The sequence below is a fragment of the Cupriavidus necator A5-1 genome (assembly GCF_000744095.1).
GTDB lineage: Bacteria > Pseudomonadota > Gammaproteobacteria > Burkholderiales > Burkholderiaceae > Cupriavidus > Cupriavidus necator_A.
On sequence record NZ_JQLI01000001.1, the window covers coordinates 2,463,932 to 2,519,298 of the forward strand.

The following is a 55,367-nucleotide window of genomic DNA, read 5'->3' on the forward strand; positions in this document are numbered from 1 at the left end:
GCGTGCCCGCGCCTTTCTCCGCCACCACGGCGGGATATTTGCTGTCGAGCACTACGTTGTACTCCGGCAGCGTGGTGTGCTGACGGTAGTACTTCATGCCGTCACCGCCGGTTTCCTCGGTGGTCTCAATCATCAGCCGGATGGTGCGCTCCAGTGGCACGCCGCTTTCCTTGACCGTCTTCATCGCGTACAGCACCGCGGCGATCGAGCCCTTGTCGTCGATGGTGCCACGCCCGTACAGCGTGTCGCCAATGCGCGTGAGCCGGAACGGATCGAGTCTGGTGCCGTCGTCGAGCACCCATTCCTCGGCGATGGCCGGCACTACGTCGGCGTGCGTGAGGATGCCGAAGGTGTCCTTGCCGCCGCCGGGCAGCGTCACTTCAAACACGCGGTTGTCCACGTTGCGATAGGCCAGCCCGAAATCGCGCGCCATCGCCTCGACCAGCTTGCCGAATTCGATGATGGCGGGGTGCTCGTGCTGCGCGATCTTCTCATCGCGCACCGTGCGCAACGCCACCATCCTGCCGATGCTGTCGATCACCGCAGCCTCGTTGTGCACGCGGTTGTAGACCCCCAGCAGGCGCCCGATATTGACCAGGTTGTCGCCCGACAACGGGCCCTTGGCCTGCCATGCGGCCACCGCCGGCGTCACCGCCGGCTCCGCCTTGGCTGCGGCCGCCATGAAGGCCGGCAGGTCGGCCGCCGCGGTGACTTTGGTGCTGGCAACGAGCGCCTCGAGTGCCGCTTTCTTCAGCGTTTGCGCCTGCGCCGGATGGGCCAGCAGCAGCGACAACGCAAGCATGGGTGCCCACCGATACAGGGTTGGCAGGCGGCAAGGTCGGGTCATTGCGGGAAAACGAGTATGAGGGGATGCCGCATGATAGGGCACTCGCCAAGGTTTACAGAAAAAATATGCTCTTGCGTCCGCGCAGAGGAGCACCCTCTCGGCGCAATAGGCACTTCCTATCCTGCGTCGATAGCGTTAGGCAATCATCGTGGTTGAAACGATGAATTGTACAAATCACATCCCGATCGACAGAATGAGGCCTTCGCTGCAACCCTGCAGCCGAAACCAACCCACTGATCCAGACCAAGGAGTGATCTGATGCTGCAATCCCGTGAAGGCCAACGCGTTCCCAACGTCACTTTCCGCGTCCGTGAAGACAACGAGTGGAAGACCATCACCACCGGCGAGCTGTTCGGCGGCAAGACCGTGGTCGTGTTCTCGCTGCCGGGCGCCTTCACGCCGACGTGTTCGTCCACGCACTTGCCGCGCTACAACGAACTGGCACCGGTGTTCGCGAAGAACGGCGTCGACGACATCCTGTGCGTGTCGGTCAACGACACCTTCGTGATGAACGAGTGGGCCAAGGACCAGGAATCCGAGAACATCACCATGATCCCCGACGGCAACGGTGAATTCACCGAAGGCATGGGCATGCTGGTGGACAAGGCCGACCTGGGCTTCGGCAAGCGCAGCTGGCGCTATTCCATGCTGGTCAAGGACGGCGTGGTGCAGAAGATGTTCATCGAGCCGGAAGAGCCGGGCGACCCGTTCAAGGTGTCCGACGCCGACACCATGCTGGCCCATATCGCCCCGGATGCGCGCAAGCCTGACCAGGTGGTGGTGTTCTCCAAGGTCGGCTGCTCGTTCTGCGCCAAGGCCAAGCAACTGCTGGACGACAACGGCTACGACTATATCGACGTGCCGTTGGACAACAAGGTGCGCGGCAAGGTGCTGGGCGCCGTGTCGGGCGAGATGACGGCACCGCAGGTGTTCATCAACGGCAAGCTGGTCGGCGGCGCCGAAGCGCTGCAGCAGTACCTGGCCAGGTAAGCCACCCGATCCCCATCGATTTCCGCTCCCGCGGACCGGCAGTCGCCGGACCCGATGGCGCCGCCTTGCCCACTGGCAGCGGCGGCGCCATCCAGCCCGCTGATTGACACCAGCTGTCACCATAAAAACAGAGGAACCGTACGCCATGACTACCATCCAGACCGACGTCGCCGTGATCGGCGCAGGCACCGCCGGCCTTGCCGCCTACCGCGCCGCGATTGCCGCCGGCAAGCGCGCCGTGATCATCGAAGGCGGCCCGTACGGCACCACCTGCGCGCGCGTGGGCTGCATGCCTTCCAAGCTGCTGATCGCCGCCGCCGAGGCAGCGCACGAACTGCGCCACACCGCGCCGTTCGGCGTGCACGTCGACGGCCAGATCCGCATCGACGGCCGCGAGGTGATGGCCCGCGTGCGCAGCGAACGCGACCGCTTCGTCGGCTTCGTGGTGCGCGGCGTGGAAAACATCCCGGAAGCGGACCGCATCCGCGGCTACGCCCGCTTTATCGACAACACCACGCTGGAAGTGGACGGCCAGACCACCGTGCGCGCCAGCCGCGTGGTCATCGCCACCGGTTCCACGCCGACGCTGCCGGCGCCGTTCAAGGCGTTCGGCGACCGCCTGATCGTCAATGACGACGTGTTTGCGTGGGAAGACCTGCCCGCCAGCGTGGTGGTGTTCGGCCCGGGCGTGATCGGGCTGGAACTGGGCCAGGCGCTGTCGCGCCTCGGCGTGCGGGTGCGCGTGTTCGGCGTCAGCGGCTCGCTCGGGCCGCTGACCGATCCGGTGATCCGTGCCTATGCGGCCAGTACCTTCAATGACGAGTTCTACCTCGACCCCAATGCCAGGGTGACCGAAATGGAGCGCGATGGCGATCAGGTGGTGGTGACCTATCTCGACCGCGAAGGCCGCAGCGTGACCGAGCGCTTCGACTACGCGCTGGCCGCCACCGGACGCGAGCCCAATGTGCGCGGCCTGGGCCTGGAGAATACCGGCCTGGCGCTGGACGAGCGTGGCGTGCCCCTGTTCGATGCGCAGACGCTCCAGTGCGGCAATGCGCCGGTATTCATTGCCGGCGATGCCAACAACATCCTGCCGCTGCTGCACGAGGCCGCGGACGAAGGCAAGGCTGCCGGCGAGAACGCCGCCAGCTATCCGCAGGTGAAGCCGCTGGCGCGCCGCGCGCCCATCGGCGTGGTGTTTTCGGACCCGCAGATTGCCATGGTCGGCCAGCGCTTTGCAGACCTGGTCGACGGCAGCTTCGTCACCGGCGAGGTCAGCTTCGAAGACCAGGGCCGCAGCCGTGTGATGCTGAAGAACCGCGGCCTGATGCACGTCTACGGCGACAAGGCCACCGGCCGCTTCCTGGGCGCCGAATGGACCGGTCCGCGTGCCGAGAACATCGCCCACTTGCTGGCGTGGTCGTACCAGCAGGGCCTGACCATCGGGCAGATGCTGGCGATGCCGTTCTACCACCCGGTGGTGGAAGAGGGCCTGCGCACTGCGCTGCGCGATGCGGCGGCAAAGCTGGCGCCGTGAGCGGCAGCCTTGCGGTAGCTAGATAGGTCTGTCTTCTATAGCGTTACGCCATAGGAGCCGGGCGGCGCAGCGCGTTACCCGGCTATCTCGTCGTCTTCGTATTTCCCTCGGCGCACTGGCTTTGTCTGCTTTTTGACACATTCAGGCTACAATCGGAATGTAATTACGAATGGTTCGCATTCGTAATAATAGATTTCCACTTGCCACGCCTCACCTAACAGGTCAGGGCGGGCAACATTCCGGTCCTTGATTCATGCCTGTTCAACCCGCCAAACGGGAACAGCGGCGCTTTGCCTGTTCCCAGCCTGTCTTTCCATTCCTGAGCCCGTTCATCAGCCCCCGCGGCCTGTCGTTAACCACGCTGGCGCTGAGCCTGCAGGCGGGCGGCGTGCTGGCACAGTCGACGCAGCCAGCCCAGCCGCCGCAGGCTGTGCCTGCCACCGCAGCCGCGGCCGAACTCCCCGCCGTCACCGTCCGCGCCACGAACGACGACGAAACCGCCACCGGCCAGGTACATGGTTTCGTCGCAAAACGCAGCGCCACCGCGACCAAGACCGATACGCCGGTGATGGAAACCCCGCAATCGATCACGGTGATCACACGCGACCGGATGGAAGCGCAGGGCGCGCAGAGCGTGCAGCAGGCTATCGGCTACAGCGCCGGCGTCTATGCCGGGCCGTTCGGCAACGACAACCGCGGTGACTGGGGCAAGTTCCGCGGCACCGATTTCACGCAGTATCGGGATGGCCTGCTGAACCAAGTCGGCTTCTACAACAACGTGCGTGCCGACGTGTATGCGCTGGAGCGCATCGACGTGCTGCGCGGGCCGTCGTCGATGTTGTTCGGGCAGGGCGCGGTCGGCGGCATCCTGAACCTGGTCAGCAAGCGCCCGCAGCCGGAAGCGGCGCGCGAGATCGGCGTGCAGTTCGGCAACTACAACCGCAAGCAGGTACAGGCCGACCTGACAGGCCCGCTCGATGCGGACGGCAAATGGCTGTACCGGCTGGTGGCGCTGGCGCGCGACAGCGATACGCAGGTTGATTTCGTCAAGGACAACCGCTACCTGATCGCACCTTCGCTGACCTGGCGCCCGAGCGATGCCACTTCGCTGACGCTGCTGGCCAATTTCCAGCGCGACGAAAGCGGGACCTCGGTGGGCTTTTTCCCGTGGCGGGGCACGCTGTATGCCAACCCGGCCGGGCAGCTTCCGGACCACCTGTTTATCAGCGAACCCGGCTTCGACCGCTTCACCGCCGAGCAGGCATCGGTGGGCTATGAGTTCCAGCACAGGTTCAACGAAGCCGTGACGGTGCGGCAGAACCTGCGCTATTCGCACAGCACGGTCGACTACCGCAGCATCTACTCCGCGGGCTTCACCGGCGCCACGCACGGCTGGGTCCCCGGCAGCGATACGCTGATGCGCCGCACGGTCTACCTGAACCAGCCCACGCTCAATTCATTCGCGGTCGATACGCAGGCGCAGAGCAACTTCCGCACCGGCCCGATCGGCCATACCCTGCTGACCGGCGTCGACTACCAGCATGCCGAGATCACCGGCCGCTCCGGCGTGGGCGGCACGGCCGCGCCGCTGAACGTGTTCAACCCAGTCTACGGCAACTTCACGCCGCCCGGCACGCGCGACCTGAATCCGAGTACGCAGGCGCAGACCGGCCTCTATGTGCAGGACCAACTGTCGTGGAACAAATGGCTGCTGATGCTGGGCCTGCGCTATGACTGGTCGCGCGCGGCGCAGGACAACACGCCCTCGGCCACCCGCGACGACAATGAGCTGACCAAGCGTGCGGGGCTGATGTACCGCTCGGACATCGGCCTGAATCCATACATCAGCTATACCGAATCGTTCCAGGGCCTGGCGGGCGTCAACCAGTCGAACCAGGCCTTCAAGCCGCTTCGCGGCTCGCAGTGGGAGGCGGGCATCAAGTACCAGCCGCCGGGCAAGAACGCCACGCTGACGATTGCAGCGTTCGACATGTGCGAGAAGAACCGCAAGGTCAGCGGCGTGGTCAACGGCAGGCCGGATTTCGTGCAGGTGGGCGAAGCGCGCACGCGCGGGATCGAAGTGGAGGCACTGGCTTCACTGTCCAACCGCCTGGACCTGATCGCGACCTATACCTACCTGGATGCGCGCGTGATCGAAGGCACCGGCGCCGAGGTCGGCAAGCGCCTGGCCAGCACGCCGTCGAACATGGCGTCGCTGTGGGCCAACTACCGCTTCAGGCTGTTCGAGATGCCGGGCTTCATGGCTGGCGGCGGCGTGCGCTATGTGGGGCCGAGCTACGACGGCAACGACCAGAACCGCGTCGGCGGCACCACGCTGTTCGACGCCATGCTGGCCTACGACCACGGCCCGGTGCGGGTGGCGCTGAACGTCACCAACCTGTTCGACAAGAAGTATCTGACCACCTGCCTGGCGCGCGGCGACTGCTATTTCGGCGCGCGCCGCACGGTGGTGGGCAGCGTGACATACCGCTTCTGAAGCGCCTAGGCTGCCATCGCGGTGTCGATGGCGCGCTGCAGCCGCTCCATGCCGAAGGTCACGTCCTGGACTACGCCGTTGACGAAGAACGACGGCGTGCCGCGCACCTGGCAGCGAGTGCCGCCCTGCAGGTCGGCGCGGACGCGGGGCAGGTGGCTGTGCTCGGCCATGTCGCGATCATAGCGGTCGAGGTCCAGCCCCGCCATGCCGGCATACTGGCGCAGCGCGTCGGGCTTCAGGCCCTGCGGGTGCTCGTAGAGCATGCGGTACATCTGCCAGAACCGGTCCTGCGCCGCCGCGGCCTCCGCGCATTCGGCGGCGGCTTCGGCGGACGGGTGCCACTTGCTCATCGGGTAGTGCCGGTAGACAAAGCGCACCTGCGGGCCGTAGTGCTCCAGCAGGATCTTCATCGCGCCATAGGCGATGCGGCAGTAGGAGCACTCGAAGTCGCCGTATTCGACGACGGTGACCTTGGCGGTGTCGGGGCCGATGACATGGTCGGCTGGGGTGACGGCGACTTCCGGCATTTGCGTTCTCCGGTACGTGCGCGGCAAGGCATGCGCAAGATCTCTGGTGCGGGAGTTTCAGTTTAGTCGCCGCCGGCGGCAAGCGCGGGGTGTCGCAAAGTCCTTTGGTTACGGCACGATCGACAGGAACAGGTAGGCCGCCAGGATCACCAGGTGCACCACGCCCTGCAGGATGGTGGTACGCCCCATACCCAGCGTCAGGGACGACACCACCAGCGTCAGCACCAGCAGCACCATGTCCTTGGCGCCCAGCCCCAGCTCCAGCGGCTGGCCGATCCAGATGAATACCGCGGCCACGGTCGGGATGGTCAGCCCGATGCTGGCCAGCGCCGAGCCCAGCGCCAGGTTCAGGCTGGTCTGGATGCGGTCCGCGCGCGCCGCGCGCAGCGCGGCCAGCCCCTCGGGCAACAGCACCATGGCGGCAATCACGATCCCCACCACCGCGGCCGGCGCGCCAGCCTTCCGCACCGCGGCCTCGACCGAGGGCGACAGCAGCTTGGCCAGCGCCACCACCAGCACCAGGCAGACGATCAGCAGCGCGCCGCTGGCCAGCGCGATGCGCGCGGGCGGCGGCGGGGCGTGGGCGCTCTCGTCCGAGCTGCCTTCGGCCAGGAAGTAGTCGCGGTGGCGGATGGTCTGCACGAACACGAACGAGCCGTACAGCACCAGCGACATCACGCCCGCGAAGGCCAGCTGCGCCGGCGTCAGCACCGGGCCCGGCGACGAGCTGGTGTAGTTGGGCAGCACCATGGTCAGCACCAGCAGCGCGGCCAGCACCGCCATCGCGGCATTGGCGCCAGGCGCCTGGAAGGCCTGCTCGCGGTGGTGCAGGCCGCCGACGAACAGACACAGCCCGACGATGCCATTGCAGATCAGCATGACCGCGGCAAACACGGTGTCGCGCGCCAGGCCGGCTTTTTCCGGGCCGGACGACAGCATTACCGAGACGATCAGTGCCACTTCGATCACGGTCACGGCGATCGCCAGCACCAGCGTGCCGAAGGGCTCGCCCACCTTGTGCGCCACCACTTCGGCGTGGTGCACGGCAGAGAAGACGGCGCCGGCAAGTGCCGCCGCCATCAGCGCGATCAGCCAGCCCTGGTCGGGCAGCAGCCAGGCCAGGCCAAGCGTGGCCACGGCGGCCAGCGGCGCCCAGAGGGTCCAAGCCGGCAGCTTGTTGGAAGTCAGTGCCATCCCTGTTTTGTCCTTTCTTGTCGTTGTACCGTGCCGGGCGGCACGGGCGTGCCTGACGGCACGCATGATAGCTGAGAGGTGTGCCGCGAAAGCCACGTGGGTGGGTGCGGCAACAGTGGTATGGCAGGCGGGAAGCCGATCGGTTCCCTTCAATTGCCGAAATTTGCGGGCAATTGCATGCGGTTTGCTGCGGGATGCGGGTCGTCGGCGCGAAAGCCGCACTTCAGTGGGTAGACGGTTTGTCTTCTTCAGCCGGCGCGGGCGCGGGCGGCCGCTCGCGCAAGGCGGGATGGTTGCGCAGGATCCACCGCGCGGCAAACAGCAATGCGATCAGGCACCCGAAAAAATACGCGCACAAGGCGACGACGTTTTGCATGGTTTTGATTGACCCGGTGTGTCGGCTCTTGTGGCCGGTGTGGGCCGAGTATGCGCAGCATTCGCAACGTCCGACACCCTCATGAGGTGGGGCAGGCGCCGCTGGCGCCGGGTCACACGAAGGCAAGGGAAGGCAACTCAGGCTGCGTCGGGAATCGGCGCGCCCTGCGCCTTGGGCGCCGGCTCGGCGTGCATGGCGTCTGCCGGCAGGAGGTTCAGGAAGGTCCGCGCCACCTCCGGGTCGCGGCAGGCCAGCCAGTCGTCCCACTGCGCGCGCGGCACAATGACCACCGAGCGCTTCTCGTCGCCCGGCTTGTGGAAGCGCTGCATCACCGGGTGCCGGTCGGAGTTGATGGTCAGCATGGTGAACGACAGGGCCTGGTCCGGCCAGCCGCGCCACAGCCCCGCAATGCCGAAGGCCGGCTCGCCCGGCAGCGTGATGCGCCAGCGCACCGGCTTGCCGGCTGGGCCGCCGGGAACCGCGTCCTCGGGGTAGGCGAATTCGTAGAACGCGGTCGCCGGCACCAGGCACAGCTGGCCCTGGCGCCAGTAGCGGGCAAAAGCGGGGCGTTCGCCCACGGTTTCGCTGCGGGCATTGGTGGTGTCGTAGCGGCGCGCGCCGGGCGGGATGCGCTGGCGCGGCACCATGCCGAAGGTGGCCAGGTCGGCGCTGCGGGCGCCGTCGTCGGTGGCGCGCAAGATCGGCGCCAGGTAGTCAGGGTAGGTCTCGGCCTTGAACAGCCCGGGCGGCGGTTCCACGCCGAAGATATCGCGCAGGACCTGGCGCTGGACCGGGGCGTAGTTGGTGCACATGCGCTGCCTCCTTGCCGTGATGCGGCTATCGTCGGCGCGGCGCGGCATGGCGTCAAGCACACCGCGCCGGCCCGGTGCGGCAGGCGGCGCACCCCGTGCATGGCAAAAACCGTCAGCCGCGCTGGCCGATTCGGCTATTGCCCGCGCCGCGTGGCCCGCTCACACTCTTGCGGCAGCCGCTGCGTGCGGCACCGATTACAACAGGCACCATGCCGGCGCTCCAGGGTCCGGCATCCGGCCCGATCTACAGGAGACACCATGCGCGACTACGTCCAAGCCTTCGACGGATTTTCCTATGACGATGCCGTGGCCCGGCAATTGCACGGCAGCCTGGAGGCGCTCAACGCCTGCGTCGAATGCTGCGACCGTCATGCGCAGCCCGGCCGCATCGCGCTGTTCTGGGAGGGACGCGACGGCGATTCGCGCAGTTGGACCTTTGCCGAGCTGCAGGCGCTGTCGGCGCAGTTCGCCGGCTTCCTGCAGGCGCAGGGCGTGCAGCCAGGCGACCGTGTCGCGGGCCTGTTGCCGCGCAACGCGGCTCTGCTGGTGACGATCCTCGGCACATGGCGCGCCGGCGCCGTGTACCAGCCGCTGTTCACGGCCTTCGGGCCCAAGGCGATCGAGCACCGGCTCAACAGCTCGGGCGCCAAGTTGGTGGTCACCGATACCGTCAACCGTCCCAAGCTCGACGAGGTGGCGGATTGTCCCGCCATCGTCACCGTGGTCGGCGGGGAGGACAAGGAGGGCGCAGGCCCCGGCCGCGGCGACTTCAGCTTCTGGGCCGAGCTGGAACGCCAGCCGGCCTCGTTCGATCCGGTGATGCGCCGCGGCGACGATCCATTCCTGATGATGTTCACCTCGGGCACCACCGGCCCGGCCAAGCCGCTGCTGGTGCCGCTCAAGGCCATCGCCGCCTTTGCCGGCTATATGCGCGACGCGGTCGACCTGCGCCCGGAAGACGCATTCTGGAACCTGGCCGACCCGGGCTGGGCCTATGGCCTGTACTACGCCGTCACCGGCCCGCTGTCATTGGGCCATGCCACCACGTTCTACGACGGCCCGTTCACCGTGGAAAGCACCTGCCGGGTGATCCGCAAGTACGGCATCACCAACCTGGCCGGCTCGCCCACCGCGTACCGGCTGCTGATCGCCGCCGGCGCGGCCGTGTCCGGCCCGCTGCGCGGGCAGTTGCGCGCGGTCAGCAGCGCCGGTGAGCCGCTCAACCCGGAAGTGATCCGCTGGTTCGCCAGCGAACTGGACGTGACCATCCACGACCACTACGGCCAGACCGAACTCGGCATGGTGCTGTGCAACCACCACGCGCTGGCGCACCCGGTGCGCATGGGCGCGGCCGGCTTCGCCAGCCCCGGCCACCGCGTGGTGGTGCTCGACGACGAACAGCGCGAACTGCCGCCGGGCCAGCCGGGCACGCTGGCGCTGGACCTTGAGCGCTCGCCGATGTGCTGGTTCGGCGGCTACCACGGCACGCCGACCAGCGCCTTTGCCGGCCACTACTACCTGACCGGCGATTCGGCCGAACTGAACGACGACGGCAGCATCAGCTTTATCGGCCGCGCCGACGACGTCATCACCACCTCCGGCTACCGCGTGGGCCCGTTCGACGTGGAAAGCGCGCTGATCGAGCACCCCGCCGTGGTCGAGGCCGCGGTGATCGGCAAGCCCGATCCGGAGCGCACCGAGCTGATCAAGGCCTTTGTCGTGCTCGATCCGCAGCACCGCGCCGCGCCTGAACTGGCTGAGGCGCTGCGCCAGCACGTGCGCAAGCGCCTGGCAGCCCACGCCTACCCGCGCGAGATCGAGTTCGTGGCCGAACTGCCCAAGACCCCCAGCGGCAAGGTCCAGCGTTTCATCCTGCGCAACCAGGAAGTCGCCCGCGCGCGCGAAGCCGCCGCTGCCTGACGCGCGCCGGCTGGCTCCGGACCGCTTCCTATAATGAGGGAGCGATTGCCAGGGCCCCCGGTGGTGATGGAGGCCGCGGCGCCGCACCAGGCGCGCCCGCAGGCAGGGGCGCGTGTCTTCCATCTCCAGACCATTCGGGCGAGGCGATCAAAATGCAGAGTAGCGAAGCGGTGCTGACACAGGCGCGCGCAGCCTTGGCGCATGTGCCTTATCAGGGTCATATCCTCCATCCCACGATCAACCTGCGCCTGTCCGACGGCGCGCTGATCCTGGAAGGCGAGGTCGCCGATATCGTCGACAAGACCCGCGCGGCGGCGACGCTGCGGCGCGTGGACGGCGTAACCAGTGTGATCGACCACCTGCGCGTGGCCGACGGCGGCGTCCAGGCGGGCGACGGCGAACTGCGCGATGCGGTTTGCGAGCGCCTGCTCAATGCCATCGACTTCCGCAATTGCAAGATTTGCGCACGCGTCAAGGGCAAGCCCGAGTCCCTGCGCGAAGCCGTTGGCGAACGCAGCGGCTGGATCGAGGTAGAGGCGCACGACGGCGTGGTGACGCTGTGGGGGCAGGTGATCAGCCTCTCGCATATGCGCCTGGCTGGCGTGCTGGCATGGTGGTCGCGCGGCTGCCGCTGCGTGGTCAACGAACTGGTGGTGGCGCCCGCCGAAACCGACCGCGACGATGAAATCACCGAGGCACTGATGCTGGTGCTGGAGACCGATCCCTTCGTCGATGCCGCCCAGGTCAGCGTGCATACCGACAATCGCGTGGTCACGCTGGAAGGCTGCGTCAGCAACGAGAACACGCGTCGGCAGGTCGAGCGCGATGCGTGGTACGTGCACGGCGTGGAGGACGTGGTCAACCACATCTCGCTGCGAGCCTGAAAGGGAACGTCTGGAACGTTGACGGAACGCCGCCGGCGCGGTCACCCGCGGGTGCCGCGCCGTACCGCGGTGTCTTCCATGCGCCAGTAGCGCCGCCGCGCCCGCAGCGCGAAGCGGGCGCGATAGTCCGACATCGACATCCCCGTGGTGCGCTGGAACAGCCGCCGGAACGCGGCAGCGTCGCTGTAGCCGCAGGCCTCGGCGATCGCCTGCGTGCCGTGTAGCGTGACTTCCAGCAGCATGCGCGCGCGCTCCACGCGCAGCGTGTGCAGGTAATCCAGCGGCGTGATGCCCGTGACCTGGCGGAAATGCCGCAGCAGCGTGCGTTCGCTGACCGCGGCGGCCTGCGCGACCGCGGCCAGCCGGTAGGGCTCGCCGACATGGTCCTGCAGCCACTGGATCGCGCGATAGACCGGGCTGTCGGCGGTGCGGCTGAGCCAGCGCTGCGACACCAGCGCCGGCACGCTGCGCTGGCGCTCGGACTGGAACAGCATCAGCTGCGATGCCGCCTGCGCCAGGTCGGGATCGTGCAGGTGCCCCAGCACGCGCAGCATGAACTCCACCTGCAGGGCCGGCGCCACGCACGAGAACACGCGTTCGTGCACGTTCATCGCCTGCTCGCCGCCCAGGTCGCACCGCGGATATTCGCGCGTCATCCAGCTCTGGTACATCCATGGCGCGCCGATGCGCGCGCCGTCCAGCAGCCCGAGCTGCAGCGGGAACAACGCCCCTGACGAACACGCCGCGATCCAGCCGCCGGCCTGCGCGTGTCGCTCCACCAGGCGCAGCGCCGCGGCGTCGCGCCGCACGATCTCGCCGAGCTGCGGCGCGTTGCTGGCGAGCAGGGCCGGGATGACGAGCAGCGAGTGGCCGTCCGCGGCGCGTGCGCGGCGGGTCGAGGGCACCAGCCCGGGGAGGTCGGTGGCCAGCGCGCGCCCGTTGCCGCCGCACAGCTGCCAGCTCAGCGTCGGCGCGGCCTCGGGCCGCTGCAGGCTGGCCACGCCGGCTACGGTGCGCAGCACGTCCAGCGTGGTGAAGAGCGTGCCCGGCATGGCGTCGGGCAGCCATAGCAGGCGGACATGCAGGGGCGTGCTGGTGGAAGCGTTCTGTGCTCGCATGCGAGGGCGTCGGGCAGGGTGGTGGCAAGGGTGCACCGGGTTTGCGTGCGTGCGGCGTCGTGGCCGCTGGCGGGATCGGCATCCGGATTGGCGATATTGATCCTCCCCTAAGTTCCTGGCAAGGGCTAGCATCCTCCAGTCGTGCGGTGGCACAGCGCCGCGCCGCCGCACGGCCCCAACAAGATCAAATCGAGGAGATTCCATGCCGTTGTCCGTCCGCCACGTTGCCGTTGCCGCCGCCCTGATGTTTGCCGGAGCCGGCACCCTTGCCGCCGCCGCCCAGCCCGATGCCGAGTTGCTCGCCGCCGCGCGCGCCGCCCAGCCCGCGCTGGTGCAGTCGCTCAAGGAGATGGTGTCGATCGAATCCGGCAGCGCCAACGCGCAAGGCCTGGCAAAGATGGCCAGCTATACCGAGAAGCGGCTGCAGGCGCTCGGCGCCAAGGTGGAGCGCGTGCCGGTGACCAAGGGCCCGGGCACCATGGTCAAAGCGACCTTCACCGGCAACGGCAAGCGCAGCATCATGTTGATCGCCCACATGGACACCGTGTACCCGGCCAACACGCTGGCCACGCAGCCGATCCGCGAGGAGGGCAACCGGCTCTACGGGCCCGGCATCGCCGACGACAAGGGCGGCATCGCCGTCATCCTGCACTCGCTCGAGATCCTGAAGAACAAGGGCTGGCGCGACTACGCGCAGATCACGGTGCTGTTCAACCCGGACGAGGAAGTCGGCTCGGTCGGCTCCGGCGAGGCCATCGCCGCGCTGGCCGCGCAGCACGACGTGGTGCTGTCGTGCGAGCCCACCGCGGCCAAGGACGTGGTCAAGGCCGAATCGCTGCTGCTGGGCGCCTCCGGCACCGCCACCGCCACCATGCAGGTCAAGGGCCGCGCCTCGCACGCCGGCGCCGCGCCGGACCGCGGCCGCAATGCGTTGATGGAACTTGCCTACCAGCTGCAGCAGACCCGCGACACCGCCAGCCTGGTGCCGGGCTCGCAGCTGAACTGGACCCAGGCGCAGGCCGGCACGGTGCGCAACCAGATCCCGGAAGGCGCCGTGGCCTACGGCGACGTGCGCACCACCGCCAGCGGCGCGGCGGAGAAGCTCAGGGTCGCGCTGCAGGACAAGGTCAAGACCAGCCAGCTGGTGCCGGAGACGCAGACCACCGTGACGATGGAAGAAGGCCGCCCGCCGTTCGTGGCCGATGCGCGCGGCCGGGCGCTGGCCAAGCGCGCGCAGGAAATCTACGCCGAGCTGGACGGCCGCACGCTGGCGCTGGCCGAAGGCACCGGCGGCGCCACCGACGCCAGCTATGCCGCGCGCTCGGGCAAGCCCGCGGTGGTGGAGAGCTTCGGGCTGGCCGGCTTCGGCTACCACGCGCGCGACGAGTACATCGAGCTCGATTCGATCGTGCCGCGCCTGTACCTGATGACGCGCATCCTGGAAGACATCGGGCGCAACTGACGGCGGGCTGGCCGGCGTCCGATAGCGCACTCGTGGCGGGGGCACCGGCCCCCGCAAGCTCCGGACTGTCCCCCGACTGACCCCACTCCCGCTCTGGCCTGCTAAAGTGTCAACGCCGCCCGCCGTGGCGGCCATGACAAGACACAGAGGGGAGACTGCAGATGAACCGCAAAGGCCTGGTCGACGCCGCCATGGCGTTGGAAGACCTCGCAGCCGGCAACATGCCCGCTGCCGCGCAGGTGGCGGCGGGGGCCGCCGCGCTGGAAAAGATCCACGCCGATTACCCGGCCTGGCGCGATGTGGGCGATGCGCTGTTCGGCCTGAAGGCGATTGCCAGCGGCTGCGGCATGGAGTTGGATGCCAAAGGCCGCCAGCGCGCCGAGCGGCTTGCCGATATCGTGCGCAGCCTGATCGACCAGATCTGACGCCCGACTACAGCATCGACTCGATCGGCAGGATCTGCAGGAACCAGATGCCGAGCCGGCGCAACCAGCTCGTGTTGGGTTCGGTGTCGTAACGGATCACTTCGTCGCCGCGCCGTTCCAGCCAGTACAGCTTGCCGGTTTCGTCCAGCTTGACCTGGTAGGCCGCTTGCGGGATCACGCTGGCGAAGGTTGATTCGATCCTTTGCGCCAGTACGGGGCTGTCGATGACGAAGCCCAGTTCCGTATTCAGGTTGGCCGAGCGCGGATCAAAGTTGAACGAACCCACGAACACGCGGCTGGCATCGACCGCAAAGGTCTTGGCGTGCAGGCTCGAGCCCGAGCTGCCGAACGGGCCGGCGCGCTCTTCCTTCCTGCCCGGCTGCGCCGCGCGCCGCAACTCGTACAGGTCCACGCCCGCCTCGAGCAGCGCCTTGCGGCGCTTCGCATAACCGGAATGCACGGCGGCCACGTCGGTGGCCTCGAGCGCGTTGGTCAGCACGCGCACCGCCACGCCGCGCTCGGCGAGCTGCGTGAAGTACGTGGTGCCGCCGGTGGCCGGGACGAAGTAGGGCGAGACCAGGTCCAGCTCGCGCTGGGGCTCGCCCAGGATCTCGCGCAACTGGTGTGCCACCAGCGTGTCGCGCGGCGCCTCGCCCAGCGCCTTGGCGGGATCGTCGCTGACGATGCGGGTGCTGGCCCACTCGAACGTCAGCGTGCCGTCGAGCATGCGCTGCACGTCGGGCAGCTCGCGCACCGCCGTGATGTAGGCGCCTGCGGCCGGGTCTTCTTCGATGCCGCGGGCCTTGCCTTGCAGTTCGGCCAGCCGCTCGACACTGACCGGCAGCACCAGCCGGTCCACGGGGTAGGCCGAGCCGCTGGACCAGTAGCGGTCGAAATCGCGCGCCACCTCGGCGGCCGCCGGCCCGATGGCGATCACGTCCAGGTCGGCGAACAGCACGCCGTCGGTGGCGCCGAAGTACTCGTCGCCCACGTTGCGCCCGCCGATGATGGTGGCCACGCCATCCGCGGTGAACGACTTGTTGTGCATGCGCCGGTTCAGGCGGCGGAAGTCGGTCAGGAAGTTGAGCAGCTTGGGGTGCCGCACCACGAACGGGTTGAAGATGCGCACCTCGACTTGCGGATGCGCATCCAGCGCTGCCAGCAGCTCGTCCATGCCGGCGATGCCGTTGTCGTCCAGCAGCAGGCGCACGCGCACGCCGCGGTCGGCGGCTTCATGCAGCGCTTCGAGCAGCAGCGTGCCGGTCAGGTCGTTGCGCCAGATGTAGTACTGCACGTCGAGCGTGCGCTGCGCGGTGCGCGCCAGTTGCACGCGCGCGGCGAAGGCGGCGTAGGCGTTGTTCAGCGGATGGATGCCGGTGAGCCCGGGATGCCGCTCCAGTTCAGGCGCGATCGCCTTGCCCAGCGCCGTGGCACGGGCTTCTGCAGGGGTAATGGCGGTGGATTCGGTGCGATGGTCCAGCGGAGGCAGTGCGCAGCCACCAAGCAGCGTGGCGCAGCACAGCAGCAGCGAATTGGCGCGCAGGCGGCGATGGAGCGGGAGCGCGGCGTCTGTCGGCGATGGCATGGCTGTCGGCGGGTCTGGTTTGCCCCCCTCTCCCACATGCGGGAGAGGGGGAACACCGGCGAGTTCGCCAAACTTCGCGCCAAACTTCGCCAGCCGTTCGAAACGCGGTCAGGAAGCCGCCACCACCCCACAAGCAATGCGCCCGCCAGCATTACCCGTCGGTTGCGTCTTGTAATCGTCCGGGTCCTTGTGCACCACCACCGCGCGGCCGATCACGCTGTTGGCGCCGGTGCCCACGGTCAGGTCCGGCAGCAGCATGCTGACGCGCACGTTGCCGCTGGCGTCAGCGGTCACGTTGTTCATGTCACCGGCGTGATGGTCGGGCATGGTCATCTGGCCATGCGGCTTGCCGGTCGGGTTGAAATGCCCGCCGGCGCTCATCGCGTCAGGCGCGGAGCAGTCGCCCTTCTCATGAACGTGGAAGCCGTGGACCGTGTTGGGCGGCAGGCCCGTGATTGCCGCGCTCATCAACACGCCGCCGGGCTGCTGCTGGAAGGTCACGGTGCCGGCGGTATTGGTGCCGCTCTTGGGCTGGAGCGTCGCACTCGCCCGGGTCGGACCGGATGTCGTGGACGCGCTGGCTGCCGCCGGGGCTGCGGCAGCCGCGCCGGATGAGGCCGAGGAGCTCTTGCTGGAACCGGCGCAGCCGGCCAGTGCCACGGTCGCGGCGATGCAGGCAGCCAGGGGGGTAAGCAATTGTTTCATCGGAATCCTCTTCTGGTCGTGATTTCGGATGAAACAGTATAGGTCGGCCGGTGCCATGACGGCTTTCCGGTTTTGTCCTACCTGGCGTTACCTGTCAGCCTGGCTTACCGATTACGACCAAGGCTGCGCGCGTCAGGCCGCCACCGCGAGCCGCTGCTGTGCCGCACCAAAATGCGGATGGCGCGAGAACAGGTCCGCCGCCCAGTTGACGAACACCCGCACCTTGGCCGACAGGTGCCGGTTCTGCGGGTACATCGCCGAGATCGGCAGGTCATCGGTCTGCCAGTCGGCCAGGATCTCCACCAGCCGGCCGCTGTTCACGTAGGGCTCGGCCATCGCGCGCGAGATGCGGGCCACGCCGTGGCCTTCCAGCGTGCAGCTCACGTAGACCTCGGCATCGTTGGTAGAGATGGCCGAGGGCAGCAGCACCTCGCTGCGTTCCATGCCGCGCGCCATCGGCCAGGGCATTTCGCGGCCATTGCGGTTGGACAGATAGTTCACCGCCTTGTGCTGCGCCAGCTCGGCCAGGTCGCGCGGCGTGCCGAAGCGGTTCAGGTAGATGGGCGAGGCGTAGAAGGCCAGCTGCACGTGGCCGATGCGGCGAGCCACCATCGATTCATCCACCGGCGCGCCCACGCGCAGCACCACGTCCACGCCTTCCTGCAGCAGGTCGATGGGCTTGCCGTTGGTGGTCAGTTCCAGCTTCAGGTCCGGATAGGCCTGGAGGAAGTCTTGCAGGTTGGGCACCAGCATCATTTGCGCCAGTACCACCGTGGTGTCCACCGACAGCGTGCCGCGCGGCGAGTTGTTCTGCCGTGTCAGCGACTGCTCGGCTTCCTCGACATCGGCGAGGATGCGCACGCAGCGTTCGTAATAGGCCGCGCCGTCGTTGGTCACGCTGATGCGGCGCGTGGTCCGGTGCAGCAGCTTGACGCCCAGGTGGGTTTCCAGGTTCTGGATCAGGCGGGTCAGCGTGGCCTTGGGCAGGTCCAGCGATTCGGCGGCACGCGCAAAGCTGCCGACGTCCACGACCCGGGTGAATGCCTGCATTGATACGAGACGGTCCATGATGAGGTTCCGACGATAGATCCGAACGGCGATGCCGCCCGCGCTCGTGGCGCGCGCGGCCGTTGCTGGTTGTTGTTATGGGATTCTGCCGGCTGGCTGGCACTGGACGCGCGCGCTGGCTGGGCGCGTTGCTCCGGCATGGGTTTATCAGGGCGTCCGGTGCCGCAGGGGTAATCCCCGCCTCCGACCGGGCGCGCACAGGACACCGGACCGCCGCGCGTGCCGAGAGCCGGAGTGAATCACAATTCCCAAGACCTTGTCATGCGTGGGGATTTGGGCTGCGGCAGGCGATCGCGGCGGTCATGACAGCACTGTTGCCGATTATTCCAATCTCGGAACAGTGCATTGGCGATCTCTTGCTTTATCCCATCCTCGTCAATCACCATAATCCGTTGCATCGCAACACTCAAGCGCATCGTTTCCCCCGTGCGCCGGACGTCATGCCACAGAAGCCAGGCCACCGCCCCCATGCCGCCGCCAACACAGCCGGCCAGGCGCAGCCACGCGTGGCCGAGCATACGGTGACCAGCGACGGACGCGAGATTTCGGTGTGCGTGTGCTACCCGGCGGGCTATCCCGCGCCGGGCGCCGACGCGGCGGCCTTGCTGCCCTGGCTGGTGTACCTGCATGCCGGCGGCTTTGTCGATGGCGGCCTGGAGCGGGCGCGCAAGCTGGTGCAGGACCTGGCCGGCGCGGTGCCGGCGGTGGTGGTGACGCCGGCATACTCGCTGGCGCCGGACCATCCGTTCCCGGCGGCGCCGGAGGACGCGCACAGCACGGTGCAATGGGTGCTGCGCAACGCCCGGCGCCTGAAGGTGGACAAGACCCGCTTTGCGCTGGTGGGCGAAGAGGCGGGCGGCAACCTGGCGATCGCGCTGGCGCAGATACTGCGCGACCGCGGCACCGCGCAGCCGCGCGGGCAGTGGCTGATCCGCCCGGTAACGGACCCGTGCCTGCAGCACGCCTCCGGCGCTGGTTTCGACGGTGGGCAGGTGCCGATGGAAACGCTGCGGCGCCTGGCCTGCAACTATCGCGACTACCTGCCCACGCCGGCGGACACGGTGCATCCGTATGCCGCGCCGGCGCTGGCATCACGGCTGGCGGGGCTGCCGCCCACGCTGGTCCAGGTAGCGGAATACGACGCGCTGCGTGCCGAAGGCGAAGCCTTCGCCGAGCGCCTGGGCAAGGCCGGCGTGCCTGCCCAAGCCATGATCATGCCCGGCGCCTGCGGCGACGGCGTGGAAGAGGCCCATGACAGTTGTCAGGCATGGGTCGACGAAGGTGCGCGGTTCCTGCGGCGATGTCTGGCCGCGGCCGACGATACCTCATCCCTGACTGAACGCCGGCCTGCCTGAACGCAGCCGGCCTGGAGCCGAGCCCCCCGGCTGAGCCGCTCCAGACTACCGCCAGCCGGCTCTGCTTCGGCCAGAGCCAGGACCGCCGCAACACGGTAGCGGTCCTACGTCCGACCATCAGATTGGCCATTGTTTCGGTCCGCCCTCGCGGACCGGCAGGCGGCGTTCGGCCATTTGCTTTTCCGGTTGAAGAAAACCCGAACCAGGAGTTTGAGAAATGCAGCAGCAGAAAATACGTACCCTGATCGCCCTAGCCATCGTCGTGGTGCTGGGCGCCGGCGTGGCCGCCGCGGCCCTGCGCGGGGCGTGGCATGGCGGCGAAGCCCATGCCAACACCCCGCCGCCCGCGCCGGCCATTGAAGTGGCCGCCGCGGTCGGCCAGACCATCACCGAGTGGGACGAATTCTCCGGCCGCCTGGAGGCGGTCGAGAGAGTGGAGATACGCCCGCGCGTCGGCGGCACCATCGACGCCGTGCACTTCCGCGAAGGCGCGCTGGTAAAGAAGGGTGATCCGCTCTTCACCATCGACCCGCGTCCTTATGCCGCGGAAGTGGCTCGCGCCGAAGCCGCGCTGGCCGCCGCGCAGGTGCGCGCCGCCCACGCCCAGAGCGAACAGACGCGCGCCCAGCGGCTGCTGGATGACAACGCGATCTCGCGCCGCGAATTCGACGAGCGCATCAACGCCGCCCGCGAAACCGGCGCCAACGTCCGCGGCGCGCAGGCACAGCTGGAAACCGCGCGCCTGAACCTGGCCTACACCCGCATCACCGCGCCGGTGGCCGGACGCGTCTCGCGTGCCGAGATCACCGTCGGCAACCTGGTGGCACCGGGCGCGGCCTCGCCGGCGCTGACCACGGTGGTGTCGGTGTCGCCGGTCTACGCCAGCTTCGAGATCGACGAGCAGAGCTACCTGCGCTACACCGCGCCCGGCGCGGGCGGCGGCCAGGCCAACCTGCCGGTCTACCTGGGCCTGGCCAATGAGGACGGCCATCCGCACGAAGGCAAGATCCAGTCGGTCGACAACCGCCTCGACCCGCGCAGCGGCACCATCCGCGTACGCGCGGTGTTCGAGAACGACGACGGACGCCTGCTGCCGGGCCTGTACGCCAAGGTCAAGCTGGGCGGCGGCGCGCCGCACCCGGCGGTGCTGGTCAATGACCGCGCCATCGGCACCGACCAGGGCAAGAAGTTCGTGCTGGTGCTGGACAAGACCAACAAGCTGGTCTACCGCGAAGTCGAGCTCGGACCCAACTACGAAGGCCTGCGCGTGATCCGCAAGGGCGTGAAGGCGGGCGAGACCATCGTCGTCAACGGCCTGCAGCGCGTGCGGCCGGGCGATACGGTGCAGCCGAAGACCGTGGCGATGGCTTACCGCAGCGAACTGGAACCGCGCGGCAACACGCCGGAGCGCAAGCAGGCCGCGAGCGAGAAGGGCGAGGGTGAGGCAAAGCCGGTGAGTTAAGTCATGCGAGCCGATGGTTTGCTCCCCTCTCCCGCATGCGGGAGAGGGGCCGGGGGAGAGGGCAGGAGCTTCGGCGAAGTGCCGGTGCTTAAACCACCCCTCTCCCTAGCCCTCTCCCCTGAGGGGAGAGGGGACCGGCCTGATGAACATTTAATGCCGTCGCCCCTGGCAATCGCCTGAACTCGCAGACCGAGCGTCCGTAGTTTTTATCGTTCCCCAAGCAGCAGATGGTGCCCGCCACGGCGGGCCGCCAGGGGATCGCTTTAGCAGAGACCAACATGAATCTCTCAAAATTCTTTATCGACCGCCCCATCTTCGCGGGGGTGCTGTCGGTGCTGATCTTCCTGATTGGCGCCATATCGATGTTCAAGTTGCCGATCTCGGAGTACCCGGAAGTGGTGCCGCCTTCGGTGGTGGTGCGCGCGCAGTATCCGGGCGCCAACCCGAAGGTGATTGCCGAGACGGTGGCTTCGCCGCTGGAAGAGCAGATCAACGGCGTCGAGGACATGCTCTACATGTCGTCGCAGTCCAACAGCGACGGCCTGCTCACGCTGACCGTGACCTTCAAGCTGGGCACCGACCCGGACAAGGCCCAGCAGCTGGTGCAGAACCGCGTGTCGCAGGCCGAGCCGCGCCTGCCGGAAGACGTGCGGCGCCTGGGCATCACCACGGTCAAGAGCTCGCCGGACCTGACCATGGTGGTCCACCTGGTCTCGCCCAACGACCGCTATGACATGACGTACCTGCGCAATTACGCGGTGATCAACGTCAAGGACCGCCTCGCGCGGATCCAGGGCGTGGGCCAGGTGCAGCTGTTCGGCTCGGGTGACTACGCCATGCGCGTGTGGCTCAACCCCGAGAAGATGGCCGAGCGCCAGCTCGCCACCAGCGACGTGGTCAAGGCCATCCGCGAGCAGAACGTGCAGGTGGCGGCCGGCGTGATCGGCCAGTCGCCGTCGCTGCCGGGTGCGGACCTGCAACTGTCGGTCAATGCGCAGGGCCGCCTGAGCACGGTGGAGGAGTTCGGCGACATCGTCGTGCGCACTTCCGCCGACGGCGCCGTGACCTACCTGAAGGACATCGCCCGCATCGAGCTGGGCGCGTCCGAGTACGCGTTGCGCTCGCTGCTGGACAACAAGCCTGCCGTGGCCATCCCCATCTTCCAGGCGCCTGGCTCGAACGCCATCCAGATCTCGGATGACGTGCGCAAGACCATGGAAGAACTGAAGCAGAACTTCCCGGACGGCATCGACTACAGCATCGTCTATGACCCCACGCAGTTCGTGCGCCACTCGATCGAGGCGGTGACGCACACGCTGTTCGAGGCCATCGCGCTGGTGGTGCTGGTGGTGATCCTGTTCCTGCAGACCTGGCGCGCGTCGATCATCCCGCTGCTGGCGGTGCCGGTGTCGATCGTCGGCACCTTCGGGCTGATGCATGCGTTCGGCTTCTCGATCAATGCGCTGTCGCTGTTCGGGCTGGTGCTGGCGATCGGTATCGTGGTGGACGATGCCATCGTGGTGGTGGAGAACGTCGAGCGCAATATCGAGGAAGGGCTGACGCCGAAGGAGGCTACCTACAAGGCCATGCGCGAGGTCAGCGGCCCCATCATCGCCATCGCGCTGACGCTGATCGCCGTGTTTGTGCCGCTGGCCTTCATGACCGGCCTGACCGGCCAGTTCTACAAGCAGTTCGCGCTGACGATCTCGATCTCGACCATCATCTCCGCGTTCAACTCGCTGACGCTGTCGCCGGCGCTGTCGGCACTGCTGCTGCGCAGCCACGACGCGCCCAAGGACTGGCTGTCGCGCTGGATGGACCGTGTGTTTGGCGGCTTCTTCAAGCGCTTCAACAGCTTCTTCGGCCGCAGCGCCGAAAGCTATGGCCGTGGCGTGAAGGGGGTGATCCGTCGCAAGGGCTCGGTGTTCGGCGTCTACGCGGTGATGCTGGCGCTGACCTGGGGCGTGTTCCAGCTCGTGCCCAAGGGCTTCGTGCCGGCGCAGGACAAGCAGTACCTGGTGAGCTTTGCCAAGCTGCCTGACGGCGCCACGCTGGACCGCACCGAGGACGTGATCCGCAAGATGAGCGAGATCGCGCTCAAGCACCCGGGCGTGGAATCGGCGGTGGCCTTCCCGGGCCTGTCGATCAACGGCTTCACCAACAGCCCGAGCGCCGGCATCGTGTTCGCCACGCTCAAGCCGTTCGACGAGCGCAAGAGCGCCGAGCTGTCGGGGGCGGCCATCGCCGCGGACCTGAACAAGAAGTACGCGGCGATCCAGGACGCCTTTATCGCGGTGTTCCCGCCGCCGCCCGTGCAGGGCCTGGGCACCATCGGCGGCTTCAAGCTGATGATCGAGGACCGTGCCGCGCTGGGCTATGACGCGCTGTTCGAGGCGACCAATGCGTTTGCCAACAAGGCGCGTGCCACGCCCGAGCTGGCCGGCATTTTCAGCAACTACCAGGTCAACGTGCCGCAGCTCGACGTCAAGCTCGACCGCGTCAAGGCCAAGCAGCTGGGCGTGCCCGTGACCGATGTGTTCGACACGCTGCAGACCTATCTTGGCTCGGCCTACGTCAACGACTTCAACAAGTTCGGCCGCACCTACCAGGTCAAGGTGCAGGCAGACGCGCCGTTCCGCGCCCATGCCGAGGACATCCTGCAGCTCAAGACGCGCAACGCCGCCGGCGACATGGTGCCGCTGTCGTCGCTGGTGCAGGTAAAGCAGGGCTTCGGCCCGGACAGCGTGGTGCGCTACAACGGCTTTACCGCCGCCGACATGAACGGCGGACCCGCTCCCGGCTTCTCGTCGGGCCAGGCCCAGGCCGCAGCGGAGCGCATTGCCGCCGAGACCCTGCCCAAGGGCATCAAGTTCGAATGGACCGAGCTGACCTACCAGGACATCCTGGCCGGCAATGCGGGCGTGTGGATCTTCCCGCTGTGCGTGCTGCTGGTGTTCCTGGTGCTGGCCGCGCAGTACGAAAGCCTGACGCTGCCGCTGGCGGTGATCCTGATCGTGCCGTTGAGCCTGCTGGCGGCAATGACCGGCGTGTGGCTCACGCGTGGGGACAACAACATCTTCACGCAGATCGGTTTCATCGTGCTGGTGGGGTTGTCAGCGAAGAACGCGATCCTGATCGTGGAGTTCGCACGCGAGCTCGAGCATCACGGCCGCACCGTGGTGCAGGCCGCGATCGAAGCCAGCCGGCTGCGTTTGCGCCCGATCCTGATGACCTCGTTCGCGTTCATCATGGGCGTGGTGCCGCTGGTGGTATCGAGCGGTGCCGGCGCGGAGATGCGCCATGCGATGGGCGTGGCGGTGTTCGCGGGCATGCTCGGCGTGACGTTCTTCGGGCTGTTCCTGACGCCGGTGTTCTATGTGGCGCTGCGCCTGCTGGCCACACGTGGCCAGCGCCGCGCGGCTACGCAAGAGCAGGGCGCACGCCTGACCGCATCGGCTGAATAATGGTGATCAACATGAATGCCCCTGCATTTTCGACCGCAATTTCGACATATCAATGGCTGCCGAAACTGGCCACGCTGGCCGCGGCGCTAGTGCTGGCCGGCTGCTCGCTGGCCCCGACCTACAAGGTGCCGGAAACGGCCACCGTCCCGGCCTTCAAGGAAGCCGAGGCCGCGCAGGCCGAAGGCGCGCAATGGAAGACTGCGACGCCGGCCGAAGGCCAGCATCGCGGCGAGTGGTGGAAGATCTTTGGCGACCCCGAACTGGATCGCCTGATCGCCGCCGCCGATTCCTCCAACCAGGACCTGGCGATCGCCGCGGCTCGCCTGAAGCAGGCGCGTGCCTTCACGGGCGCCACCGAGGCGGACCTTTACCCGCAGCTGAGCGTCGGGCTGGACCCGACCCGCTCGCAGCCGTCGGCTGCGTCGCAGGGCCTGCCCGATGGCACACGGGTGTCGCCGCAGACGGTGCTCAAGGCGCGCGCCTTCGCCAGCTACGAGCTCGACCTGTTCGGCCGCGTCGCCTCCAGCGTCAATGCCGCGCGTGCCGACGGCGAGGCCGCCGAGGACCTGTACCGCTCGGTGCAACTCGCGCTGCAGGCCGACGTGGCGCAGGCATATTTCGCGCTGCGCACGCTCGACAGCGAGCGCGACTTGCTTAATGCGACCATCAAGCTGCGCGAGGATGCGTTGTCGCTGCTGAAGAAGCGCTACGACGCCGGCGAAACCACCGACCTGGACCCGGCGCGTGCCGAGGCCGAACTGGGCACCGCACGCGCGGACCTGGCCGGCATCGAGCGCCGCCGCGCCAACCAGGAGCATGCGCTGGCGGTGCTGACTGGCGTGCCGCCCGCGGCGTTCTCGCTGCCGGCGCGGCCGTTCGATGCCGCCCCCATCGCGGTCCCGGCGGGCCTGCCGTCCGAACTGCTGGAGCGCCGGCCCGACATCGCCGCGGCAGAGCGCCAGATGGCCGCGGCCAATGCCCGCATCGGCGTGGCCAAGGCAGCGTTCTTCCCACGCATCACGCTGACCGGGCTGTTCGGCTTCGAGTCGGCGGATCTGTCGAACCTGTTCAAGTGGTCGTCGCGCACGTGGATGCTGGGGCCGCTGATCGGCTCCACGATCGCACAGACCGTGTTCGATGGCGGCCGCAACCGCGCCAACCTGGCCGGCACGCGGGCCGCGCATGAGGAAAGCGTGGCGGCGTACCGGCAGACCGTGCTGGTGGCCTTCCGCGAAGTGGAAGACAGCCTGGCCGATGTGCGCTGGCTGAGCCAGCAGGCGGGCGCGCTGGACAGCGCACTGGGCGGCGCACGGCGCGCGGCGCGTATCTCGCGCAGCCGCTATGACGCCGGCGCGGTCGACTACCTGACCGTGATCGATGCCGACCGCACCGTGCTGCAATCGCAGCGCGAGGCCAACCAGGTGGCCGGTTTGCGCGCTGCCGCAACGGTCTCGCTGGTGCGCCGGCTGGGCGGCGGCTGGGGCCCGTTGCCGGAGACGGTCGCGGCCAACCAGCCGGCGAGCGCCGCCGTGGCGCCGAGCCAATAACGCGGCACGCCGGTAACCCCTGGCGGCGGCAGGGCTGGCGCGATGCATCCGAATCACTACACTGGATGCATTGCGCCATGCGCCCGCCGACATGCATCGACACAAGAAACTGCTTTGGGTACTCATTGTCGCGGTGGTCATCGTGGCGGCGCTGTTCGTGCCGCTGCCCTGGACCGACCGCACCCGCATCCATGACGAAGTGGTGATCGCCAGACCCCCGGCCGAGGTGTTTGGCTACGTCTCCACCCCGCAGAACTGGCCGAAGTGGCATCCGTCGTCGCTGGGCGTGAGCGGCGCGACCGATCATTCGCTGGCGCCGGGCGAACGCGTCACCGAGACCTTCGTGGTCGCCGGACGCAGCGGCGTGGTGGTCTGGACCGTCACCGAAAGCCAGCCGCCGCGCACCTGGTCGATCGAGGGCGAGATCGAGGGCCGCAAGGCCGGCACCGTGACCTACACGCTCACGCCCGCCATGACGCCGTCGCTGACGCCCTCGGCGGAACGCACGCGTTTCGAACGCGAATTCACCTATCGGTCGCCTACGCTGCTCTTTGCGGTGCTCAACCGCGTGCTGTTGCGCGCGCGCATCCAGGCCGAATCGACCGAGGCCGTCAACCGGCTCAAGGCCAGGCTGGAGGCCCCGTAAGCGCCATAATCCGCCGGTGCCCCGAGGCGCCACGGGGCGTCGGCTGCCCCTTGGGCGCTGCGCCTTGCACGGGGCACCGATCCGGCCTAAGTTGGAAACACTGCCCCCAAGGCGTCCGCCGAGGCCATCATGTCGCTCCTACTGCAATCCAGCGCCTTTTCCGCGGGCGGCGAGATTCCCGCGCAGCACACCTGTGAAGGCGCCGATATCTCCCCGCCGCTTGCCTGGTCCGGCCTGCCGTCCGGCACCGCCAGCCTGGCGCTGATCGTCGACGATCCCGATGCGCCCGACCCTGCAGCCCCCAAGATGACCTGGGTCCACTGGGTGCTCTACAACCTGCCGGCCCATGCGGAAGCGCTGCCGGCCGGCATCGCCAAGGCGGGCTTGCCCGCCGGCACCCGCGAAGGGCTGAACGACTGGCACCGCACCGGTTATGGTGGGCCATGTCCGCCGATCGGTCGGCACCGCTATTTCTTCAAGCTGTATGCGCTGGATGCGGAACTGCCTGATCTCGGCTCGCCCGACAAGGCCGCGCTGGAGCGCGCAATGAAGGGCCATGTACTGGCCAGCACCGAACTGGTCGGGACTTACCAGAAGTTGCAGCGCTAGCGTTGCCGGAGGTATCGCCATGTCGTCCCGAACGCTTCACCTCGATGCCAGCGGGTTGTCGTGGCAGTGGGCAGCGGCGGGGGCCCTGGCCCTGATGCTGTGCGCCAGCTCGCTGCGCGCCCAGCCACATGAATCCGGCCCGATCACCATCGGTGGTTCGGCGCAGGTGCAGGGCCCGGTGCGGGTGCATGGCACGCTGACCGTTGCAGGCCGCGTTTTTGCCAGCGGCCCGCTGACCGCGGCTTACTTCACGGGACCGGTCAGCTCACTGGCGTTGCCGTATCGCGGCGGCTACCTCAAGGTCTTCAAGGGGCCGCTGACGGTCCACGGCGACATGGTGGTCAACGGCGACCTGACCGTCGCCGGCCCACTCACTGTCGACGGCCCCATCGCCGCCAGCGGCGGCATCGACGCGGACGGGCCGATGCGCGAGCGCGACTACTGACGCTGAAGCGTGCGCGTCGCCCGCGTGGCCCATCATGCGGCCAGCGCGGCGTTCCCCTGTTGCACAATACCGGGTTTGCAATTCTTGCAAACCGGATTGGGGAACCGCATGGCAAAGCAGGGCGCACTGGGATTGAAGGGCATTGCATTGATCGAAGCCGCCAAGGGCTTGCTGGTGATCGTGGCCGGCCTGGGCCTGGCCGCACTGATACATCGCGACGCCCAGGCGCTGGCCGAGGCCATCATCCAGCGCCTGCACGTCAACCCCGCCAGCCGCTATCCCACTATCTTCCTGTCGCTGCTGGAGCATCCCGACAACGCGCGCCTGTGGGCCATCGGCAGCTCGGCGGCGGTCTATGCGCTGATGCGCTTTGCCGAAGCCTACGGGCTGTGGCGCGGGCTGGCGTGGGGCAACTGGCTGGGGGTGTGGTCGGGCGGCATCTATATCCCGCTGGAGCTGTACGAGGCCTTTGTCCATCCCAGCTGGCTGCATGGCGGGCTGGCGGTGGCCAACCTGCTAGTGGTGCTGTACCTGGCGCGCGGGCTGCTTGCGCGGCGGGTGGCAGCGGGCTAGCGCCAGGTCGATCAGCAACGGATCGTGGTCGGACGAGCGCCAGGCATCCGGCGCGTGGTAGGCCGGCACCGTGGGCGCTCCCGCCGGGGGCGCATAGGAGAAGGCCGCGGACTCGTCGGGGATGCTAACCCCCCCGCATGTAACGGAATGCTTAAGATGTGGCCTCGCGATCGTGCTAAGGTAGTAGCAACCCGCCGGCACGCCGGCATCGACCCCCAACCGTCATATCCAAGTATCCAGCCATGATCAAGGAAATCGCACAACTCACCATCAAGCCCGGCATGGACAAGCAATTCGAGCAGGGCGTGAGCCAGGCCACGCCGCTGTTCCTGCGCTCGCGCGGTTGCCACGGCGTGCAGCTGTTCCGCTCGATCGAACAGCCGGAGCAATACACGCTGGTGGTCGAGTGGGAGACGGTGGACGACCATATGGTCCACTTCCGCGAGTCGCCCGAGTTCCAGCAGTGGCGAGCCCTGGTGGGCGAAACCTTCGCCGCGCCGCCTAACGTGCACCACGTCGCCAAGGTCCAGTAAGCGCGCCATGAACACGCGGCCGGAGCGCCCCCGCCATTTTTCGATGTTGCGTGAGCTGCAGCTCGCCGATGTCTTCACGCTGGGCAACGCGGCGTGCGGCATGGGGTCGGTGTTCTTCGCCATGTTCTTTGTCGCCGACCAGCGGCTGGCGCATTTCTTCACGGCCGCGGCGCTGGCGCCGCTGGCCTTTATCTTCGACGTGCTGGACGGTCGCATTGCGCGCTGGCGCCATGCGCATTCCGCGCTGGGGCGTGAGCTGGACTCGCTCGCCGACGTGATCTCCTTCGGCGTCGGGCCCGCCACGCTGGCCTTTGCCGCCGGCATGAACGGCGGCTGGGACCTGGTCGTGCTGATCTACTTTGTCTGCTGCGGCGTAAGCCGGCTGGCGCGCTTCAATGTCACCGCCGAGTCGCTCGCGGCCGGCAGCGACAGCGGCAAGGTGGCGTACTTCGAAGGCACGCCGATCCCGACCAGCGTGCTGCTGACCGCGGTGCTGGCGTGGTGCGCGTGGGTGGGGCGCCTCGGCGGCGACCTGCCGGGTGGCGCCTGGCAGCTCGGCCCCGCGGTGCTGCATCCGCTAGGGCTGCTGTTCGCGCTGTCGGGCACGCTGATGGTCAGCAAGACTCTGCGCATCCCGAAGTTCTGAGCCAACCGCTGGCGCCCGCGCCCACCATCACGCGCGCGCGGGCTCCGTCGCGGTAGCCGCCCTGGAGCGGCTGGCCGCCAGCGCCAGCAGCGCCGCCACCATGCAGGCTGCACCCGCGGCATACAGCGCCGGCGTGTAGGTCAGCAGCAGCGTGCGGCTCATGCCGGCACCAAAGGCCGCCACGGCCGCTCCGATCTGGTGGGCCGCGAAGATCCAGCCGAACACCATCGGCGCGCGTTCGCGCCCGAAGGCCGTTGCCGCGAGCTTGACCGTGGGCGGCACGGTGGCGATCCAGTCCAGCCCGTAGAACATCGCAAACACCGACAGGCCGTACAGCGTGAAGGTCGAATGCGGCAGCCAGAACAGCGACAGGCCCCGCAGCCCGTAGTACCAGAACAGCAGCTTGCGGCTGTCGTAGCGGTCCGACAGCCAGCCCGACAGGATGGTGCCGACGAAGTCGAACGCGCCCATCATCGCCAGCGCCGAGGCGGCGGGCACCGGGCCCATGCCGAAGTCGCCGCACAGCGCGATGAAGTGGGTCTGGATCAGCCCGTTGGTGCTCAGGCCGCAGATAAAGAAGGTGCCGGCCAGGATCCAGAAAGTCTGGGTGCGGGCAGCATCGCGCAGCACCGTGAAGGGCCCACGCAGGGTAAAGGGCGTGGCGGGCGTGGCGGGCGCGGTGGTGGACGGCACTGGTGCAGCGGCCGGGACTTCGCCAAACGCAGCCAGGCCGACGTCGGCCGGCCGGTTGCGCATCAGGCCAAGCACCAGCAGCGCCAGCGCCGCGCAGGCAACCAGCACCGGGATCACGGCCACGCGCCAGCCCATATGCTCGATCAACCAGGCCGCCACCGGCAGGAAAGCCAGCTGCCCCGTGGCCGCACTGGCCGTCAGGATGCCGATCACCAGCCCGCGCCGCGCGCTGAACCAGCGGTTGGCCACCACGGCGGCCAGCACCAGCGCGGTCAGCCCGGAGCCGACGCCCAGCATCAGGCCCCAGGCGAGAAAGAGCTGCCACAGCTCGGTCGATACCGTGGCCAGCGCCATGCCGCCGGCGATCAGCGCGAGCGCGGCGCAGACCACGTTTCGTACGCCGAAGCGCTCCATCAGGATGGCCGAAAACGGTGCCATCAGCCCGAAGAGCGCAAAGCGGAAGGCCAGGATAGAAGAGATCTGGTCCGTGTTCCAGCCCATCTCCTTGGTCAGCGGTGTGAGGAAGGCACCGGGCAGGCCGAGCGCGGCCGAGGTGGTGAGCATCACCAGGAAGGTGAGGGCTGCGACCAGCCACGCGTAGTGGATGCCGCGCCGGTCGAGCCGGCTGGAGAGGGCTTGCGCGAACATGGGTGTCTCGGGATCGGTGGTTGTGGGTTGGGGCGTTAGGAAAAGACAAAACGGGGCCCTTCCGCTGCTGCTGATGGCAGCGGGTGGTTAAGTCTGCTTGGGAAAAAACGTTGCTGGGGCCTTAGGCGTCCCTAGGCGGTACTGCCCAACAGGCGTGTTCGTACCACCTCCAGCATTTCATCGGAGATGGGATCGCCATCCGTGGCGCGTGCCAGCGTGAGGCCACCGATCAGCAACGCCATGCGCACCAGCGCCTCTTCGTGGCGCACTTGCGGGTTATCCGATTCCACGGTCTTTGCCATCCCCTCCGCCATCTCCTTGAAGCCTTCCAGGTAGGCCTGGCGCACGGGCTTGTCGGCCGGTTCGCGCGCGACATCCACGGCCAACGCCGCGGCGGCGCAGCCGACGCCGGGGTGGGTTCGATGCGCGGCACTCAAATACGGCTCAATCAGGCTGGCGAGCATGGCCTTTCGGTCATCGCCGGCGCTGTCAATGCGGCGCGCCCAGCGCGTGTTCGATTCTTCGAAGGCGCGCCGGCATGCCTGAGCCGCCAGTGCGTCCTTAGACGAGAAATGGCCATAGAAGCCGCCATGCGTAAGTCCCGCGTCAGCCATCAGTTCGGCGACGCTGACGCCGTTCAGACCGCGTTCGCGGAACAGCCGCGACGATGCCTGTTCGATCGCTTCGCGGTTCTTTTCGACTTGTTCACGTGATGCGCGTGCCATGTGAGGTCCTCCTCGAATTCCTGCCTTGACGCCAGTTTAGATGATGGCCATACTTTATTCAATAGATGTCAGATATCATCTATATAAAGTGTTGTGTTCGTCATGCCGATGCCGGCAGGCGGTTTTAGGGCAGGTGGTTTTAGTTTCCATTCAGGAGTGATCAGTCATGCAGAATCTTTTTGACCTGGGCGGCCGTGTCGCTGTTATCACCGGCTCTACTCGTGGCATGGGCCTGGAAATGGCCCGCGCTCTCGGCGCGGCCGGCGCCGCCGTGGTGGTATCCGGACGCGACGGCGACGCCGCGCGAGCCGTGGCCGGCCAGCTGGAAGCGGAAGGTATCCGCGCCACCGGTATCGCCTGCGACATCGCCGACGTGGACAGCGTGCGCGCGTTCGCAGAGCAGGCGCTGGCCGCTTACGGGCGTGTCGATGCGCTGGTGCTGAATGCCGCCGCCAGCGGCACGCCCGGATCGTTGCTGAGCCAGGGGCCGGAGATGTTCGACGCCGCGATGGCGGGCAACGTGCGCGGCAACCTCGTGCTGGTGAACGCGCTGGCGCCGCAGATGGTTGCGCGCGGCGATGGTTCGATCACGTTCATGTCCAGCATTGCGGCCAGGCGCGGGTCGGCTTTCCTCGGCATGTACAGCATCACCAAGGCCGCCACCGACCAGGCCGTGCGCAGCCTGGCGCTGGAGCTGGGGCCGTCTGGCATCAACGTGAACGCGATCAACCCGGGACCGGTGCGGACCGAGTTCTCGCGCGAAGCGCTGTGGGGCGACCCTGAGCGCGAGGCGCGGCTGGCTGCCAACATTCCGATGCGCCGGATCGGCGAGGCCAAGGATGTGGCGGGGCTGGCGGTGCTGCTGTCGTCGCCTGCCGGCCGGTTTATCAACGGGCAGAGCATTGGCGTGGACGGCGGGTTGTCGGTGCAGTAACAGCGAGCCCCGGTGGACCGGGGCTGTCTGACTGGCTTATGCCGCCACTTCGCCGGCGCGCGCCGCGCGCCGGATCATCTGCGGAGGCTGCCCATAGGCGCGCAGGAACGCGCGCCGCATGCGCTCCCGGTCGCCAAAGCCGGTTTCGCGCGCGATCACATCGACCGGGTGCCGGCCCGATTCCAGCATCAGCCGCGCCGCTTCCAACCGCAGGTGCTCGACCGCCTTCGCAGGCGACTGCCCGGTCTCCGCGCGGAAAGCGCGGCTGAACTGCCGCGCGCTGAGATTGGCCGCGTCTGCCAGTTGCTCGACCGACAACTCGGTCTGCAGATGCCGCTTGGCATAGTCCAGCGCGGTCTGGATGCGGTCGGAGCGCGGCTGCATTTCCAGCAAGGCCGAGAACTGCGACTGCCCGCCGGCGCGCCGGTGATACACCACCAGCTTTCGTGCCACCTGGCGCGCGCAGTCGGGGCCGAGGTCTTTCTCGACCAGTGCCAGCGCCAGGTCGATGCACGCCGTCATCCCGGCCGACGTCCACACCGGCCCGTCGACGATAAAGATGCGGTCCTCTTCCAGCTTGACGTTCGGGTACTCCTGGCGGAGGCGCGCGGCAAAGAACCAGTGCGTAGTGGCGCGCCTGCCATCGAGCAGTCCCGCTTGCGCGAGGTTGAACGCCCCTGTGCAGGTCGAAGCCATGCGCCTGGACGTGCGCGCCGCGCGCCGCAGGAACGCAATCACGGCTTCCGGCGTTTCGATTATCTCGTTGTCGCCCACAACCAGCACCGTGTCGAACCGGCGCCGCCCGAACGGCTCGGTGGCCACGGAGAACCCCGCCGAACTCGTCACTGGCCCGCCGTGCTCGGACAACAGCACCACCTCATAGGTCTTGATGCCCGACGTGATATTGGCGAACTCGAACACGGTCGTCACCGCCAGGTTCAGCACCTGGAAGCCGGGATAAAGGACGATTCCGACGCAAAGCATGGTGTTCTCCAGTGGATGTCCTGAATGGTGGCATCTATGACATTTGAGTCAAGCCATTATCCGCCTATTCTGGCTCCAACGCAGGCGGCAAGGAAGCCGCCGCACACTGGAGAACCTTCATGCATGACACGACACACAAGGGCACGGCCCTGATCACCGGCGCTTCCTCCGGCATTGGCGCTATCTACGCCCAGCGTTTGGCGCGCCGCGGCTACGACCTGATCCTGGTCGCGCGCAACCGAGAGCGGCTCGACACGCTCGCCAATGACCTGAGCGACGCCACCGGGCGTGCCGTCGAAGTGGTCCAGGCCGATCTCGGCAAGCCGTCCGACGTGCGCCGCGTGGAAGACATCCTACGCACCGATGCGAGCATTACCATGCTGGTCAACAACGCGGGCGTGGGCGGGGCAGGGCCGTTGCTCGCCTCCGATCCGGACAAGATGGAAGCGATGATCGGTCTAAACGTCACCGCATTGACGCGCCTGACCTATGCGGTCGCGCCGAAGTTCGTCGAGCGCGGCAACGGCACCATCATCAACATCGCATCGATCGTGGCGGTGGCGCCGGAAGTGCTCAATGGCGTCTATGGCGGCACCAAGGCTTTTGTGCTGGCGTTCAGCCAGTCGCTGCACCATGAGCTGGCCGACAAGGGCGTGCGGATCCAGGCGGTTTTGCCGGGCGCGACGCGCACTGAGTTCTGGGACGTGGCAGGGCATGCGGTCGACAACCTGCCGCAGGAAATCGTGATGGACGCTGGCGACCTGGTCGATGCAGCGCTCGCCGGCCTCGACCAGGGGGAACTGGCCACGGTGCCGTCGCTGCCTGACCTGGCGGAGTGGCAGGCCTTTGAATCGGCACGTCTGGCGCTGGCGCCCAAGCTGTCGCGCAGCAAGCCGGCCGATCGCTACGGGGTGGGGGCGAAGGCGCACTGAATGTGCATACATATGAAGGCGCCTTCAGCACGCTGAAGCAATTTCCCGTATCGTCTTGGACTGTGAATCGCCACGGTCCCTGATGCCTGCTTACCGGCCGTGGCGGCAACCGGTAAAGACAGTGTCCAATACAGCGCCTCTCCAGTCCGCGCCCGCCTCCGCCGCGGACGCCGCCATGACCTCGCGCGAGCGCCGCGGCATGGCCGCCATCCTCATCGCCGTCGCTCTCGCCACCCTGGATACCGCCATCGCCAACACGGCGCTGCCATCGATCGCGGCGGACTTGCGCGCCACGCCGGCTGCGTCGGTGTGGGTGATCAATGCTTACCAGCTGGCGATGGTGGCGACGCTGCTGCCGTTTGCGGCGCTCGGCGGCATCCTCGGTCATCGGCGCATCTACCTGGGTGGCGTTGTGCTGTTTATCGTCGCCTCGGTCATTTGCGCGCTGGCGTGGTCGCTGCCGACGCTGGCTGCCGCGCGGGTGCTGCAGGGCATCGGCGCCGCTGCGATCATGAGCGTCAATACGGCGTTAATCAGTTCCATTTTTCCGATGCATCGGCTCGGGCGCGGATTGGGGCTGAATGCCCTGGTGGTAGGCGTCTCGTTCGCGGTGGGCCCGACGGTGGCGTCGGTGATCCTGTCGTTCGGCACGTGGTCGTGGCTGTTCGCCGTCAACCTGCCGATCGGCCTGCTGGCGCTGGCAATCGCGCGCGGCTCGCTACCGCAGACGCCGCGCAGCACGCATAGTTTCGATCGCGTGACGGCGGCGCTCAATGTGATTGCCTTTGCGGCGTTGATCTTTGCGCTGGGCGAGGGTGCGCAGCGAGCGCCGCTGCACGAATCGCTGGTGGCGGCGGGGATTTTCGTGGTGGCGTTTGGGCTGCTGCTGTGGCGCGAGCGTGGGCACCCGGCGCCGATGCTGCCTGTGGACCTGTTTAAGCGCCCGATGTTTGCGTTGTCCACGCTGACCGCGGTGTGCTCGTTTGCCGCGCAGGGGCTGGCGTTTGTGTCGCTGCCGTTTTATTTCCAGCATGTGCTCGGGCGTGGACAGGTTGAGACTGGATTCCTGCTGACGCCGTGGTCAGTGGTGGTTGCGCTGATCGCGCCTATTGCCGGGAGGCTGTCGGATCGCTATCCGCCGGGGTTGCTCGGGGGTGTGGGGCTGGCGGTGATGAGTGCGGGGATGGTGTCGTTGGCGATGCTGCCAGCCAATCCCAGTGCGCTGGATATCGGTATCCGCATGTGCATATGTGGTGCTGGCTTTGGTTTCTTCCAGTCGCCGAATCTCAAGGCGCTGATGTCCAGCGCGCCGCGGGAACGCAGTGGTGGGGCCAGTGGGGTGATTGCTACGGCGCGGTTGTTGGGGCAGGCGACTGGGGCGGCGTTGGTGGCGTTGTGTTTTGGGATTGGCGGGGCGCATGGGCCGGGGATGGCGCTGGCGCTGGGGGCGGGGTTTGCGGCGGTGGGGGCGGTGGCTAGCTGGTTGAGGTTGGTGATGGCGCCGGTGGCTGAGGGGAAGCGGGAGTGAGCTGGCAGGACAGCTACGTAGGGGGAAGGCGTCCCGCCTTGCTGCATCTCCGCGCTTCCGAAAACTCGGAGCTTAGGGTCGGATTGGCCGGTGTCTCATTGCCAAATGGTGGTGGGCACTTGCACTACAGGCGGATGCCCGCAGACTCTGGCGTTGCGAATAGCTCGGGTTCCTTGCCGAGCGGAAAGCCGATCACGTAGAGGACATTAACTGGCATAGGCGTGCTGTCCGGGTCGGATCCCCACTTCACCAGCACCTCGCGCTCGGCGTAGCGTAGCGAGATGCCAAGCGTCTTGAGCACGTCGATGTTGGCTTGCATCTCGTCGTACACCTCTAACTTCTGCGTTTCGGTGTAGGCATCGGCGCAATCCCTGTAGTTGCGGAAATATTCCATCAGCGCGGCGAAGCGTTCGTCCACTTCGCGGCTCATCTCGAAAGCCAGTTCCGACATGACCATTGGGCAGGTCTCCGCCAGCTTGGCCAACTGCTTACCCGTGGTCAGCGGAATCGCCGCGAAGGTGTCGTGCTCTTGGTCGAACTGTTCTTGCGCAGCCTTGAGTTCGTCTTCGGATGGAATGGCGAATGGCTTGTTGAGCGCGTCGATGTCCGCGAACTCGAACGCGCTGGCAAGGGCGCGGCGGGTGTCGAGGCAGGCGGACCAACCTTGCTCGACGCGCTGAATGGATCGCACGTTGAGCCCGGAGATTGCGGCCAACTGCTCCTGTGACCATTGCCGCGCATCGCGGAACACCGTGATGCACACAGCCAGCTCGGCGGGCGTCAGCAGGCGGGCTTGTTGCGTGTTTTCAGTAGCGTTCATTTCGTAGCTCCATCGTTATCGACCGACGTGGCCAGGTATGGCGAGCCAGAGGCAAGGCGACAGGAAGCCGACAGCCAGCCGACCAGCCCGGAAACAGTCACCGACCCGTGCTGGCCGCGCCATTGCGCATGGCATGGCCGCACTTGGTTAGTGGCCAGAGCGCTAGCGAGAACCCGACAGCTGCCAGACCTGCCACGTAGTGAGCAGGTGCCATGGTGTCGTGCTGTAGCCAGAGCGTGAGGAGAATCGGCGTGAGGCCGCCAAAGACTGCGTACGACATGTTGTAGGCAAACGAGAGGCCAGTGAAGCGCACCGGTGCGGGAAAGGCGCGCACTGCGGCAATCGGCACGGTGGCGATGGTGCCGACAAACAGGCCCAGCAGCCCGTAATGCCAGAACAACGTGGCAGGCGTGCCGGGCAGGCTGCTGTAGAAAAGGTAAGCGGCCGCGAACAGGCCGCCCCAGCCGATAAGCATGACGGCACGGGTGCCGATGCGGTCGCTCGCCCACCCGACGATCACGCAGCCGATGGTCAGCGTCAGGGTGGCGAAAGCATTGGTCTCGAGCGCGAGCGCGGCGGGAATGTGGTGCACCTTCTGGAGGTAGGCGGGCGTGTACAGCACCACCACGACGATAGTGGTAGAAAGTACCCAGGTCAGCAGGGCGACGAACAGGCTGGCCGAGCGGTGCTCGCGCAGCACGGTGCGGATCGGCAGTTCGCGCGCCAGGTGGCTGCGGCTAGCCAACTCGCGGAACACGGGGGTCTCGTGCAGAAACCGGCGCAGGTACACGGACACCAGTCCGAACACGCCGCCCAGGATGAAGGGAATGCGCCAGGCGAAATCGCTCACCTGCGCAGGCGAGTAATGGCGATTGATGGCGACGGCAACGAGCGAACCCAGCAGAATGCCGCCGGTGATGCCAGAAGTCAGCGTGCCGATGCCGAAGCCGTAATGCCGGCTCGGCACGTGTTCGCCGACAAACACCCAGGCACCGGGCATCTCGCCACCGATGGCCGCGCCCTGCAGCACGCGCATCGCCAGCAGCAGCAGCGGCGCGGCTACGCCGATGCTGGCGTAGGTGGGCAGCAGGCCGATAATCAGCGTGGGCGCGGCCATCAGCAAGATCGAGAGGGTGAACATGCGCTTGCGGCCGAGCCGGTCACCAAAGTGTGCAATCACGATGCCGCCCAGCGGGCGTGCCAGGTAACCAGCGGCGAAGATGCCGAACGTCTGCAGTTGCCGCAGCCAGTCTGGCATGTTGGCCGGGAAGAATAGCGCCCCCAGCACAGTGGCGAAGAAGACGTAGATGACGAAGTCGTAGAACTCGAGCGTGCCGCCGAGGGCGGCAAGGGCCAAGGTCTTGTAGTCGCGAGCGCCCAGCGTGCGTGCGGGAACGGGAACGACGCCGCCCGGCGCGTCTAGGTGATTCACATTCGGTCCTGGTTGTGGATTCACGTTCAGTCCTCGTCAAGTAGTGATCAAATGGACTTCGGTTAGGGCTGTTCAATCTCCGATACCGCTCAGGCTCGCCGGTGTCAGCCCAAACCGCACACAAATGGCTGTCTGGAAGGGCAATCCCAACTCCGGACAAGATTGCGGTCTTGGCCGAATGGCTTCAGTGGGGCAGCCGGTTCGGTCAGTCGATGATCGAGCCGTCGAGCTGCGCCAGCTGCGCATACGCCGATAGCGGTCGCGATGGCCGGAAGTACAGGTCCCGAAGAATCGGCTTCTTGAGCGGCCCGACGATGGATGCAAGGTCGGACAACTTCACATGGCCGAGTTCGGGCATGCCGATACCCAAGTCGCACTGGCCGTAGTCGGTGTCACCATCGGCCGGGTCGAGCGCGGCCAGTAGCCAGGTCGCATGCGCGTCGGGGGTAAACAGCCGCACTACAGGAAGCCGGTCGCTAGCCTGCCCAGCTGTGTACGCTTGGCCGTTAGCGAGCATGCGCGTGTGTTCCGCGGTAATAAGGAGTTGGATCATGGTCGTTGCCTCCTGAAAGGTCCGCTCCATGGCGGAGCGGGTCGATACTGTTCGCACGCCCATAGCGCGGGCCGTTCCGTGTCAAACGGGCACAATCGAGATCCGAGGCTTGGTCCAGGTTGCTGCCGGCTAGCACCCTATGGAGGCGGCGGAAGTCTTCAGGCGTCATGGCTGGCGTCCCGCGTCGATCGGGACCGTCGTTCGCACGTGGCAGTGGGCCGGCCGCTACCGTACAAAACAATTCGGGGCGATCGGAGCCCCCATTAACCGCTGCCGCTGCTGGCGAGCCAGCACGCGCGCATCGAGGGCTCGTACTCTTCCGCCACCTCGCGCCGCCAGTTCCGCGAATGCGCTCGATCGTTCCGCCGCGAATCAGATGCGCAGTTGCGACGGCTCGCCGTTCCGGCGCAAAGGAGCTCCAAATGTCCAGCAGGCGTTCAAAGGACTTGGCGATATAGGTGTTGATGGTGTCCGTCACTGTCAGCGAGGCCAGGGTAAAGCTGCAGTACGAGCACCGAGTTGATAGGCACCACGCCGATGAAGCGCCACGAAAAAATGAGGCCTGGACAGGGCCTCGCCTGTTCGTGCTTTCCAGCCATGCCTCACTTGTTAGCAACATATGCACATCCCAATAGCAACAAGCGACCCCGCGGCGCCTTGACTCCTCCCGCGCAACGCGGGGCAGCGCCCCGCCATCACTTGCAAGCAGAGCCTTCAGCATGGGAAGTCTAATGGCGAAAATAGGAGATGTAAACTATGTAGAGTTACAATATGTAGATATAGTAGCTGTAGATTCATTATGTTCGGTAGGTGATGCTCACGCTCCATATGGATGAGACCATCACCTCCGCCCAGCAGGCGGCGCGGCGAAATTTGTCCGCGAATCTGAAAGTCTTCCGCGGCAAGCGCGGGTTATCCCAGGAGGCCCTGGCGGATCAGGCCGGCCTGCACCGTACGTACATCAGTCAGGTGGAGCGACAACTCGTCAATGTGTCGCTGGACAACCTGGTGTTGTTTGCGAAGGCCCTTGAGGTGTCCGTTCCGGAACTCTTGCAGGAGCCCCACGAAGCCGCCACGCCGGTGAAGGCGGGTCGCAAACGCGCGCCAGGCAAGTCAGAGCGCTGAGCGTGCGCCATGCCCGGCTGAGACAAACGCGTTGCCCGACCACATATCGTAGGCTGCTGCCGCGCCCGCACACCTCGGTTGCTCGCAGGAGATTCCCCGCCCGCCGCGGCGGCACCCACGCAGCCAACCGGCGGCAGGCTGATGCCGAATATTGAGCCAAGGATCGCCCCGGGAGCGCTGCGGGCAATGACGGCGGCTCAAGTATCGACGGCTTCAAGATCACTGTGTTCGGTGACCAGGCATCGCATGAGGTAGGTGGCGCGCTCCCGTACTTCGCAGCGACTACCAGAGTGTCAGGAGTCTCTGGCGTGAGTTGTACAAGAAGGTACAAGTGCCGGCCGGACGAGGCGTGGAGCCGTTCGTGGCATTAAAGCGCAAGGATGGTACCGAAGACTACGGGTACCAGCTTTCCATCCGCAGTGAACCCGGTGCCGAAAACCGGCCGGACCTGATGATGTATGTCATCCGGGACGCCGTTAAATGCGCGAGCTAGACGTTTTGTGCCCGGGTGCCGGGAGGCTGTACTGGAGATGGGGCAGTCTGTTGCGGCGAGTATCCGGTACGCCCAATGCCAGCTCGAATTGATGCGCTAACGTTGGCCTCGGCGCTGCCCAATAGGCGATCTCTGTACCGAACGGGGAGTTACACCGTGCCGACCCGGCAAGGCCAGATAGCTGGGCAAGACTCTTCCGCCGGCATGCCCGTTTCCCTCCGACCGACTATTTCAACGTCTTGCGTTTTGTATCAGTCGATCTATAATTCTGTTCTGTACAGATCGATACAAAACTCCGAATCATGGCTCGTCCCCGCAAATTCAACGAACAGGCCGCCTTGACCGCCGCCCTGGACGCCTTCTGGGCCCGTGGCTACGAAGCCACTTCGACCCGCGACCTGACCAGCGCAATGGGCATGACGCAGCCCAGCCTGTACAACGCCTTCGGCGACAAGCGCTCGCTGTTCCTGCTGGCACTGGATGGCTATCTCGACGGCACCGTGCGGGAGCGCATCGCACGGCTGCAAGCCTCGCTGCCACCCGCCGCTGCGATCACTGCCTACTTTGCCGAGAGCATCGAACGTTCATTGGCCGACCCGCTGCACCGCGGCTGCCTGCTGGTGAACACGGCGCTCGAAGTCACGCAGGACGACCCTGACCTGCAGCAGAAGGTAGCGGATGCCTTCATGGAGATCCGTGGTTTCTTCCGTCGCCAGTTCACCGCCGCGCAAGACGCTGGCGAGGTCGATTCCCGCCTGTCGGCGGAGGACGTTTGCGCGCAATTGCTGGCCGTACTGCTCGGTATGCGCGTGCTGGCACGTGCTGCCCCACAGCGCGAACTACTCGAGGGTGCGGTGCGACCGACGCTGGCCTTGCTCGGGTTGCCGCCGCTGAGCGCTGGCACCGGCTGATCCCCTGAGCCTTTCCTGAGTTTCCCGATCCGTAGCAGCCATGCGCGCGGCCCGTGCCGCGTGCGGGAGAGCTGCATCCCTTTTTCGGCGCTATGCCCTGGCGCTGAGGCCCCCGTTTTGCCTGTCGCAAGGCAACGGGTCACCGGAGAGCACTATGTCCAGCAACCTCATCGTGAGCCAGCCGGCCGCCGACCCACCGGCGCCACTCGAATTGCGCGACATCTATGCCGCCCTGTCCGGCCTGTGCGCCAGCCTGGTGGCAATCGGCCTCGCACGTTTTGCCTACACCGCGCTGATCCCGCCGTTGATCCAGGCGCACTGGTTCCCGGCCTCGCTGACGGTGGCGCTGGGCGCGGCCAATTTTGCCGGCTACCTGGCTGGTGCCTTGCTGGGGCGGCCACTGGTGTCGGTCTGGTCGAACCGGACGGTGTTGCGCATGCTGATGCTGGCGGCCACGGTGGCATTCTTTGCCTGCGCCTGGCCGCTGTCCGTCGCGTGGTTCTTCGCCTGGCGCTTTGTCTCGGGCCTTGCCGGCGGGGCGATCATGGTGCTAGTGGCGACCTCGATCCTGCCGCATATCCCCGCGCCGCGCCGCGGCTTCGTGATGGGGACGATCTTCCTGGGGCTTGGGCTGGGCATCGCGGTGTCTGGCACGCTGGTGCCGCGCCTGCTGCAGTCCGGCCTGCGCGAGACATGGCTGGGGCTGGGCGCGTTGTCGCTGGCGCTGACGGCATTCAGCTGGTTCGGATGGCCGGGCCAGTTGCCGCAGGCATCGACAAGCGCGGGCGCGGCTGCAACAACTTCTGCCACGATGGCACCGGAAGCCCGCCGCAAGCTGCACCTGCTATACGCGCAGTACGCGATCAACGCCTTCGGGCTGGTGCCGGCCATGATGCTGCTGGTGGATCTTGTCGCGCGCGGGCTGGGGCGCGGCAGCAATGTTGGCGCGTCGTACTGGGTGCTGTATGGCATCGGTGCAATTGCGGGGCCATTGGTGTGCGGCTTTGCCGGTGACCGGCTCGGGTTTGGTACTGCGTATCGGGTCGCGCTACTGCTGCAGGGATTGGCGACTGCGTTGCTGGCGCTGTGCGGCCAACCTTTGGCCGTAGGTGTGGCTGCGGTGGTGCTCGGTGCCTTCACGCCCGGCATTGCGCCGCTGGGCCTGGGCGCGATCCAGGAGACGCTGCCGGACGATCCGGTCGCGCAGCGTGCGGCGTGGAGCCATGCGACCAGTGCCTTTGCGCTGTTCCAGGCGCTCGCGGGCTATGGCTATGCGTGGATGTTTGCGCATTCGCATGAGAACTACGCGCTGATTTTCGGCTGCGGCGCAGTGGCGCTGGCGCTTGCACTGGCCGTGAGCCTGGCCGGCGCGCGCCCTGCGGCACGCTGAGCGCCGCCGGCAGCAAAACCGGCATCGGCCTAGAATCTTGTTTTCCGGCCCCTGAAAGGGGCCAGCCCGACCCTGCAAGGAGCACCACCGCATGAGCCAATTGTTCGAACCGCTCGCTATCGGCAACCTCACGCTGGCCAACCGCATCACCATTGCGCCGATGTGCCAGTACTCCGCTGAAGACGGCAACGCCGGCGACTGGCACATGATCCATCTCGGTTCGCTGGCGCTGTCCGGCGCGGGCATGCTGATCGTGGAAGCCACCGCGGTGTCGCCGGAAGGGCGCATCACGCCGCAGGACCTGGGGCTGTACTCGGACGACAACGAAGCGGCGCTGGCGCGCGTGCTGAAGGCGATCCGCGCGCATTCGCCAATCGCCGTGGCGATCCAGCTGGCGCATGCCGGCCGCAAGGCGTCGAGCCATGCGCCGTGGGATGGCGGCCAGCAGATCGCGCCCGATGCACCCCGTGGCTGGCATGCCGTGGCGCCGTCGGCGGTGCCGCATGGTCAGGAGGAGGTGCCTCCCGTTGCCCTGGACCGCGCCGGCATGGACAAGGTGCGCGATGACTTTGTCGCGGCGGCCCGGCGTGCGGCGCGGCTGGGGTTGGATGGCATCGAGATCCATGCCGCGCACGGCTACCTGCTGCACCAGTTCCTGTCGCCGCTGGCCAATCATCGCGATGACGAGTACGGCGGCAGCCTGGAGAACCGCATGCGCTTCCCGATCGAAGTGTTCGATGCGGTGCGTGAAGCCTTCCCGTCCGATCGCCCGGTATGGATGCGCATCTCGGCGACCGACTGGGTGCCGGGCGGATGGGATATCGAAGGCACGGTGGCGTTGTCGAAGGCGCTGAAGGCGCGCGGCTGCGCGGCGATCCACGTGACCACCGGAGGCGTGTCGCCGCAGCAGGCGATCAAGCTCGGACCGGGGTACCAGGTCCCATATGCACAGCGCGTGAAGGCCGAGGTCGGCCTGCCGACCATCGCGGTGGGCCTGATCACCGAGCCGGAGCAGGCCGAGGCGATCATCGCCAACCACGAGGCCGATGCCGTGTCGCTGGCGCGTGCGATGCTGTACGACCCGCGCTGGCCCTGGCATGCCGCGGCGCGGCTGGGCGCCAGCGTGCAGGCCCCGAAGCAATACTGGCGGTCGCAGCCGCGCGAGCTTAAGGACTTGTTCGCGGGCGCGGCCTTCGGGCAGCGCTAGCTGCCGGTCACCACAGGAGACAAGCACCATGAAACCGCGCATCACGCTGATCACGCTGGGCGTCGACGACCTGGAGCGCGCCGTGCGCTTCTATCGCGACGGCATGGGGCTGCCCACGGCGGGCATTGTGGGCGAGCAATACGAACATGGGGCGGTCGCGTTCTTCGACCTGCAGGCCGGGCTGAAGCTTGCGGTGTGGCCGCGTGCGAGCCTCGCGCATGACACGGGGCTGGCGGTGTCGCCGCGCGCGACTACGGATTTCTCGCTGGCGCACAACGTTGCGGGCAAGGCGGAAGTGGATGCGGTGATGGCCCAGGCGCTGGCCGCGGGTGCCAGCGTGGTCAAGCCGGCGCAGGCTACGTTCTGGGGCGGGTATGCCGGTTATTTCCAGGATCCCGACGGGCACCTGTGGGAGATCGCCTGGAATCCGCAGATGTTGCCTGAGGACTGACGCGTCGCCACCGCATTACGCCTGGCCCCAACGGGTCGGGCACAAGCAGCATCACGTCACGCCGCCGTCAGCAGGGGGGTGTGTACCATCGCGCGCAGATCCTTCCCTCAAGCGCTTTCGTTTGCGGCAATGCACCATGGTGTGGTGCGCTGCCGCAAAGGGATTTCCATGATTGCCACGCCACCTGCAAGTGTTGACTATGCTTTCAACAGACAGCCATAGCAGCGCCGCCGGGCGGCCCCCCACGCATTTCCCACGCTTTTCCCGCCCGGTCGGCAGACCACCGAAGTAAAGCAATAACAACAAAATGGCAAGGGAGACATCCATGCAAGTCTATGACAGCCTGCTGTATGTGACTGCGATGGTGCTGGTGTGCTTGTATGTGTACCTGGGCGTGCTGTCCCGCAGCACGGCGATCAAGCTGGGTTCCCCGGCGATCGTCGCGGGCCTGGTGCTCGCCTATTCGCTGTCCCCGCTACATTCGGGCGGCTGACGCCGCCGGCCCCCGCCTGAACGGCGGCGCCGCTCATTCTGCCTCGGCCGGCGCCTGACGGCCGAGGCTGTCTTCGCCCTGTGCAGACGTTTGGCGCAGCAGCGCGTCGATGGCTTGCAGCAGTTCCTGTGGTTCCACGGGCTTGTGCAGCAGTGCCGTCCCGGCCGCGTGCGCGGTGCGCAACCGGTCTGCCGCAGTATCCCCCGTGATCAGGATCGCCGGCACGTGCCAGCCTAGCCGCTGGCGGATCGCGTCCAGCGCTTCCTGGCCCGTGCGGTGGCCGCGCAGGCGGTAATCCGCCAGGATCAGTCCCGGTGTGAAAGTCACCAGTGCCCGCAGCGCATCCTCCTCGGATTCGGCCGTGCGGCATTCGCATTGCCATATGGCGAGGAGCTCTGACATCGCCGTGCAGATCGCCACATCGTCGTCGATGACCAGCACGCGCAGCCCGTCCAGCCCGCGCGATGCCAGCGGGCGCGGGGCATCTTCCGGCGTGCTCCATGCCTGCGGCATGTTGAAGCGGAACACCGAGCCGTGTCCCGGCCGCGAGCCGAGCGTCACTCGCGTGTGCATGGTGCGCACCAGACCGTCGACGATCGCAAGGCCCAGTCCCAACCCTTTGCGCTGGTCGCGCTCGGGATTGCCGAGCTGGTGGAATTCCCGAAAGATGTCGCGGTGCTGGGCCACGGGAATGCCGATGCCCGTGTCCCACACTTCGATCACGGCATGCAGCCGGCGCTTGCGACAGGCGACCAGCACGCCGCCTTGCTGCGTATAGCGGATGGCATTGGCGATCAGGTTGCGCAGCACCAGCTCGACCAGCGTTGGGTCGCCGTACAGCGTGGCGGTGGTATCGCGCGTGCGGTAGACCAGCCCGCGCGCATCGGCCTGCGGGGCGAACTCGTTCTCGAGCTTGTGCAGCAGCGGCTGCAGGCGAAACGAGCGCGGCCGGGGCGTGATCACGCCGGCTTCCAGCTTGGAGAAGTCCAGCAGCGAGTTCAGCATCTCGCGCGCGGCGCCGGATGAGGCTTCGATATGCGCCACCAGCTGGCGCTGGCGCTCGTCCAGCCCGGTGCGCCCGAGCGACACCAGGAACAGCCCCATCGCGTGCAGCGGCTGGCGCAGGTCGTGGCTGGCGGATGCCAGGAACACCGACTTGGCCCGGCTGGCTTCCTCGGCCGCGTGCTGCGCCGCCTCGGCGCGAGCGGTCTGATCGCGCAGCTGCGAGATCAGCTCTACGTTCTCGAAACGTAGCGCGATCGAATGCCGCGCCACGTGCGAGTAGTTGCGCGCGAACACCATCAGCACGAACAGGTACAGGGGCGTGCCCAGGAACATCGGCAGGTACTCGATGTCACCGGTGGCCAGAAACACCATCCACACCGGCACGATCGACGGGATAAAGAAGCCGATCGCCACTGGCAGGCACGCCGAGAACACCGCCAGCGCGGCGGCACTCATGCCGGCGATCAGTGACAGCACGCAGATCACCACGGCGGGCAGGCGCACGTCCAGGTACAGCCACGCCACCAGCCCCCACAGTGCGCCGATCAGCGCCAGCATCGCCGTCATGCCGCGCGCATAGCGCGCCGCGCCGGCTTCGGTCAAACGCCCGGGCAACCTCAGCCGTCCGAAGTATGCCACCGCGCAGGCCAGGCCCATCGCACAGGCCCAGGGCAGGGCGCCCGGGCGCTCGCCGCTCAGCGTCAGGCCCGCCGCCAAGATAAAGGCGGCCAGCGAGCAACCCAGCATGGCGATGCCAAAGCTCTGGTCGATCAGCGCCATCTGCGCGGCCAGCAGGCGCGGCTCATCGAAGCGGGGCAGCAGGCGCAGCCGGCCCGGTTGCGTCGCGCCCTTGTCTGCGCCGGTGTGCGCGATCATCGCGCCGCCTGCACCAGCCCGCGGCGCTGGGCCTCGAGGATGGCTTCCACTCGGCTGACTACGCCAAGGTGGCCCAGGATTGCGGCGACGTGGACGCGCACGGTGTTTTCGGACAGGCCCATGTGGTAGGCGATGACCTTGTTCGAGCGGCCAAGCGTGAGCTGGTGCAGCACTTCGAGCTGGCGCGGCGTCAGCGTGCTGGTGGCGTAGGGAGCGGGCGCGGGATTGATACCGGCATCGGCATCGCCGGAGAAATGGGTGCCGCCCGACAGGCAACAGGCAATCGCTTCCTCGATTTCGCGCGCATCGGCCGACTTGGGCAGGAAGCCTGCAATCTCGCGCCGCACCTCGGCCGGAATCGTCTCCAGGCCCGACGTGCCCGACACAATCAGGATGCGCGCCGTGGCGAAATGCCGGCGCAGCACCTTGACGCCCTCGATGCCGTTCAGGCCAGGCATCTGGATATCCAGCAGCACGATGTCGACCGCGGCGCCGCCATGGTCCTGCACGGCTTGCATCACGGAGCCGGCCTCGATGATGTGTTCGACGCTGGGGCTGTCGGCCAGCACCAGGCGCAGTCCGGTACGGAACAGGGTGTGGTCGTCGATCAGCAGCAGTCGGGCTCGGGGCATGGCTTGGGGACGGGTCACCGGGGGAGGCGGTGCTGGGAGGCTCCCGGTCCCGGCAGGAGTGCAGGGAAAGACATTGGACAAGAATCTGGCGCCCTTGTCCATGCACCAGGTGCGTCAGCGCGACTAGTCCGGAAAGATTATTTGCCGCGCGGCGATGCGATGCGAAGATTCGTGTCGTGGACAGTTCCGCGACGTGTCCGCACCACTTTTCGTTACCCACTACCACCCGGCTGTGGGTATTTTTTTGTCTGTGGCTTGGCGACGGGGCGAGAAAAAGCCCGCGCAGCAGGCTATGGGCGATTGACCGGCATGTCGTGGAGCGATCCCTGACGTGTTGGCGCGCTAAGCGGCAGCCCGCAACAGCCGCGGCCAAGGACCGGCAGGCGGTGGCGTCCGGCTGCCCGTGCTGCAGTCCTCCACCAGCCGCGCCGCATCGATGCCGAACCAGTTTTGCCACGCGCGCGCCAGCGCCGCGCGGGAGCGCAGGCCGGCATGCCCGGCCAGCAGGTCGAGCGATGGCACCGGGCCGGCAGCGGTGGCGAGCGCGTGCAGCGCATGCGCGGCGCGTTGCTCGCGCACCAGCGGGTGTAGCGCCTCGCCCTCGGCAAACAGCCGTGCGCGCACCAGGCGCGCCGGTACCTGCCAGTGCGTGGCCAGGCGTTCGGCGTTCCAGTCGGTATCGGGGCGGGCGAAGACCAGCTCGGCCAGAGCGCGTGACCATGGCTTGTCGCCGGGCTTGCCAATCAGGCGTGGACAGTCGCTGTCGGGCACGGCAGTCAGCACGATGGCGCAGGGCTGCTGCCAGGTGCCGGGCAGGTCGCAGTCGAAGTGGGCGAAGGCGTGGACCACGAACGGGTCGCCGGGCCGCACCTCGCGCCGCGCGTTGGCGTCGCGCAGGCTGGCCGTGCCGTGCAGCGCCTGGACGTGCACGGCGAACGGAAAGCGCAGGCGGGCAAAACGGACGTGGTGACGGCTGACAAGCGGCATGCAGAACACAACCCGGAAGCTTGGCGGACGCGCCCGGGGGGCGCGGCCGGTAACTGTCGCAGGATTCTACGGGTCGCGCAAGGCCGTCAATGTCGTCCGGTTGACAGTTGCGCGTGGTGGCGGTGACGCTGGCACTACAGCGAGCGACAGATCGCTTAGGTCGCTATAGGTCGGACAAGCCGAAGTGACGCAGCCGCGGCAGGTCGGTCACGCGGATACTCTGGTAGGACAGGTGGACCATGCCCGCATCGGCCAGCCGCCGCAGCGCCTGGTTGACCCGTTGCCGCGACAGGCCGGTGAGCAGGCCGATCTCTTCCTGAGACAACTCCAGCACGGGGCTGGTGCGCGGATACAGGTCCGGGTGGAACAGCTGCGCGATGGCCTGCGCCACGCGCGCATCGGCGCCCAGCAGCCGGTCGTTCTGCACGGTGGCGATGAACTGGCCCATGCGCTCGTTGAGCTGGCGCACGACAAAGCTCGCGAACGGGAGGCTCTGCGCCAGCAGTGTATTGAACACCGGCTCCGGCACCAGCAGCACTTGCGAATCGCGGATCGCGATCACGTCGTAGCGACGGTGCTCACGCTTGATCACGCTGCCTTCGCCGCACCACCCGCCGGCCGGCACGCCGGAGAAGGTGCAGCCGCGCCCGTCGGGCGTATAGACCGCCAGCTTGATCAGGCCGCTGTCCACGCCGATCCAGTGGCGCGAGGGCTCGCCGCGCCGCGCGATGAAGGCGCCGGCCGCAAAGGACTGCAGCACGGTTTCGCGCGCGGCCAGCGCCTGGTGTGCCGGCGACAGGGCGCCGAACCACGCGTGGCCGGCCAGGATCGATGTCGGCGCGAGGGGCGGGTCTGCGGGTGCGCTCATGGCAGGGAAGACTTTAGCGGCATGGACGCGAGCGGTACGGGCAGCATCCTTGTAAGAATCGTGTAAGCCTTGACTGGCGCGGGTTTGCGGGCGGTTTGTCGTCTGGGCGACAGTGCGCCGGCGTGTGCGATGATAGCCTTGTGCCAGAAAAAGTGACAGCGCCGCAAGACGCCCACATCACAGCCGCCCCGGCCAGCGCTGCAGTACCGCAGCGCAATGACACCCTGAGCGACGACTGGCACGGCACGCCGCCGCCAGCGCCGCCAGACCAACGGAGACACCCGTCATGCCCACCGATTTCGACAGCGGCCTGGCCCGCAATGCGGCCAACTTCGTGCCGCTCACGCCCATCGACTTTCTGGTCCGCGCCGCCGAGGTATATGGCGAGCGCTTGGCCATCGTGCACGGACCGCTGCGCCAGAACTGGCGCGACACGTATGCGCGCGCACGCCGACTGGCCAGCGCGCTGGCGGGTGCCGGCGTCGGCAAGGGCGATACCGTGGCCGCGCTGCTGCCCAACACACCGGCGATGGTGGAGGCGCACTTCGGCGTGCCGATGGCGGGCGCGGTGCTCAACGCGCTCAATATCCGGCTCGATGCCGCCAACCTGGTGTTCATGCTGCGCCATGGCGAGGCGCGCGTGCTGCTGGCCGATACCGAGTTCGCCGACCTGGCGCGGCAGATGGCGCTGGAGATCCCGGGCCTCAAGGTGATTGCCGTGCATGACACGCTGGGCCCGCAGGCAGAGCCGTTCGGCACCACCGACTACGAGTCTTTCCTTGCCTCCGGCGATCCCGGGTACACGTGGCAAATGCCGGCCGACGAGTGGGACGCTATCGCGCTGAACTACACCTCCGGCACCACCGGCGACCCCAAGGGCGTGGTCTACCATCACCGCGGCGCGGCCATCAACGCCGTGTCCAATATCCTTGAATGGGACCTGCCCAAGCACCCGGTCTACCTGTGGACGCTGCCGATGTTCCACTGCAACGGCTGGTGCTTCCCATGGACCATCGCGGCGCGCGCGGGCATCAACGTGTGCCTGCGCAAGTTCGAACCAAAGCTGGTGTTCGACCTGATGCGCGATGAAGGCGTGACGCACTATTGCGCCGCGCCGATCGTGCATACCGCGCTGGTCAACGCGCCTGCCGCGTGGCGCGAAGGCGTGCGCGGCCCGGTCCGCGGCATGGTTGCCGGCGCGCCGCCGCCGGCCGCGGTGCTCGCGCAGATGGAAGCGATGGGGTTCGAACTGACCCACGTCTACGGCCTGACTGAAGTCTATGGCCCGGCCGCGGTCTGCGCCGAGCAGGATGACTGGAGCACGCTGTCCGAGCAGGACCGCGCGGTCAAGAAGGCGCGCCAGGGCGTGCGCTACCACCTGCAGTCGCAGGTGGCAGTGCTCGATCCCGATTCGATGCAGCCCGTGCCCGCCGATGGCGAAACCATCGGCGAGATCATGTTCCGCGGCAACATCTGCATGAAGGGCTACCTGAAGAACGAAAAGGCCACGCGTGAAGCTTTTGCCGGCGGCTGGTTCCATACCGGCGACCTGGGCGTGCGCATGCCCGACGGCTATATCAAGATCAAGGACCGCAGCAAGGACATCATCATCTCCGGCGGCGAGAACATCTCCAGCGTGGAGGTGGAAGACGCGCTCTACCGGCACCCCGCGGTGCTCGCGGCAGCGGTGGTGGCGCAACCCGATGCGAAGTGGGGCGAGACGCCGTGCGCGTTTGTCGAGCTGAAGGAAGGCGCCAGCGTCAGCGCGGAAGAATTGATCGCGCATTGCCGCACGCTGCTGGCGGGCTTCAAGGTGCCCAAGGCGGTGTATTTCGGGCCCTTGCCCAAGACCTCGACGGGCAAGATCCAGAAGTTCGAGCTGCGCCGCAAGGTGAAGTCAGGGTCGGCGATCGACGTCTGAACGGACTGGAGCGATGCCGCCGCTAGTGCTGCATCGCTTCTTCGGCATCGTGCTGTCCCGCGATGCGCGCATCAATGGCCTCGCGTCCCCACGCGATGCCGGCGCGCGACGCGTCAGCGGCGCAGCCAAAGCGGGTCTGCGCCGCCGGGCACGGCAGCGTCAGCTTGTTGCCGTGGTGCCAGATCTCGGCGCGCAGCGTCCACCAGCCGTCGCTTTGCCCGCCATAGCGCAGCGCCACGACATGGATCCGGTGGCCGCGGTACGTCACGTTCTGGTCATGCCATCCGCTGGGCATTGGCAGCACTTGGCAACAGGCCGCAGCCAAAATAGCTCAGCGCGCCCGGAACTCGCCCGGACTGCGCTCGCTGGGGCTGCGGTGGCGGTGCCACTCCTGGCTGATATCCGGGAATACGTCACACTCGCCCCGGACGATGTTTTCAATGGTGGCGCATACGCATTCCGTGCCGCGCGGCCCCACGCAGACCAGGCTGCGCGGATGGTCGGTATGCTGCGGGATGGCATAGACGCGCATGCCCTCCTGGAAGAGGGGATGCTTGCTCAGGCGCTCGTTCATCAACTCGACGAAGCGCTGCGGAGTCACGACCGGCTTATCCATTGCATGCTCCTGCGGCCTCGCCCGCCGCGCCTTTGTCGAGAGCGCGTTGAGGGCGACCAGGTCAGTTAAGGCCAGGAATATGACAGGCAGGTGGCAGGGATGCCCCCGGCAATGCGCCGGAGTGGCCGGAAGGAGAATCGCGGGCAATGCTCAGCCCGCGTTGCCACTGCCGCGATTTCAGACTAGAACATGTGCCGCGCCGCGCAAAGTGCGGCGCAGCATCAAGCCGGGTATGCGACGCCTAGGCGGCAGTTCAGGTGGTGCGCGCTTCGCCCGCGGCGCGCGGGCCGTCCAGCATCTGGTTGCCGGCAGCCCAGCAGGCGGCTTCGGCCTCGGCCTGTGAGGCGTAGCTGGAAGTGGCCTCGACGGTGCAATCGGCGTCGGCGGCGCCGCAGCGCTCTTCCATGATGATGCGCCAGGTGTACTGGCCGGGCGGGTCTTCCAGGACATGGAGCACCAGCGTGCGGTGCTCATCGGTGAGCGTCAGGGGCAGGTTCGACATGGGTGCCTCCCATTGGCAGGGTGGGACGCATTGATGCTAGCAATTGCGCGGCGCCAATGCCATGACAGTTTTGCCGCCGTAGCATGGCAAGATACGGCGCAGGCCGCAGCGGCGGCTTTCCCCGCCGCGCTAATTCCAGTATCTTCTGCGCCGTGGCGCCACGCGGCGCCGCTTTTCGTGACCGACCATGCTCCGAACATGCCCATTTCGCCTCAGCTGAAAGAACGGGTCGCCGCCCTGACGGCACACTACGACGCCACGGTCCTGCCGCTCTGGACTGCCAGCGGCTGGAACGCCGACCTGTTGCTGCCCTATGAGGCGCTCGACGGCGCCACCGCCGCGCCGCTGCCGGCGGCGCGCTACCGCGCCATGGCCTGCGCCCGCCAGCTCTATGTGTTTTCGCTGGCGGGGCAGCATGCGCATGCCGATACGCTGTTCGGCTCGCTGCAGGCGTACTTCGGCAATGGGGAAGGGAGTTGGAGCTATAGCGTCGATGCGGGCGGCGCGCCGCTCGATGTCACGCGCGACCTCTATACCCATGCCTTCGTGATCTTTGCCTGCGCGAACTATCATGCGCGGCGCGGCAATCCCGATGCGCTCGAGGTGCTCGATGAAACCGTCGACATCGTCGAGGACCGCTTTGCCGATGGCCAGGGCCTCTACCATGCCGCGCTGACCGAGCACTTCCGCCCGAAGGGCGCCGGGGTGCTGCAGAACCCGGTGATGCACCTGACCGAGGCCTACCTGGCGGCGCTGGATGCGACCGGCGACGAATGGTATGCCGAACGCCTGCGCGAGATCGCGATGGCCGTGCATGAACGCTTTGTCGATCCGGCCAGCGGCTGCATCGCGGAATTGCCGCAGGGCAGCGCCGACAACCGCATCGAGCCGGGACATCAGTTCGAGTGGTTTTCGCTGGTGGCGGCGCGGCAGGACCTGTTCGATGACCTGCCGCTGGACGGTGCGCTGCGCCAGGCCTTTGCATTCGCGCAGCAGCACGGCGTGGCGGCGGATACGCTGGGCGTCAGCGCCGCGCTGGACGCGGGCGGCGCACTGCTCGACGGCACGCAGCGCATCTGGGCGCAAACCGAATACGCGCGCGCGCTGGCGCTGCATGGCGAACCGCAGTCACTGGCCACGCTGGAGACCTGGGCGCAGCAGTTTCGCGGCCGCTTCCTGCATGCGCAGGGCTGGCACGAATGCCTGGCGCCCTCGGGCGACGTGGTGCGCGCGGAAATGCCGTCGACCTCGCCTTACCACCTGGCCACGTCCTACTGCGCACTGGCAGCGCTGGCAGGCGTGAATTGGCCAGGGCAGGGCGGCTGACAGAGGGCCATGTGCCACGGCATGGGGGCCGTAACCCTTATCAATTCATTGCAATCGCCGCCGGGGGCAGCGACTAAACTCAAGCCCGCGCTCCGACCCGTAGCGTTTTTCTTCTTAACTACCTGGTCGTCGTTTTGAAGTTCGGGCCCGGGGCGCATCCCGGCCGGTGCCGTGTCAGCGCGGCGCGGTGCTGACCGCTTGCGGCAAGCGCTGAGGTGGATGCGCCGGCTGCGAGACCGTATTCGCATTCACGCGGCCGGCCATTTGCCGGACCTTTCTCTCGGCCTGCGTTTCAGTGTGGTCATTCAGGATCAGGCACAGCAGCGTCAGCAAGGCCGCTGCAATCATGCTCAGCGCAATCCAGGCCAGACAGTGCTTGCGTTCCATGGTGCAGAAAAAGGGGGCGTCATCAGTGCGCGCAGTGTAAGCGCCAGTGTGCAAAGCGATTGTCAATCTTTGCAAACGCCATGGCCTGCCGGCCGGTTCCCGCTATTCCAGCGATTTTCGCGATTCTGGCTATTCCCGCGATCCCCGCGATCACCGCGATCCCCGCGATCCCCGCGATTTCCGCGATTTCCGCTATTCCGCCACACCGTGCTCGCGCAGCAGCCGCTCGCATTCGTCGAGCATGTCATGCGCAAAGGCGGACTGGTAGTTGGGATCGAGCGCTTCCATCATTTCGTGCGCGGCGTATAGGCCGGCTTCGCGCGACAGCGTGTCGGCCAGTTGCCGCGCAAACTGGTCGCTCAGCTCGGACAGCAGGCGCCGCTCCGACAGCGGCAACTGCAGCTTCGAGCGCGACAGCCATTCGCCGGCCAGCGTCGCGCCCTGGGCATCGGTCATCCATTGCCGGTGTTCGTAGAAGGCCGACAGCCGTTCGGCGGCCAGCGCAAACAGTAGTGCCTTGCGGGTATTGAAATCGATCCTGGGCAGCGGGGCGAGAGTCATGCGTACGGCGTGGTGCGGTGCGCGGCGCGCTGGCCGGCGACCATCTTGTCAGGGTGTGGGTTGGGGTTCAGACCTGGCTAGCCTCGGCTTGCGCGAAGCGCTCGGCCAGCCATGCGCCGATGGCCATGATTTCTTCCAGGCAGACTGCATGCCCCATCGGGTAGGTCTGCCACGTGACGGGATGCTGCCGCGCCTGTACGAAATCCCGTGCGGCGGTGCCCAGCCGCAGCGGCACCACATCGTCCTGCGTGCCATGGGCGGCAAAGACAGGTGTAGCGGCATTGGCCTCCGTGGCCTCGGCCGCGAGCGCATCGGGCGCAGGGATGTAGGTCGACAGCGCAACGATACCGGCCAGGCGCTCGGGATGCGTCAGCCCGGCCGTGTACGCAATCGCGCCGCCTTGCGAAAAACCGGCCAGCACGATGCGGCTGCACGGAATGCCACGCGCATTCTCGCGCGCGATCAGCGCGCGGACGGCCTCGCACGAGGCGCGGATGCCGGCTTCATCAGCGCGGCGGCCGGATTCATCCAGGGAATAAATGTCATACCAGGCCGGCATGACGTAGCCGCCGTTGCAGGTCACGGGCATGGCCGGCGCGTGCGGGAAGATAAAGCGCACGCCGGGCGATGCAGGCAGGCGCAGCTCGGGCACGACCGGCGCGAAATCGCTGCCGTCGGCGCCCAGTCCGTGCATCCAGATCACGGCGCAGCCGGGATTGGGCGCGGTTTCGGTTTCGATTGCGGGCAGCAGTTCGCTCATATGGCCGGATCCTGTGTGACAGTTGTGCGTGCACGCCGCCGGGGCGGCAGGCAGCGCGAGTATCGCACAGGTCGGGGCCCGCTTCGCTTTATGCCCGCCCATGCCCCGGCGTTAGCCCGGGGCCATGGGCGTTGCCGTCCGAAGGCAGGACCAGCGTCAGGCCGCGGATGGAACGATAGGGACGGTGGTGAGGCCCGGTGCGCGCGCAGGCTGCGCGGCAGCCGGCAACTCCAGCGTGGTGGACAGGGCGGCGCGGCGCTTGTCGACGACGTCTTCGACGCCCTTGGCGGAGACGTCCTCCAGGAACGCCACCATGTCACGGTAGTAGGCGACTTGCATCTGTGCTTCGAGCAAGCGCCGTTCGGCCTGGAACAGCGTCA

54 protein-coding genes and 1 pseudogene (2 of these 55 running past the window's edge) are annotated in these 55,367 nt (G+C 67.1%); 29 read left to right on the forward strand and 26 right to left on the reverse strand.

The window, feature by feature from the left end; genetic code table 11:
* Window positions 1-802 carry the 5' end (the start) of a dipeptidase gene (locus tag K307_RS10880; RefSeq protein WP_155301124.1) on the reverse strand. 917 nt of this gene lie to the left of the window's left edge, so only the first 802 of its 1,719 coding nucleotides appear in the window; it begins with the start codon at window positions 800-802; the stop codon falls past the left edge of the window.
* A gap of 303 nt (window positions 803-1,105) precedes the next feature.
* On the opposite strand from K307_RS10880, the gene K307_RS10885 reads away from it, so the two are divergent.
* From K307_RS10885 to K307_RS10895, 3 genes are all read left to right on the forward strand, one after another.
* Window positions 1,106-1,837, forward strand: a complete 732-nt coding sequence (locus tag K307_RS10885; RefSeq protein ID WP_042878145.1) for a glutathione peroxidase — start codon at window positions 1,106-1,108, stop codon at window positions 1,835-1,837.
* Window positions 1,838-1,982: 145 nt separating this feature from the next.
* Complete coding sequence (locus tag K307_RS10890; protein WP_042878147.1) at window positions 1,983-3,374, forward strand: dihydrolipoyl dehydrogenase; 1,392 nt, start codon at window positions 1,983-1,985, stop codon at window positions 3,372-3,374.
* 253 nt (window positions 3,375-3,627) lie between these two features.
* The gene (locus tag K307_RS10895; RefSeq protein WP_042878150.1) at window positions 3,628-5,871 is read left to right on the forward strand and encodes a TonB-dependent siderophore receptor; all 2,244 of its coding nucleotides are present in this window, start codon (window positions 3,628-3,630) and stop codon (window positions 5,869-5,871) included.
* A 5-nt stretch (window positions 5,872-5,876) separates the two neighbouring features.
* On the opposite strand, the gene K307_RS10900 is transcribed toward K307_RS10895, so the two are convergent.
* The 4 genes from K307_RS10900 to K307_RS10910 form a co-directional block, all read right to left on the reverse strand.
* Complete coding sequence (locus K307_RS10900; protein WP_042878152.1) at window positions 5,877-6,398, reverse strand: DsbA family protein; 522 nt, start codon at window positions 6,396-6,398, stop codon at window positions 5,877-5,879.
* Window positions 6,399-6,506: 108 nt separating this feature from the next.
* Complete coding sequence (locus tag K307_RS10905) at window positions 6,507-7,592, reverse strand: calcium:proton antiporter (protein ID WP_042878154.1); 1,086 nt, start codon at window positions 7,590-7,592, stop codon at window positions 6,507-6,509.
* Window positions 7,593-7,815: 223 nt separating this feature from the next.
* Complete coding sequence (locus K307_RS47735; protein WP_155301125.1) at window positions 7,816-7,968, reverse strand: hypothetical protein; 153 nt, start codon at window positions 7,966-7,968, stop codon at window positions 7,816-7,818.
* 137 nt (window positions 7,969-8,105) lie between these two features.
* On the reverse strand, window positions 8,106-8,780 hold the full coding sequence (locus K307_RS10910; protein WP_042878157.1) for an SOS response-associated peptidase: 675 nt from the start codon (window positions 8,778-8,780) through the stop codon (window positions 8,106-8,108).
* A gap of 258 nt (window positions 8,781-9,038) precedes the next feature.
* On the opposite strand from K307_RS10910, the gene K307_RS10915 reads away from it, so the two are divergent.
* Together K307_RS10915 and K307_RS10920 are read left to right on the forward strand one after the other, a co-directional pair.
* Complete coding sequence (locus K307_RS10915) at window positions 9,039-10,700, forward strand: AMP-binding protein (protein ID WP_042878158.1); 1,662 nt, start codon at window positions 9,039-9,041, stop codon at window positions 10,698-10,700.
* A 152-nt stretch (window positions 10,701-10,852) separates the two neighbouring features.
* Entirely contained in the window at window positions 10,853-11,584 is a 732-nt protein-coding gene (locus K307_RS10920) for a BON domain-containing protein (RefSeq protein WP_042878160.1), read from the forward strand.
* A gap of 41 nt (window positions 11,585-11,625) precedes the next feature.
* On the opposite strand, the gene K307_RS10925 is transcribed toward K307_RS10920, so the two are convergent.
* Window positions 11,626-12,702, reverse strand: a complete 1,077-nt coding sequence (locus K307_RS10925) for a GlxA family transcriptional regulator (protein ID WP_042878162.1) — start codon at window positions 12,700-12,702, stop codon at window positions 11,626-11,628.
* Between the two features lie 202 nt (window positions 12,703-12,904).
* Here K307_RS10925 and K307_RS10930 point away from each other — a divergent pair, with 202 nt between their 5' ends.
* Entirely contained in the window at window positions 12,905-14,164 is a 1,260-nt protein-coding gene (locus K307_RS10930) for a M20/M25/M40 family metallo-hydrolase (RefSeq protein WP_042878164.1), read from the forward strand.
* A 161-nt stretch (window positions 14,165-14,325) separates the two neighbouring features.
* Complete coding sequence (locus K307_RS10935; protein ID WP_022538345.1) at window positions 14,326-14,589, forward strand: hypothetical protein; 264 nt, start codon at window positions 14,326-14,328, stop codon at window positions 14,587-14,589.
* A 7-nt stretch (window positions 14,590-14,596) separates the two neighbouring features.
* Here K307_RS10935 and K307_RS10940 read toward each other — a convergent pair whose 3' ends face one another.
* The 3 genes from K307_RS10940 to K307_RS10950 form a co-directional block, all read right to left on the reverse strand.
* Window positions 14,597-16,174 (reverse strand): phospholipase D family protein, encoded by a 1,578-nt coding sequence (locus K307_RS10940; RefSeq protein ID WP_042878167.1) that lies wholly within the window; start codon window positions 16,172-16,174, stop codon window positions 14,597-14,599.
* A 108-nt stretch (window positions 16,175-16,282) separates the two neighbouring features.
* Complete coding sequence (locus K307_RS10945) at window positions 16,283-16,879, reverse strand: superoxide dismutase family protein (protein WP_042881813.1); 597 nt, start codon at window positions 16,877-16,879, stop codon at window positions 16,283-16,285.
* Window positions 16,880-17,011: 132 nt separating this feature from the next.
* Window positions 17,012-17,947, reverse strand: a complete 936-nt coding sequence (locus tag K307_RS10950) for a LysR family transcriptional regulator (RefSeq protein WP_042878169.1) — start codon at window positions 17,945-17,947, stop codon at window positions 17,012-17,014.
* Window positions 17,948-18,387: 440 nt separating this feature from the next.
* Between K307_RS10950 and K307_RS10955 the strand changes: the two genes are divergently transcribed.
* From K307_RS10955 to K307_RS11000, 10 genes are all read left to right on the forward strand, one after another.
* Window positions 18,388-19,302 carry an alpha/beta hydrolase gene (locus tag K307_RS10955; RefSeq protein ID WP_042878171.1) on the forward strand — a complete coding sequence of 305 codons (915 nt, stop codon included), beginning with the start codon at window positions 18,388-18,390 and terminating at the stop codon, window positions 19,300-19,302.
* 217 nt (window positions 19,303-19,519) lie between these two features.
* Entirely contained in the window at window positions 19,520-20,764 is a 1,245-nt protein-coding gene (locus K307_RS10960) for an efflux RND transporter periplasmic adaptor subunit (RefSeq protein ID WP_042878173.1), read from the forward strand.
* Window positions 20,765-21,042: 278 nt separating this feature from the next.
* Entirely contained in the window at window positions 21,043-24,228 is a 3,186-nt protein-coding gene (locus tag K307_RS10965; RefSeq protein WP_042878176.1) for an efflux RND transporter permease subunit, read from the forward strand.
* An 11-nt stretch (window positions 24,229-24,239) separates the two neighbouring features.
* Window positions 24,240-25,775 (forward strand): efflux transporter outer membrane subunit, encoded by a 1,536-nt coding sequence (locus tag K307_RS10970; protein WP_230625635.1) that lies wholly within the window; start codon window positions 24,240-24,242, stop codon window positions 25,773-25,775.
* A gap of 91 nt (window positions 25,776-25,866) precedes the next feature.
* Window positions 25,867-26,421, forward strand: coding sequence for an SRPBCC family protein (locus K307_RS10975; RefSeq protein ID WP_051975046.1), 555 nt, complete (start codon window positions 25,867-25,869; stop codon window positions 26,419-26,421).
* A gap of 129 nt (window positions 26,422-26,550) precedes the next feature.
* Entirely contained in the window at window positions 26,551-27,030 is a 480-nt protein-coding gene (locus tag K307_RS10980) for a YbhB/YbcL family Raf kinase inhibitor-like protein (RefSeq protein WP_042878181.1), read from the forward strand.
* Window positions 27,031-27,049: 19 nt separating this feature from the next.
* On the forward strand, window positions 27,050-27,475 hold the full coding sequence (locus tag K307_RS10985; RefSeq protein ID WP_042878182.1) for a hypothetical protein: 426 nt from the start codon (window positions 27,050-27,052) through the stop codon (window positions 27,473-27,475).
* 108 nt (window positions 27,476-27,583) lie between these two features.
* Entirely contained in the window at window positions 27,584-28,048 is a 465-nt protein-coding gene (locus K307_RS10990) for a DUF2127 domain-containing protein (RefSeq protein ID WP_042878184.1), read from the forward strand.
* A 242-nt stretch (window positions 28,049-28,290) separates the two neighbouring features.
* Window positions 28,291-28,581, forward strand: a complete 291-nt coding sequence (locus K307_RS10995) for an antibiotic biosynthesis monooxygenase family protein (protein WP_022538360.1) — start codon at window positions 28,291-28,293, stop codon at window positions 28,579-28,581.
* Window positions 28,582-28,588: 7 nt separating this feature from the next.
* Window positions 28,589-29,227, forward strand: coding sequence for a CDP-alcohol phosphatidyltransferase family protein (locus K307_RS11000; protein ID WP_042878185.1), 639 nt, complete (start codon window positions 28,589-28,591; stop codon window positions 29,225-29,227).
* Window positions 29,228-29,254: 27 nt separating this feature from the next.
* On the opposite strand, the gene K307_RS11005 is transcribed toward K307_RS11000, so the two are convergent.
* Entirely contained in the window at window positions 29,255-30,568 is a 1,314-nt protein-coding gene (locus tag K307_RS11005) for an MFS transporter (RefSeq protein ID WP_042878186.1), read from the reverse strand.
* 131 nt (window positions 30,569-30,699) lie between these two features.
* Complete coding sequence (locus K307_RS11010) at window positions 30,700-31,293, reverse strand: TetR/AcrR family transcriptional regulator (protein WP_042878188.1); 594 nt, start codon at window positions 31,291-31,293, stop codon at window positions 30,700-30,702.
* 166 nt (window positions 31,294-31,459) lie between these two features.
* Between K307_RS11010 and K307_RS11015 the strand changes: the two genes are divergently transcribed.
* The gene (locus tag K307_RS11015; protein WP_042878189.1) at window positions 31,460-32,227 is read left to right on the forward strand and encodes an SDR family NAD(P)-dependent oxidoreductase; all 768 of its coding nucleotides are present in this window, start codon (window positions 31,460-31,462) and stop codon (window positions 32,225-32,227) included.
* Window positions 32,228-32,263: 36 nt separating this feature from the next.
* Here K307_RS11015 and K307_RS11020 read toward each other — a convergent pair whose 3' ends face one another.
* The gene (locus K307_RS11020; RefSeq protein WP_042878192.1) at window positions 32,264-33,211 is read right to left on the reverse strand and encodes a GlxA family transcriptional regulator; all 948 of its coding nucleotides are present in this window, start codon (window positions 33,209-33,211) and stop codon (window positions 32,264-32,266) included.
* Window positions 33,212-33,330: 119 nt separating this feature from the next.
* Between K307_RS11020 and K307_RS11025 the strand changes: the two genes are divergently transcribed.
* A complete protein-coding gene (locus tag K307_RS11025; protein WP_042878194.1) occupies window positions 33,331-34,143 on the forward strand; it encodes an SDR family NAD(P)-dependent oxidoreductase in 813 nt (270 codons plus the stop codon).
* A 175-nt stretch (window positions 34,144-34,318) separates the two neighbouring features.
* Window positions 34,319-35,671, forward strand: a complete 1,353-nt coding sequence (locus K307_RS11030; protein ID WP_042878196.1) for an MFS transporter — start codon at window positions 34,319-34,321, stop codon at window positions 35,669-35,671.
* Between the two features lie 124 nt (window positions 35,672-35,795).
* Here K307_RS11030 and K307_RS11035 read toward each other — a convergent pair whose 3' ends face one another.
* Together K307_RS11035 and K307_RS11040 are read right to left on the reverse strand one after the other, a co-directional pair.
* Window positions 35,796-36,491: a helix-turn-helix domain-containing protein gene (locus K307_RS11035; protein WP_042878197.1), complete on the reverse strand. Its 696-nt coding sequence runs from the start codon at window positions 36,489-36,491 to the stop codon at window positions 35,796-35,798.
* Between the two features lie 97 nt (window positions 36,492-36,588).
* Window positions 36,589-37,923 (reverse strand): MFS transporter, encoded by a 1,335-nt coding sequence (locus K307_RS11040; RefSeq protein WP_042878199.1) that lies wholly within the window; start codon window positions 37,921-37,923, stop codon window positions 36,589-36,591.
* Between the two features lie 71 nt (window positions 37,924-37,994).
* On the opposite strand from K307_RS11040, the pseudogene K307_RS49380 reads away from it, so the two are divergent.
* Window positions 37,995-38,111 (forward strand): annotated as a pseudogene (locus K307_RS49380) (transcriptional regulator); the annotation flags it as partial.
* A 17-nt stretch (window positions 38,112-38,128) separates the two neighbouring features.
* Here the strand turns inward: K307_RS49380 and K307_RS11045 are convergent.
* A complete protein-coding gene (locus K307_RS11045) occupies window positions 38,129-38,476 on the reverse strand; it encodes a DUF2958 domain-containing protein (RefSeq protein WP_042881817.1) in 348 nt (115 codons plus the stop codon).
* A gap of 828 nt (window positions 38,477-39,304) precedes the next feature.
* Here K307_RS11045 and K307_RS11050 point away from each other — a divergent pair.
* The 6 genes from K307_RS11050 to K307_RS48505 all read left to right on the forward strand — a co-directional run bounded on the left by K307_RS11050 (window position 39,305) and on the right by K307_RS48505 (window position 44,546).
* Window positions 39,305-39,601, forward strand: coding sequence for a helix-turn-helix domain-containing protein (locus K307_RS11050; protein WP_042881820.1), 297 nt, complete (start codon window positions 39,305-39,307; stop codon window positions 39,599-39,601).
* A gap of 795 nt (window positions 39,602-40,396) precedes the next feature.
* Window positions 40,397-41,005 carry a TetR/AcrR family transcriptional regulator gene (locus K307_RS11060; protein WP_042878202.1) on the forward strand — a complete coding sequence of 203 codons (609 nt, stop codon included), beginning with the start codon at window positions 40,397-40,399 and terminating at the stop codon, window positions 41,003-41,005.
* 154 nt (window positions 41,006-41,159) lie between these two features.
* Entirely contained in the window at window positions 41,160-42,395 is a 1,236-nt protein-coding gene (locus tag K307_RS11065; protein ID WP_042878203.1) for a YbfB/YjiJ family MFS transporter, read from the forward strand.
* Window positions 42,396-42,486: 91 nt separating this feature from the next.
* A complete protein-coding gene (locus K307_RS11070) occupies window positions 42,487-43,602 on the forward strand; it encodes an NADH:flavin oxidoreductase/NADH oxidase (protein WP_042878205.1) in 1,116 nt (371 codons plus the stop codon).
* A 28-nt stretch (window positions 43,603-43,630) separates the two neighbouring features.
* Window positions 43,631-44,053 (forward strand): VOC family protein, encoded by a 423-nt coding sequence (locus tag K307_RS11075; protein ID WP_042878207.1) that lies wholly within the window; start codon window positions 43,631-43,633, stop codon window positions 44,051-44,053.
* A 325-nt stretch (window positions 44,054-44,378) separates the two neighbouring features.
* On the forward strand, window positions 44,379-44,546 hold the full coding sequence (locus K307_RS48505) for a hypothetical protein (protein ID WP_022538372.1): 168 nt from the start codon (window positions 44,379-44,381) through the stop codon (window positions 44,544-44,546).
* A gap of 33 nt (window positions 44,547-44,579) precedes the next feature.
* On the opposite strand, the gene K307_RS11080 is transcribed toward K307_RS48505, so the two are convergent.
* The 4 genes from K307_RS11080 to K307_RS11095 all read right to left on the reverse strand — a co-directional run bounded on the left by K307_RS11080 (window position 44,580) and on the right by K307_RS11095 (window position 48,914).
* A complete protein-coding gene (locus K307_RS11080) occupies window positions 44,580-46,427 on the reverse strand; it encodes a hybrid sensor histidine kinase/response regulator (RefSeq protein WP_051974814.1) in 1,848 nt (615 codons plus the stop codon).
* Window positions 46,424-47,059, reverse strand: a complete 636-nt coding sequence (locus K307_RS11085; RefSeq protein WP_042878208.1) for a response regulator transcription factor — start codon at window positions 47,057-47,059, stop codon at window positions 46,424-46,426. Before K307_RS11085 ends, K307_RS11080 begins: the two co-directional genes overlap by 4 nt.
* Before the next feature lie 342 nt (window positions 47,060-47,401).
* On the reverse strand, window positions 47,402-48,046 hold the full coding sequence (locus K307_RS11090; protein ID WP_042878209.1) for a hypothetical protein: 645 nt from the start codon (window positions 48,044-48,046) through the stop codon (window positions 47,402-47,404).
* 163 nt (window positions 48,047-48,209) lie between these two features.
* Window positions 48,210-48,914 carry a Crp/Fnr family transcriptional regulator gene (locus K307_RS11095; protein WP_042878210.1) on the reverse strand — a complete coding sequence of 235 codons (705 nt, stop codon included), beginning with the start codon at window positions 48,912-48,914 and terminating at the stop codon, window positions 48,210-48,212.
* Between the two features lie 286 nt (window positions 48,915-49,200).
* Between K307_RS11095 and K307_RS11100 the strand changes: the two genes are divergently transcribed.
* A complete protein-coding gene (locus K307_RS11100) occupies window positions 49,201-50,835 on the forward strand; it encodes an acyl-CoA synthetase (RefSeq protein ID WP_042878211.1) in 1,635 nt (544 codons plus the stop codon).
* A 22-nt stretch (window positions 50,836-50,857) separates the two neighbouring features.
* Here K307_RS11100 and K307_RS11105 read toward each other — a convergent pair whose 3' ends face one another.
* From K307_RS11105 to K307_RS11115, 3 genes are all read right to left on the reverse strand, one after another.
* Window positions 50,858-51,130, reverse strand: coding sequence for a hypothetical protein (locus tag K307_RS11105; protein WP_042878212.1), 273 nt, complete (start codon window positions 51,128-51,130; stop codon window positions 50,858-50,860).
* A 36-nt stretch (window positions 51,131-51,166) separates the two neighbouring features.
* Complete coding sequence (locus K307_RS11110; RefSeq protein ID WP_042878213.1) at window positions 51,167-51,451, reverse strand: hypothetical protein; 285 nt, start codon at window positions 51,449-51,451, stop codon at window positions 51,167-51,169.
* Window positions 51,452-51,704: 253 nt separating this feature from the next.
* Window positions 51,705-51,953, reverse strand: coding sequence for a hypothetical protein (locus tag K307_RS11115; RefSeq protein ID WP_042878214.1), 249 nt, complete (start codon window positions 51,951-51,953; stop codon window positions 51,705-51,707).
* Window positions 51,954-52,151: 198 nt separating this feature from the next.
* Here K307_RS11115 and K307_RS11120 point away from each other — a divergent pair, with 198 nt between their 5' ends.
* Window positions 52,152-53,279: an AGE family epimerase/isomerase gene (locus K307_RS11120; protein ID WP_042878215.1), complete on the forward strand. Its 1,128-nt coding sequence runs from the start codon at window positions 52,152-52,154 to the stop codon at window positions 53,277-53,279.
* 174 nt (window positions 53,280-53,453) lie between these two features.
* On the opposite strand, the gene K307_RS11125 is transcribed toward K307_RS11120, so the two are convergent.
* From K307_RS11125 to K307_RS11140, 4 genes are all read right to left on the reverse strand, one after another.
* Entirely contained in the window at window positions 53,454-53,612 is a 159-nt protein-coding gene (locus tag K307_RS11125; protein WP_196251598.1) for a hypothetical protein, read from the reverse strand.
* Between the two features lie 246 nt (window positions 53,613-53,858).
* The gene (locus tag K307_RS11130) at window positions 53,859-54,227 is read right to left on the reverse strand and encodes a hypothetical protein (protein WP_042878217.1); all 369 of its coding nucleotides are present in this window, start codon (window positions 54,225-54,227) and stop codon (window positions 53,859-53,861) included.
* Between the two features lie 67 nt (window positions 54,228-54,294).
* Window positions 54,295-54,987: an alpha/beta hydrolase gene (locus K307_RS11135; protein WP_042878218.1), complete on the reverse strand. Its 693-nt coding sequence runs from the start codon at window positions 54,985-54,987 to the stop codon at window positions 54,295-54,297.
* 156 nt (window positions 54,988-55,143) lie between these two features.
* Window positions 55,144-55,367: the 3' portion of a hypothetical protein gene (locus tag K307_RS11140; RefSeq protein WP_042878220.1), read on the reverse strand. 76 nt of this gene lie beyond the right edge of the window; only the last 224 of its 300 coding nucleotides appear in the window; its start codon lies off the right edge, out of view; it ends in the stop codon at window positions 55,144-55,146.

Excerpts from the sequence above, each read along its gene's own strand:
- K307_RS10990 (WP_042878184.1), top strand. The coding sequence starts at position 27,584 with ATGGCAAAGCAGGGCGCACTGGGATTGAAGGGCATTGCATTGATCGAA.
- K307_RS11065 (WP_042878203.1), top strand. The coding sequence starts at position 41,160 with ATGTCCAGCAACCTCATCGTGAGCCAGCCGGCCGCCGACCCACCGGCG.
- K307_RS10935 (WP_022538345.1), top strand. The coding sequence starts at position 14,326 with ATGAACCGCAAAGGCCTGGTCGACGCCGCCATGGCGTTGGAAGACCTC.
- K307_RS10905 (WP_042878154.1), bottom strand. The coding sequence starts at position 7,592 with ATGGCACTGACTTCCAACAAGCTGCCGGCTTGGACCCTCTGGGCGCCG.
- K307_RS10930 (WP_042878164.1), top strand. The coding sequence starts at position 12,905 with ATGCCGTTGTCCGTCCGCCACGTTGCCGTTGCCGCCGCCCTGATGTTT.
- K307_RS11010 (WP_042878188.1), bottom strand. The coding sequence starts at position 31,293 with ATGGCACGCGCATCACGTGAACAAGTCGAAAAGAACCGCGAAGCGATC.
- K307_RS11120 (WP_042878215.1), top strand. The coding sequence starts at position 52,152 with ATGCCCATTTCGCCTCAGCTGAAAGAACGGGTCGCCGCCCTGACGGCA.
- K307_RS10940 (WP_042878167.1), bottom strand. The coding sequence starts at position 16,174 with ATGCCATCGCCGACAGACGCCGCGCTCCCGCTCCATCGCCGCCTGCGC.
- K307_RS10895 (WP_042878150.1), top strand. The coding sequence starts at position 3,628 with ATGCCTGTTCAACCCGCCAAACGGGAACAGCGGCGCTTTGCCTGTTCC.
- K307_RS10975 (WP_051975046.1), top strand. The coding sequence starts at position 25,867 with ATGCATCGACACAAGAAACTGCTTTGGGTACTCATTGTCGCGGTGGTC.
- K307_RS11085 (WP_042878208.1), bottom strand. The coding sequence starts at position 47,059 with ATGCCCCGAGCCCGACTGCTGCTGATCGACGACCACACCCTGTTCCGT.
- K307_RS11015 (WP_042878189.1), top strand. The coding sequence starts at position 31,460 with ATGCAGAATCTTTTTGACCTGGGCGGCCGTGTCGCTGTTATCACCGGC.
- K307_RS11020 (WP_042878192.1), bottom strand. The coding sequence starts at position 33,211 with ATGCTTTGCGTCGGAATCGTCCTTTATCCCGGCTTCCAGGTGCTGAAC.
- K307_RS11110 (WP_042878213.1), bottom strand. The coding sequence starts at position 51,451 with ATGGATAAGCCGGTCGTGACTCCGCAGCGCTTCGTCGAGTTGATGAAC.
- K307_RS10955 (WP_042878171.1), top strand. The coding sequence starts at position 18,388 with ATGCCACAGAAGCCAGGCCACCGCCCCCATGCCGCCGCCAACACAGCC.
- K307_RS47735 (WP_155301125.1), bottom strand. The coding sequence starts at position 7,968 with ATGCAAAACGTCGTCGCCTTGTGCGCGTATTTTTTCGGGTGCCTGATC.
- K307_RS11080 (WP_051974814.1), bottom strand. The coding sequence starts at position 46,427 with ATGATCGCGCACACCGGCGCAGACAAGGGCGCGACGCAACCGGGCCGG.
- K307_RS10915 (WP_042878158.1), top strand. The coding sequence starts at position 9,039 with ATGCGCGACTACGTCCAAGCCTTCGACGGATTTTCCTATGACGATGCC.
- K307_RS10925 (WP_042878162.1), bottom strand. The coding sequence starts at position 12,702 with ATGCGAGCACAGAACGCTTCCACCAGCACGCCCCTGCATGTCCGCCTG.
- K307_RS11075 (WP_042878207.1), top strand. The coding sequence starts at position 43,631 with ATGAAACCGCGCATCACGCTGATCACGCTGGGCGTCGACGACCTGGAG.
- K307_RS11095 (WP_042878210.1), bottom strand. The coding sequence starts at position 48,914 with ATGAGCGCACCCGCAGACCCGCCCCTCGCGCCGACATCGATCCTGGCC.
- K307_RS11090 (WP_042878209.1), bottom strand. The coding sequence starts at position 48,046 with ATGCCGCTTGTCAGCCGTCACCACGTCCGTTTTGCCCGCCTGCGCTTT.
- K307_RS10995 (WP_022538360.1), top strand. The coding sequence starts at position 28,291 with ATGATCAAGGAAATCGCACAACTCACCATCAAGCCCGGCATGGACAAG.
- K307_RS10960 (WP_042878173.1), top strand. The coding sequence starts at position 19,520 with ATGCAGCAGCAGAAAATACGTACCCTGATCGCCCTAGCCATCGTCGTG.
- K307_RS11050 (WP_042881820.1), top strand. The coding sequence starts at position 39,305 with ATGGATGAGACCATCACCTCCGCCCAGCAGGCGGCGCGGCGAAATTTG.
- K307_RS10945 (WP_042881813.1), bottom strand. The coding sequence starts at position 16,879 with ATGAAACAATTGCTTACCCCCCTGGCTGCCTGCATCGCCGCGACCGTG.
- K307_RS11025 (WP_042878194.1), top strand. The coding sequence starts at position 33,331 with ATGCATGACACGACACACAAGGGCACGGCCCTGATCACCGGCGCTTCC.
- K307_RS11105 (WP_042878212.1), bottom strand. The coding sequence starts at position 51,130 with ATGCCCAGCGGATGGCATGACCAGAACGTGACGTACCGCGGCCACCGG.
- K307_RS11035 (WP_042878197.1), bottom strand. The coding sequence starts at position 36,491 with ATGAACGCTACTGAAAACACGCAACAAGCCCGCCTGCTGACGCCCGCC.
- K307_RS10900 (WP_042878152.1), bottom strand. The coding sequence starts at position 6,398 with ATGCCGGAAGTCGCCGTCACCCCAGCCGACCATGTCATCGGCCCCGAC.
- K307_RS11060 (WP_042878202.1), top strand. The coding sequence starts at position 40,397 with ATGGCTCGTCCCCGCAAATTCAACGAACAGGCCGCCTTGACCGCCGCC.
- K307_RS10970 (WP_230625635.1), top strand. The coding sequence starts at position 24,240 with ATGAATGCCCCTGCATTTTCGACCGCAATTTCGACATATCAATGGCTG.
- K307_RS11070 (WP_042878205.1), top strand. The coding sequence starts at position 42,487 with ATGAGCCAATTGTTCGAACCGCTCGCTATCGGCAACCTCACGCTGGCC.
- K307_RS11100 (WP_042878211.1), top strand. The coding sequence starts at position 49,201 with ATGCCCACCGATTTCGACAGCGGCCTGGCCCGCAATGCGGCCAACTTC.
- K307_RS11005 (WP_042878186.1), bottom strand. The coding sequence starts at position 30,568 with ATGTTCGCGCAAGCCCTCTCCAGCCGGCTCGACCGGCGCGGCATCCAC.
- K307_RS11030 (WP_042878196.1), top strand. The coding sequence starts at position 34,319 with ATGACCTCGCGCGAGCGCCGCGGCATGGCCGCCATCCTCATCGCCGTC.
- K307_RS10985 (WP_042878182.1), top strand. The coding sequence starts at position 27,050 with ATGTCGTCCCGAACGCTTCACCTCGATGCCAGCGGGTTGTCGTGGCAG.
- K307_RS10890 (WP_042878147.1), top strand. The coding sequence starts at position 1,983 with ATGACTACCATCCAGACCGACGTCGCCGTGATCGGCGCAGGCACCGCC.
- K307_RS10920 (WP_042878160.1), top strand. The coding sequence starts at position 10,853 with ATGCAGAGTAGCGAAGCGGTGCTGACACAGGCGCGCGCAGCCTTGGCG.
- K307_RS11000 (WP_042878185.1), top strand. The coding sequence starts at position 28,589 with ATGAACACGCGGCCGGAGCGCCCCCGCCATTTTTCGATGTTGCGTGAG.
- K307_RS10980 (WP_042878181.1), top strand. The coding sequence starts at position 26,551 with ATGTCGCTCCTACTGCAATCCAGCGCCTTTTCCGCGGGCGGCGAGATT.
- K307_RS10910 (WP_042878157.1), bottom strand. The coding sequence starts at position 8,780 with ATGTGCACCAACTACGCCCCGGTCCAGCGCCAGGTCCTGCGCGATATC.
- K307_RS11045 (WP_042881817.1), bottom strand. The coding sequence starts at position 38,476 with ATGATCCAACTCCTTATTACCGCGGAACACACGCGCATGCTCGCTAAC.
- K307_RS11135 (WP_042878218.1), bottom strand. The coding sequence starts at position 54,987 with ATGAGCGAACTGCTGCCCGCAATCGAAACCGAAACCGCGCCCAATCCC.
- K307_RS11130 (WP_042878217.1), bottom strand. The coding sequence starts at position 54,227 with ATGACTCTCGCCCCGCTGCCCAGGATCGATTTCAATACCCGCAAGGCA.
- K307_RS48505 (WP_022538372.1), top strand. The coding sequence starts at position 44,379 with ATGCAAGTCTATGACAGCCTGCTGTATGTGACTGCGATGGTGCTGGTG.
- K307_RS10885 (WP_042878145.1), top strand. The coding sequence starts at position 1,106 with ATGCTGCAATCCCGTGAAGGCCAACGCGTTCCCAACGTCACTTTCCGC.
- K307_RS11115 (WP_042878214.1), bottom strand. The coding sequence starts at position 51,953 with ATGTCGAACCTGCCCCTGACGCTCACCGATGAGCACCGCACGCTGGTG.
- K307_RS10965 (WP_042878176.1), top strand. The coding sequence starts at position 21,043 with ATGAATCTCTCAAAATTCTTTATCGACCGCCCCATCTTCGCGGGGGTG.
- K307_RS10950 (WP_042878169.1), bottom strand. The coding sequence starts at position 17,947 with ATGGACCGTCTCGTATCAATGCAGGCATTCACCCGGGTCGTGGACGTC.